The organism is Nonomuraea sp. NPDC059007 (assembly GCF_042740555.1).
Classification (GTDB): Bacteria; Actinomycetota; Actinomycetes; order Streptosporangiales; family Streptosporangiaceae; genus Nonomuraea.
The window spans coordinates 55,823-110,260 of record NZ_JBHYJD010000030.1 but is presented as its reverse complement, the minus strand read 5'-3'; the positions used below and the strand labels follow the sequence as shown (position 1 = coordinate 110,260).

Sequence of the window (54,438 nt, the reverse complement as noted above, 5' to 3'; positions counted from 1 at the left end):
CATCCAGGACTCCACGATGACCCTGCTGGGCGGTCACGTGGCGATGATGCTGCTCGTCTCGGGCGAGCTCGACACCAGGGAACTGACCCGTCACCTGTCGCAGCCCGAGCTGGTGGTGACGGTCTCGGCGGTCGAGGCCAGGCGCGACTTCGGCTGCCCCGGCACCGGCATCGGCTACGTCCTGACCGTCCACGGCCCCGACCGGCCGGGCATCATCTCGGCCGTCAGCGCCGTGCTCGCCTCGGTCGGCGGCAACATCACCGGCATGAGCACCCGCCTCACGGGCCGCCTCTACGTCCTCATCGCCGACGTCGACCTGCCCGCCGAGGTGGACGTGGCCGGGCTCATGCGCCGCCTGGCCGCCGTGGGCTCCGGGCTCGACTCGGAGATCACCTTCCGTCCCATGGAACCGGATCTGCTGTGAAGACGGGGATTCCAGCGCCGCCCACCCACCACTGGAGGCCACAGTGCCGGTCCGTGCCGCGTTTCCGACCCGCCGGGGTGTGTGGTGATCGTCGGCGAGGGTGCGGTCAGGGAGATCCTGCGGGCGCCGCACCCGTCCTTGTCGCGTACGGCGGAGCCCGTCGAACCGGCCGATCCCGCCGTGCTGAACGCGGCCGGAGACCTGCTGGCCACGCTCCGTAAGGAGCCTTCCGGCGCCGGCCTGGCCGCCCCGCAGATCGGGCTCTCCTGGCGCATCATCGCCTTCGACGCCCGCCGCCACCCTCGCAGCCGTTCGGCCGCGGGCGAGACCGTACTGGTCAATCCGAGGCTGGCCGAGGCCTCCCGATGGGAGGACGGCCGCGAGGGCTGCGCCTCGATAGCGGGTCTGACCGGCGACGTTTCCCGTGCGACCCGCATCGTCGTCGAGGGCGTCCTGCCGGGTTCGGGGGAGTTCGTCACCATCGAAGCTGATGCCTTCGAAGCCCGCTGTATTCAGCACCAACTGGACCATCTGGACGGTCTGCTGTTCCTGGACAGAGTGCCCGGAGTGCTATCACTTCACCGCAGACCTCACAGTTGTGACGCCTGATACAAAGTTGTGCTCCTCGGAGGCATGGTCCCTTTCGTATGATTGCGGCGCCCCCGTAGCCCAATGGCAGAGGCAAACCCCTTAAAAGGGTTGTAGTGCGGGTTCGAATCCCGCCGGGGGCACCGCCCATTTCTAGCCTCTGACCTGCAAAGACACGTCGGGTGAATTCTCTGTGTAATTAAGAACTCCCATATACGTAAGCGCCGCGCTTCGTCAGCGTCAGCGGGGTGCGTACCCGGGAGGCCCGCTCCTCGGCGTCCGCCGGGCCGACGAAGCGGGTCACGAGGTAGTCGCGCACCGCCGCCCGATCGCCGAGCGTGACCAACGGGGCGTCCCACGACTCGACCTCCACCCGCTCGAAGACCTCGCCCACGAGAGCGGGCGCCTCCTCGGCGTCGAACGTGGTCGCCGCCGGCCGCCAGACCGCCGCCAGTTCCGGGGAATCGGCGCGGCTGGGGGTGACGGCCACGAACAGCCCGCCCGGCCGCAGCACCCGCCGCGCCTCGCGAATGGCGAGGAGCGGGTCGGGGAGGTGGTAGAGCATGTTCACCGCCGTGACGGCGTCAAAGCTTCCATCACGGAACGGCAGCGCCGCCGCCTCGCCCAGGACCCGGGGCGCCGGATGCGCGCGCAGCATGGTCATCGACCCGTCCAGGCCGACGACCTGGGGCGACTCGGCCCGCAGGTTCCCGTCGCCGCAGCCGACGTCCAGCACCCTGGCGAACGGGCGCAGGCGCTCGGCCAGCCGTACATAGAGGGCGCGGGCGGCGGGCGAACGGGAGCCCAGCGCGAACCTACGCGGGTTGACGTCGTAGTCACGCGGAACGCTCACGACCTCCAGTGAACCCGGGAACTCCGCCCGCCCTCCACTCGTTATTGAAATCTCGAAAGCACATAGATCCGAGCGGGAGTTGACCTCTGCGACGCTCGGTCCCTTAGGCTGACCGCACTGGTCGCAGCGTGGAGGCAGCGATGCAAAGCAAGAACCCCGTCTTCAGCAAGTCCCGAAGTACCCAAGGGCAAGGTTGGGCAGGCCCGTCGGCGACGCCGCAGGACCTGCAGGACATGTACAACCAGCCGTCGTACGCTCCGCCGGCCAGCCCCGCATACCGGACGATGACCCTCGATGACGTCGTCATCCGCGGCTTCATCACGCTCGGTGTGCTGGTCGCGGCAGCGGGCGCCGCGTGGATCCTCGAGGTGCCCATCGCGGTGGCGGTGGTCTCGGCGATCATCGCGCTGGTCCTCGGCCTGGTCGCGTCGTTCAAGCAGAGCACCAACCCGGCGCTCATCCTGGGCTACGCGGTCTTCGAGGGTGTGTTCCTGGGCGCGCTCAGCAGCATCTTCGAGCAGCGTTTCCCCGGCATCGTGCTCAACGCCGTGATCGGCACCATGATGGCCTTCCTGGGCGTCCTGGCCGTCTACACGTTGCGCATCGTCCGGGTCACCCCGAAGCTGGTCAGGTTCGTCGTCGCCGCGGCGATCGGCGCGCTCGGCCTGATCCTGGTCAACTGGATCGCCGCGTTCTTCATGCCGGGCGGTCTCGGCCTGCGCACCGACAGCCCGATCGGCATCATCTTCAGCGCCGCGATGATCCTGCTCGGCTGCTTCTTCCTCCTGCTCGACTTCGACTCCATCGAGCAGGGCGTCAAGCAGGGCGCTCCGGAGAAGTTCGCCTGGCAGTGCGTCTTCGGTCTGACGCTGAGCCTCGTCTGGATCTACCTCGAGGTGCTCCGCTTCATGAGCTACTTCAGCGGCGACGACTGATCGACCTGGTCACAGCCGATCATTGAAGGCCCCGCCGTCCGGCGGGGCCTTCTCTGTGTGCGACCGCAAAGTCACAAAACGCTTCCGATTTGGGGGTTGCACTTCACGACCTGGTGTTGCAGTGTCAAGCAAAGGACCCGAATCCGTGGAGGTGCCCATGTCCTTGAACCACTCACCGGAGACGCAAACAAAGCTCATCGCCAGGGTCCCGTCTATAACGGGGCGCGAACTCCCAGAGTGGTTCCAAGCGATCGACAACGGCCCGGCTTTCCTCAGGTGCGACGAGCGGGCCAACTGGCTTGCCGACGAGCACGGGCTGACCCACGGCTACGCCGCCGCGATCGTGTTCGAGCACGAGCGGCACCGCCGTAACCGGATGGGCTTCATCTAGAGAGCCCGAACCCCAACCTTCGCGCCCGTGCCACCGGTACGGGCGCGCGCACGTGTCCACGCGCGATCATGTGTCCATGGACCTGAACCAGGCACGCGACTTCCTCCGCAGCCACCACCACGCCGTCCTCCTCACCCGGCACCGCGACGGGCGCCCGCAGATGTCCCCGGTGACCGTGGGCGTGGACGCGGACGGTCACGCCGTCGTCAGCACCCGCGAGACCGCCGCCAAGACCCGCAACATGCGCCGCGACCCCAACGTCGCCCTGTGCGTGTTCTCGGATGCCTTCTATGGCGACTGGGTCCAGATCGAGGGCCAAGCGGAGATCATCCCGCTCCCGGACGCGATGGACCACCTGATCACCTACTACCGCGACATCTCCGGCGAACACCCCGACTGGGACGACTACCGCTCGGCCATGGTCCGCGACCAACGGGTGATCGCCCGCATAACCCTGACCAAAGCCGGCCCGGACACCCACGGCTAACCCCCACCCCACCCCCGGAACCCCGCCCCACGCCTCGGCCACGGCGCCGGCCTCGACACGTGCGGTAACCCGGCGCTGCGCTTGGCGCGCGGGGGTGGCTGCGCGGGGTGACGTGGCTGAAGCCGGTGTTCGCGTGGCCGTGGGCGCCGGGTCACGGGGCCGTAGGTGTCGGGTTACGTGGGCCGTTGCGGTGGGGACCACGTCCGACGTGAGAAGCGACCCCCACGATCGGCGCCCGCCGACGGCGGCGGGTGGCGTGGGGGCGGCTTCGCCGTAACGGATCCAAAGGTCTTAAGAGCTCGAAGAGATCTACGAAAGGCGCTCCAGGAGCATCGCCATGCCCTGGCCGCCGCCGACGCACATGGTTTCGAGGCCGATGGACTTGTCGTGGTGTTGGAGGCTGTTGATCAGGGTTGAGGTGATGCGGGCGCCGGTCATGCCGAACGGGTGGCCGACCGCGATGGCGCCGCCGTTGACGTTGAGGCGGTTCAGGTCGATGCCGAGGTCCTGGTACGAGGGGATCACCTGGGCCGCGAAAGCCTCGTTGATCTCGACCAGGTCCACGTCCTCGATGGCCATCCCGGCGCGCGACAGCGCCATCTTGGACGCCTCCACCGGCCCCAGGCCCATGATCTCGGGGGACAGGCCCGTGACGCCGGTGGAGACGATGCGGGCCAGCGGGGTGATGCCCAGTTCGGCGGCCTTGGTGTCGCTCATGACGATCACCGCGGCGGCGCCGTCGTTGAGTGGGCAGCAGTTGCCCGCGGTCACGGTGCCGTCGGGGCGGAAGACGGGCTTGAGGCCGGATACCGCCTCGTAGGTGGTGCCGGCGCGCGGGCCGTCGTCCTTGCTGACCACGCTGCCGTCGGGGAGGGTGACGGGCGTGATGTCCTTCTGCCAGAAGCCGTCGGCCAGCGCCTTCTCGGCGAGGTTCTGGGAGCGGACGCCGAACTCGTCCTGCTCGCGGCGGCTGATGCCCTTGAGCTGGGCGAGGTTCTCGGCGGTCTGGCCCATGGCGATGTAGATGTCCGGGACCGTGCCGTGGTGGCGCGGGTCCTCCCAGGTCTGGCCGCCGGCGGCGAACGTGGCGGTCCTGGCGCGGGCCTGGTCGAAGATCGAGTTCTCGAGCTTGGGCCGGGGCTGCTCGGTGTCCTGGGGCCACGGCACCGAGTCGGAGTTGCCGTGGACGAAGCGCGAGACCGTCTCGACGCCCGCCGAGACGAACACGTCGCCCTCGCCCGCCTTGATCGCGTGGAAGGCCATCCGGGTGGTCTGGAGCGAGGAGGAGCAGTAGCGCGTGATGGTGGTGCCGGGCACGGTGTCCAGGCCGAGCATCACCGACACGACGCGGGCCATGTTGAAGCCCTGCTCGCCGCCGGGCAGGCCGCAGCCCAGCATGATGTCGTCGATCGTGGCCGGGTCGAGCTGCGGCACCTTCGCCAGTGCCGCCTTGATCATCTGCACGGTCAGGTCGTCGGGACGGATGTCCTTCAACGACCCTTTGAAGGCACGGCCGATCGGCGAGCGTGCGGTCGCGACGATGACAGCCTCAGGCATGGGAGCCCCTCCTCGGTTGGCATTCCCTAGAACTATATTTCAGTCGGGATCGCCGCTCAGCAGAGGGCCTTGGCGGCGATGCCGAACAGGTCCGCGGTGGAGGCCTTCTCGGTGCCGGGGTTCAGCGAGAGCGTCATCGTGTTGCCGTCGTCGGTGGTGAAGCTGAAGGTCAGGTAGCCGATCAGCTCGCCGCTGTGCCCCCACGCCGCCTTGCCGCAGGGCAGCGGGTACTTCTGCAGGCCCAGGCCGTAGCCGAACCCGGCCTTGGTGTCCTCGGTGGTCCGCATCGCCGCGAGTGACTTCTCGCTGGTGAGCTTCCCGGTCAGCAGCGCCTTGGTGAAGCGGTTGAGGTCGCGGGTGGTGGAGATCATCTCGCCGGCCGCGCCGTCCAGGGACGGGTTCATCCTGGTCGCGTCGACCATCTTCCCGTCCACGGGCTCGTAACCGCGAGCGTGCGGGTACGGCACGCCCGGCCGGTCACCGGGCACCGACGTACGCGTCAGCCCGAGCGGCCGCAGGATCCGCCGCTCCACCTCCCTGCCATAGGGCCGGCCGGTCACCCTCTCGATGATCATCCCGGCCACCACGTAGTTGGTGTTGGAGTAGGACCAGGCCTTGCCCGGCTCCGTGTGCTCGCCCCTGTCCGCCACCTTCAGCAGTTCGGCCGGCGTGTAGTGCCGGAACCGGTCCTTGCCACGCCAGCGGTTGGTGGAGTACCCGGCCTCGTGCATGTAGTCGTAGAGCCCGCTGGTGTGGTTGAGCACCTGCCGTACCGTGGCGGCGCCCTTGACCTGCTCGCCCAGGTAGGTGGAGACCGGCGCGTCCAGCCGGACCTTGCCCTCGTCCACGAGCTGCATGATCACGGTGGCGGCGAACGTCTTGGTGACGCTCCCGATCCGGAAATGCCCGTCCGCCCTGGCCGGTGCCGGCGACCCGAGGCTTCTGGCGCCCGCCGCGGCCGTCCAGCCGCCCGTCTTGTTCTCCACCCGGATCAGCGCGGCCGTGGCCTTGTCGCCGGCGACCAGTCTGTCCAGCATGCCCTGGACCTCGTCGGCGGGAGTGACGGCGGTGAGGGCGAGAGCGGCGATCAACAGTGTCTTCATGACCGGAAACGCTATGAGCGGGCGGGCGGCGCTCCCATGAGGTGCGCCATCCGGTTCACCTGGGGGAAACCACACCTCTTGCAGTCACCTTCACCGGCACCGTCTACCACGGCGGCGCCGAGATCGGCCGCGCCCACCAGGTCCTGTTCGACAGCTTCCTCAAGGGCACCCGGCTGAACGTCGAGATCATCGAGACCCGGACGTACGGGAACGACGTGGCCGTGGTCGTCACCCGCGGAGGGCGTCGCAAGAAGCTCGCCACGTACACGATCGTGCGCGAGAGCGACGGCGCGTGGCGGATCGCGGCCGTGCAGAAGACTCAGCGCAAGCCGTTGATGGAGGCCGTGTCCTTCGGGTTCCAGCCCGCCAGCCGCCCGCGTTGAGCGGGGATGTCAGGCGCCGCAGGCCCGGGTGATGACCTGGAGCGAGCGGGTGGTCTCCGAGCGGATCTTCTGGATGGCGGCCGGAACGTCGGTGACCTCGGTCTCCTGGTAGGAGTTGGCCAGGGCGCCCAGGGCGTCGCTGAGCGTGGCGTTGCCGGACTTGACGCCGATGTTCTTCAGCCGTTCCGCCGCCGCGTCCACGGCCTTGTCCAGTTCAGGTGGATTGCCGGCCAGGCCGGGAATCTTCGACAGGAGGTCGTCGGCGACCTTGGTCGCCTCGTCGCAGGCCTCCGTCGCGTTGAGGATGGCTCCTGCCTCCTGGATGGTGCCGCAGCCAGAGGCGAGGACGACCGCGAGGAGGACGGCCGGGAGTCGTCTCATGCGTGCGACCCTACCCAACCGGTGCGGGGGCCGGTCCCGGTTCCGGCCCCGGGGCGCTATCCGTACATGCCGGGCGCGTTGGGGGTGCCGTCGTTGACGCCGTGCAGGGCGCCCTTCTCATCGCGCCACATACGCCAGCCCTCCTGGCTCCCGGTGAACCAGGACGGCGGAGCCGACGAGCCGGGGACGCGCTTGCCGGCCGCCAGGTCGTACTCGCAGACCGCGGCCACCGAGTAGAAGCCCGGCGCCTGCCCGCGCAACGGCAGTGGCTTGGGGTCGGTGACGCAGAAGCTCCAGCCGGTCTCGTCCTCGACCGGCAGCGCCTTGCCCGAGGCCAGGTCGTAGGCGGTGCCCTTGGTGTTGTGCTTGAGGAAGCCGAGCTTTTCCATGCGGTCGGGGAAGGCCAGCCACCAGCCGGAGCCGGGCACCTGGGTGGCGGTGATCTGGCCGACGACGCGGCCGCTGTCGGAGTCGAGGCGGGCGAATCCGCCATAGGCGCCCTGCTGGTCGACCGGGCGGACGACGGGGGCGAAGCCGGGGTTGCCGCTCGGGTAGACGCGGACGACCGAGGGCCGCATCCAGTTGATGGTGCCGTCGCTGATCCGCATCGAGAACAGCCCGAACGTGGACACCTTCTTGGTGCGCGGGTCTGTGTAGGGGGCGATGTAGCCGGTGAGGTTGTCGCCGGTGGCGCCGAAGGCCCAGCCGCCCGACATGTCGATGCCGGGGCCGAGCGCCTGCTCCAGAGGCTGCTGCCACTGGAGCTTGCCGGTCTTGAGCTCGTAGGACTCGATCATGGGGTTGGCCGCGAGCCTGAGCAGCAGGACCCGGTTGGCGTCCGACCACTCGACCTCGGCGATGCCGGGCAGCTTCCACATGGTCTTGCCGGTGCCCGGTTCGAGCACGACGACGCGGGCGCCGCTCAGCGCGGTGTGCTCCGACAGGCAGATGTACGGGCCGCAGCGCTGCGGCCCGAACGTCGAGTGCACGGGCCTGGCCCACTTCTGCTGGCCGGTGCGCCCGTCGCGGGCGATGAGGGTGGCGTTCCATCGGGACTTCTTGGCCGGGTCGAGCGCGACGACCACGGGGCGGCCGTCGGCGGCCGGCACGATCGCGGGGGCGGAGACGCCCATGCCGGGCAGGCGTCCGGCCATCGTGGCCGGGTACTGCCACAGCTTCTTGCCGGACTTCTGGTCGAGCGCGACGGTCTCGAGGTTGCCGTCCGGCTTCATGGAGGTGGTCGTGACGACCCCCGCGGCGGCGGCCATCCGGCTGACGGCGTTGACGTCGGTGTTGTGCCACGTGGGGAATTCGGCGGTGGCCGCGTCGCTGCCGGAACAGCCGGCGGCGGCGAGTACGGCGAGGGCGAGGGCCGGTTTCGTGAGAGGTCGGAGCACGAGGCTTATCCATCTCCAGTGGGGACGGGGCGTGGCGGCTCGGCCTCGGAGGGTGACCGGGGTCAGGCGTCGTTGAGCAGCTCTCCCAGCCGCCGGCGGAACAACGTCACCCACTTTCCGTAGGGGCCGGTCGCCCGCCCGGCGACCCGGGTCGCGCTGACCTCGGTTCCGGGTTCCTCCGCGGCCGTGGCCGCCGCAAGGTAGATCGGTTGCAGTCCTTCGCCACGGACGGGTCGCGGCTCGGGCCACAACGCCAACGCAGCGCATACAGAAGGTAGCACCGCGTAAGCAGCCTGGGCGTAACCTCGGTCAGATGGATGGAAACGATCCGGTCCGAACATTTCGCCCGGGTTTGTTGCGAATTCTGGGCCGAGGATGTCGGCGAAGGCGACCGTCCTGCCGCCCGCCTCGACCACGGCCACCGTCTGCGCGGCGGCCAATTGGCGGCTCCACCGCCGGGTGACCCAGCGCAACGGCTGCGCCAGCGGGCGTACGGTCCCCAGGTCCGGGCAGGTCCCCACGACCACCTCCGCCCCCGCCTCACGCAGCCGGCGCACCGCCTTGGACAGATGCCGCACCGCCACCGCGGGCGGCGTCTGGGTGGTGACGTCGTTGGCGCCCACGAAGACGATCGCGATCTCGGGCCGCACCCGCAGCGCCTGGTCCACCTGCTCGCCCAGGTCGGCGGAGGGCGCCCCGGAACGGCCGAAGACGTCGAGCCGCACCGGTCGCTCGGCCACCGCGGCCAGCCCGTGGGCGAGCAGCACCCCCGGCGTCTTGGCCGGCTCGGTCATGCCGAGCCCGACGGAGGTCGAGTCGCCGAGCATGACGAGCCGCACGGGCTCGCCGGAGAAGTCCCCGTACACGCCGTCGGACGGCGGGCCCTCCATGCCGTGCGGCCGGCCGATCACCTTGCGCGCGACCAGGCTCTCCGCCATCAGAAGCCCGTAGGCCGTGGCTCCCAGGGCCGTCAGCCCGCCGCCTCCGAGCGCGGCAGCGGCCGCGATCTTCCGCGCCGCCCGCGCCACCCCCGGTGTCCAGATCACGTAGCGTGCCCCCCTCGACCCCACTGGCGGTAGCGTTTGTCTGAAACTAGCCGAGCGCCCGCCACCCCCTGGGGATCTCGGCGCCCGGCAAGCTGACCAAGCTTCGGTAAAGAAGGTGAACACCTCGGTGCGCGTTTACGATTCCCTGGTCGAGCTCATGGGGAACACCCCGCTCGTCCGGCTGCACAAGGTATCCGCGGGACTGCCTGCCCAGGTGCTCGCCAAGGTCGAGTACTTCAACCCCGGCGGATCGGTCAAGGACCGCATCGCCGTACGCATGATCGAGGCCGCCGAACAGTCGGGAGCACTGCGCCCCGGCGGCACGATCGTGGAGCCGACCTCGGGCAACACCGGCGTCGGCCTGGCCATCGTGGCCCAGACCAAGGGCTACCGGTGCGTCTTCGTGGTCCCCGACAAGGTCGCCCAGGACAAGATCGCCGTGCTGCGCGCCTATGGCGCCGACGTCGTGGTCTGCCCGACGGCCGTCTCGCCCGACCATCCCGAGTCCTACTACTCGGTCTCCGACCGGCTGGCCAGGGAGATTCCCAACGCCTGGAAGCCCGACCAGTACTCCAACGAGAACAACCCCGACTCCCACTACCACTCCACGGGGCCGGAGCTGTGGGAGCAGACCGACGGCCGGATCACCCACTTCGTGGCGGGCGTGGGCACGGGCGGCACGATCAGCGGCACCGGCCGCTACCTCAAGGAGGTCTCCGGCGGCCGGGTGAAGATCATCGGCGCCGACCCGGAGGGCTCGGTGTACTCCGGTGGGTCGGGCCGGCCGTACCTGGTGGAAGGGGTGGGCGAGGATATCTGGCCGGCCACCTACGACACCACGATCTGCGACGAGATCATCGCGGTCTCCGACAAGGAGTCGTTCAACATGACCCGCCGCCTGGCCCGCGAGGAGGGGCTGCTGGTGGGCGGTTCGTGCGGGATGGCGGTGGTGGCGGCGCTGCGCGTGGCCGCCAAGGCCGCTCCGACGGACATCGTGGCCGTGCTGCTGCCCGACGGCGGCCGCGGCTACCTGTCGAAGATCTTCAACGACGACTGGATGGCCGACTACGGCTTCCTGACCACCTCCTCCGACGAGGGGCTCGTGGCCGACGTGCTGGCCCGCAAGGGCGCGGGGCTGCCGGAGTTCGTGCACGTGCACCCGCACGAGTCGGTCGGCGAGGCGATCGCGATCATGCGCGAGTACTCGGTGTCACAGCTGCCGGTCATGAAGGAGGAGCCGCCGGTCATGGCGGCCGAGGTGGTCGGCTCGATCGTGGAGCGCGACCTGCTGGAGGCGCTGTACCGGGGCCGGCTCAAGGCCGACGACCCGATCGCCGAGCACATGTCGCAGCCGCTGCCCACGATCGGCGGCGGCGAGCCGGTGGCGCGGGCGGTCGAGGCGCTGGAGAAGGCGGACGCCGCGGTGGTCCTGGAGGACGGCAAGCCCGCCGGGCTGCTCACCCGGCAGGACCTGCTCGCCTTCCTGGCCAACTCCGCGCACTAGGGCTTCTTGATCGATTCGATCACGGCGCCGAGGCCGTCGGCGCCGTGCCCTTCCCGGTCCGTGCGCGCGAACAGCTCCTTCAGCGCCGCCGGCATGGAGGTCTCCAGCCCCGCTTCGCGGAAGGCCTGCAGGGCGTGCTCCATGCCGACGGCCTGCATGTGCAGGCTGTTCTCCGCGCCCGGGTAGACGCCGGCGTCGATCTCCTCGCTGAGGATCTTCAGGTAGCCCATCGGCCCGTCGCCCGCCAGCGAGCCCACGAGCCCCTGGAAGAAGGGCACGATCTCGGCAGCCTTCACCCCGGCGCTGCCGAGGAGCGCGGCTGAGTACATGTACGCGGTCAGCGTGGACCAGAACACGTACAGCTGCGACTGGTAATACATCATCGCCAAGCCCTCGTCCGCGCCCACGTGGACGACCTCGCCCAGCGCGGCGAGCGTCGCGGTGTGCCGGTCGAGCACCTCGCGCGGCCCGCTGTAGAAGGCGAAGGAGCCTGGCCGGCCGATGCCGGGCGGCGGCACCATGATCCCCGCCGTGATCAGCACACCGCCGCGTTCCGCCACCCACGCCGCGGCCTCCCGCAGCTTGGCGGGGGTGTCGGAGCTGAGGTTGACCAGCACCTTGCCGTTGAGGTCCACGCCGTCGAGGCTGTCGTACATCGCCTGGTACTCGAGCTGGCTGATCACCATGAGGTCGCCGGTGGGCCGCTCGGCCCGCTTGGCGCCGAGCGCCACCAGAGGATCGGCCTTGGCGGCCGTCCGGTTCCACACGGTCACCTCGAAGCCGGCCTCGAGAAACGTCCGCGCCATCTGGGCGCCCATCGGCCCGAGGCCGATCACTGTCACCTGAGTCGTCATGGCTTCACCCTGCGAGAGGACGCTACGGAATCTCCACGGACCCGCTACGGGTTTAATCGGTACGTGGTGAGATTCGGGGTGCTGGGACCCCTCGCGGTGTGGGGCGACGACGGTGAGTCGTTGCACGTGGCCGAGCCCAAGGTGCGCGCGCTCCTGGCCGACCTGCTCGTGCACGGGGGCCGCCCGGTCTCGGCGGACCGGCTGATCGACGACCTGTGGGGCGATCGCCCGTCGCGCAACCCGACCGGCACCCTGCAGGCCCGCGTCTCGCAGCTCAGGCGCGCCCTGGGCGATCCCGGCCTGGTCGTGCGCGGCCCCGGCGGCTACCGGATCGTGGCCGAGCGGGTCGACGCGGCCCGCTTCGAGGAACTGCTCGCCCGCCGCGCCGTCCCGCCGCACGAACGCGCTGCCGAGCTGGGCCAGGCGCTGGCGCTGTGGCGCGGCCCCGCCTACGCCGACGTGGCCGACCTCGACTTCGCCAGGCCCGCGATCGCGCGCCTGGAAGAGCTGCGCCTGGCCGCCGTCGAAGAGCTGTCCGAGGTACGGCTGGCCCTCGGCGAGCCGATCGAGGTGGCCGACCTGGTGGCCGAGCACCCGCTGCGCGAGCGGCTGAGAGCCGTGCACATGCGCGCCCTGTACCGCCAGGGCCGCCAGAGCGAGGCCCTGGCCACCTACGCCGACCTCCGCGAGAGGCTGGCCGGAGAGCTGGGCCTCGACCCGTCGCCGGAACTGGCCGAGCTACACACCAAGATCCTCCGCCAGGACCCCGAGCTGCGCCCGAAGATGGCGCACCAGGACCCCGAGCTGCGCCCGGCGACGGCGAGCCAGGACTCCGGGTCGCGTCCGGCGGCGGCGCGCCAAGACGCCGAGCTGCGCCCGACCACGGTGCGCTGGGAGGCCGAGGGCCGCGACGACCGTCCCGCGCCGCCGCGGCTGCCCGCCGCCCTGGCCCCGCTGGTCGGCAGGGACGACCAGCTCGCCGAGATCGTCGACCGGCTCGGCCGCGACCGGCTGGTCACGCTGACCGGCCCCGGCGGCGTGGGCAAGACCAGCCTCGCCCTGGAGGTGGCCCGCCGCCACACCGAGCGGGTGTACCTCGCCGAGCTCACCGGCACCACCCAGCCGGCCGACGTGCTGGCCGCGGTGGTCGGGGTGCGCGACGACTCCTCGCAGCCGCTGGAGCCGCGGATCGCGCGGGCGCTGAGCGGGAGGCGGGCCTTGCTCGTGCTGGACAACTGCGAGCATCTGGTCGAGCCGGTGGCCGAGCTGGCGGCGATCCTGCTGAAGGCGGCGCCGGAGCTGCGCGTGCTGGCCACGAGCCAGGAACCGCTGGGCGTGACCGGCGAGCGCGTCCACGTGGTGCCGCCGCTGGCCGAGGACGACGCGGTGGCCCTGTTCGCGGCGCGGGCGGGCATCGAGCCGGGCCCGGCGGTACGCACGATCTGCCGCAGGCTGGACGGCATCCCGCTGGCGCTGGAGCTGGCCGCGACGCGGGTCCGGGCGCTCGGGGCCGACGAGCTGGCCAGACGGCTGGACGACCGGTTCCGGCTGCTCAGCACCGGCATGCGGGACGCGCCGGCGCGGCAGCGGACGCTCCGGGCGATGATCGACTGGAGCTGGGACCTGCTGAGCGAGCCGGAGCGGCTGGTGTTGCGGCGGCTGGCCGTACACGCTGACGGGTGCACGCTGGAGGCGGCGGAGCAGGTGTGCGCGGAGCCGGGCCACGACGTGCTCGACCTGCTGGCCAGGCTGGTCGACCGGTCGCTGGTCACGGCGGGGCCGCGGTTCCGGCTGCTGGAGTCCGTGGCGGCCTATGGGGTGGAGCGGCTGCGGGAGGCCGGTGAGTACGAGCTGGTCAGGGAACGGCACGCGCGCTACTACACGGCGCTGGCCGAGCGCGCCGACCTGCGCGGGCACGGCCAGCGCGACTGCCTGGAACGGCTCGACCAGGAGAGCGGCAACCTGCGGCTGGCGCTCGAAGGGCCCGAGCCGCTGCGGCTGGTGAACGCGATGGCCTGGTACTGGTTCCTGCGCGGGCGGCTGGGCGAGGCGCGCAGGTCGCTGGCCTACGCGCTGACCAGGGGCGGGCCGCCGGGGGAGAGCGCGATGGCGGCCATGTGGCTGGCCGGGTTCACCAAGGTGATCGGCGAGCCGGCGGAGGCGGTGCCGTACGCGGACCTGGATCCGCTGGGGCGGGCGCTGCACGACTGGTTCCTCAGCCATGTGACCTGGGCCTACGGCGGCTTCTCCGTCCACGACGACCAGGTGGAGAAGGCGCTGACGGCGTTCGGCGCGATGGGGGAGCGCTGGGGCGTGGCCGCGGCGCTCGCGCTGCGGGCCAGGCTGGCGGTGGGCCGCGGCGACCTGGCGGCCATGGAGCGTGACGGCGCCCGCAGCCTGGAGATCTTCGGCGAGCTCGGCGACCGCTGGGGTCAGGCCGAGGCCATGGACGCGCTCGACATGGCGGCCGAGATCCGCGGCGACTACGCGCGGGCCGCCGGACTGCGTGAGGAGCAGCTACGCCTGGCGGGGGAGCTGGGCATCGCCTCGCCGTTCAAGCTCTCCGGGCTGGGCCGCCTGGCGCTGCTGGAGGGCGACTACGCGCGCGCCGACGACTACCACGAGCGGGCCCGCGCGCTGGCGGTCGAGCAGTCGGTGAAGTCCGCTGAGGAGCACGCCGTGATCGGGCTGGCGATCAGCGCGCGCCGCCAGGGCCGCTTCGCCGACGCCGAGGAGTACCTGCTGCCGTGGTTCGCCTGGCTACGGCGGGTCGGCGGCACGCCGGGCATCGCGTTCGGGCTGGCCGAGCTGGGCTTCGCCGCCGAGCAGCGGGGCGACGCCGAGACCGCGTTGTCCCGGCAGGAGGAGGGCTACGCGGCCGCCGTCTCCACCGGCGACCCGCGCGCGGTCGCGCTGGCGCTCGAAGGGCTGGCGGGCGCGCTCTCGCTGGCCGGACGCGCCGAGGAGGCCGCCCGCCACCTGGGTACGGCCGCCGCCATGAGGAAGTCGGTGGGCGCCCCGCTGCCGGACGGCGAGCGGCTCGACGTCGACCGGATCACCGCCCGCATCAGGACGAGCCTGGACGCCGGGGCCTTCACCGAGGCCTTCCGCTCAGGCAAGGGGGAACTCGGCGATCACCTCCCAGTAGCCCTCGGGCGTGGGACCGGCGAAGAGCCTGCCGCCCAGAGCCTCCACCCGCTCGGCCATGCCGACCAGGCCGAAGCCGCCACCCAGCCGGGCCACCCTGGGGTCTGAGGCCGAGCCGAAGTTGCGCACCCGCAGCCGCACCAGATTGGGGAAGGCGCGCAGGTCCGCCTCGACCCAGGCGGCGCCGGGCGCGTGCCTGCGCACGTTCGTCAGCGCCTCCTGCAGCACGCGGTGCAGGGTGGTGACGACCTCGGGCGGCAGCGTGCCGTCGCCGACGCCCTGGCCGATCTCGAAGGCCACCTTCGGCCCGTTGGCGGAGAAGCGCTCGGTCAGCAGACGCAGGTCGGCCAGCGTGGTGCCGGGCCTGCGCTCCGCCTCGTCCTCCGCGCGCAGCACGCCGACCAGGCGGCGCATCGACGTCAGCGCCTCCGCCCCGGCTCCGGCGATCGCGTCGAGGGCGGGCACCACGGCCTCCGGCTTCATCTCGGCGACGGTCTTGGCGGCCTGAGCCTGGACGACGATGCCGGTGATGTGGTGGGCGACCAGGTCGTGGAGCTCTCTGGCCAGCTCCAGGCGTTCGGCGCGGCGTACCGAGAAGACGGCTTCCGAGCGGCGTTCCTGCTGGAAGCGGAGGTATCCGCCCACGCCGGCCGCCAGCGACCAGCCGGCGAACAGTACGAACGAGAAGGCCAGGCCGGCGTTCTGGTAGTCGCGGCCGGAGGCCTCCGCCAGCAGGACGATCAGGGAGACCAGCGCGAAGACGGCGGCCTTGCGCACGGGCTGGATGTGGCGCAGCACGCCGATCGTGAGGATGAGCACCGCGCCGGACTCCGCCATGCCGGGCACGCCGTCGTAGTTGGTGGCGCTGATGATCGTGGAGGTGACGAAGCTGAAGGCCAGCAGGAACGTGAAGCCCTCGACCCGGCGCTTGTGCCGGGCCAGCACGGCGGCGATGCCGGCGACGCCGCAGAAGGGCACCAGCCACTGGGGTCCGCCGACGCCGGCGGCGGCCACCACGTCGATCATCAGCATCAGGCCCAGCCAGCCGATCATGGCGATTTCGCTGAGTCTGCGGATCCAGTAGACGAAGCGCTTGGTGTCCCCCACGGCATCGAGCCTAAGCCGGAAGTCGGAGCACCCGTATCAACCGTTCGGCCGAGTAGCGACGCCGCAGACCAGACCTTCAGCGGAGGTGGAAGGGGTGGGTCGTCACCGATGCTGGATATGTCGGAAGGGAGACGGGGAAATGGTCGTCATCGGATTCGTGTTGCTGGGTGTGGGACTGGTGGTGGGCGTACTGCTCGCGCTGGCCGACCCCGTGATGCTCTCCAGGATCAACGGAGAGCCCGCCGAGGGCGGCAGCGGCCGCCACATCCACGCGCCGCGCGCGGTGCACGAGGGTGAGGTGGTTCAGCTGCCGAGCCGTACCGGCGACCGGCGCCAGCCCAAGGCGGCCTGAGACGGGGCTCGCGGCGGCGGGCATGGCGCCGGCGAGCCTTGGGGGAGGGATCGGCCCGCGAGACCGTTGGGGGACGGAATCGCGGGCCGGTTCCGTTACCGTGGCGGGTATGAGCAACGGATTCGAAACGCTGGCGATCCACGCAGGTCAGGAGCCCGACCCGCTGACCGGCGCGGTCGTCCCGCCTATCTACGCCACGTCCACCTACAAGCAGGACGGCGTGGGCGGGCTGCGCTCGGGCTATGAGTACAGCCGCTCGGCCAACCCGACCAGGACCGCGCTCGAAGAGGCGCTGGCCGCGGTCGAGGCCGGCGCGCGGGGGCTGGCGTTCGCCTCCGGCCTGGCCGCGGAGGACACCGTGCTGCGCACCGTGTGCCGGCCGAACGACCACGTCATCATCCCGAACGACGCCTACGGCGGCACCTACCGCCTGTTCGCCAAGGTCAACGAGCGCTGGGGGCTGCGCTACGACCCGGTGCCGCTGGGGAACCTGGACGCCGTGGCCGGGGCCATGACGCAGAAGACGAAGATCGTCTGGGTGGAGACGCCGACGAACCCGCTGCTGGGCATCGCCGACATCGCCGGGCTCGCCGAGCTGGCCCACGAGAACGACGCGCTGCTGGTCGTGGACAACACCTTCGCCTCGCCGTACCTGCAGCGGCCGCTTGAGCTGGGGGCCGACATCGTCGTGCACTCCACGACCAAGTACGTGGGCGGCCACTCCGACGTGGTCGGCGGCGCGCTGGTGGCGCGTACGAAGGAGCTGGGCGACGAGCTGGCCTACCACCAGAACGCCATGGGCGCGGTGGCCGGGCCGTTCGACGCGTGGCTGACGCTGCGCGGGCTCAAGACGCTCGGCGTGCGGATGGACCGCCACTGCGACAACGCCGAGCGGGTGGTCGACCTGCTGCTTGCGCACCCGAAGGTGACCCAGGTGCTCTACCCGGGCCTGGGCGAGCACCCCGGCCACGAGGTGGCGGCCAAGCAGATGAAGCGCTTCGGCGGCATGGTGTCGTTCCGCGTGGCGGGGGGCGAGGAGGCCGCCGTGGAGGTGTGCAACCGCGCCGAGCTGTTCACGCTGGGGGAGTCGCTCGGCGGGGTCGAGTCACTGATCGAGCACCCGGGCAGGATGACCCACGCGTCGGCGGCGGGCTCGCCGCTGGAGGTCCCGGCCGACCTGGTGCGGCTGTCGGTGGGCATCGAGACGGTCGACGACCTGCTCGCCGACCTCACCCGGGCGCTCGGCTAGGACGGCACGACCATCAGGAACAGGATCGCCAGCCAGATCAGCGTGACCACGCCGGCGATGGCGGCGATCCGTCCTGTCTGCATCTTCGCGTCGTCGTCCGGGGTCTCGCTGGAGAGCGCCTGGACGGCGGTGCGCAGGTCGCGTTCGACGATGACGATCAGGACCGCGGCCACGATGAACAACGTCATGGACGCGGTCATGTTCCACTTGCCCAGGGTGCCGTTCCCGGCGATGACCCCGGCTCCGATGCCGAAGATCAGCACGCCCAGCGAGAGCAGGGCGTAGAGCCGGGTCGAGCGGTGGATGAACGTCAGCAGAGCGGCGTTCTTGGTGCGAATTGCGCGGGGGGCGGCGTGCGTCAGCGCTGTGAGCGGCCCGACCGCGAAGATCGCGAAGGCGATGTGCAGCCAGATAAGCAGGGACATGCCGCAGAGACTAGTCCCCGGCGATCTCGGCCTGTGGCTCGACACTCTCTTCGCTCTTGCGGGAGCACCGCATGCACAGCTCGAAGGACGCCACAGTGACGACCATGATCATGATGAGCAAGACCATCGCGAACATAGCACTCCCTCCTTCCCCGAATATCCTCCGTAATGACTAGACGCCCTGGCAACGGAATAAGTTCAGCCCGGGTATCGTTGCGTACCGCCGTTTTCTTCCGTTCAGGCACAAGGGGGTGCCGTCGTGGCCGTCAGGCACGTCGAGCCGTACACCGATGAGTGGCAGCATCAGCCGCGCTGCTACGTGAAACAGGTGGTCGAAGTGCTCGACGCCGAGGTGGCCGAATGGTGGGAGGGGCCCGGCGAGCCGCGTACGGCGACGGTTCTGGTGTCCGGCGGCTCGGCGCTGGTGTGGGACGAAGAGAGCGGCTGGCGGCTCGGCCGCTTCCTCTCCGGGGCCCGTGGCGAGCACACCGAGCTGGCCGATGTGCGCTATCTGGGTGGCGGTCTGCTGCCCCGGCCCGAGCGGGTTCCCGCGGCCCTGTCGGACGCGCGGCTCGGGATCGGTGCGAGCAGCGCCTGGCGGCCCTGCTACCGCTCGCACCGCAACTGCCGGGACGGGTTCGATGTCGCGCTGGACTTCTGGTCCGGCCTGGTGCGTGCCTAGTTCAGGCGGGTGTGACGGTCTGGCGCCCTTCCTGGGTGGCGGCGCACTGCGTGCAGTCGGTGTGGTTCACGTGAAGGCCGAGGATCCCGCGGGTGCAGCGGGAGAAGGGCCCTGGGGCGCGGTGGGTCGGTGAACCGCGCCAGTCCTCTCCGAGGACACTGAGCACGATCATGACGAACGTGCTGGTCGCTCCTCCGATCAAGGCGATCGGGATCATGAGGTACAAATCCATGGGTAATTATGGCAGCGGCACCCCGCCTGTCATCAATAGGTGGACATAGAAGAAGAACCACCAGGTGATCTGGGTTGGCGGAATACAATTGACTACACTTATTGGGATAAGTGGCCCGAGCCTGCATAATTGATTTCGTAGGCCAGGTGGGTCATATCACCGGCATAGATCGCCACCGTGAGCCGGATCGGCCGCTCGGCCGAGTACGCCGTCCTGATCACCTCGACCACCGGAACCCCCGCCCTGCGGCCGAAGAACGGGACCTCCTGCGGCGTCGGCATCCTGGCCAGCACCACGTCGCGATGGCGGACCTGCACGTGGCCGTGGTTGGCCAGTTCGCGGATCGTGCCGCGCTCCAGGTCGACGGGTAACATCAGGCCCGTCCCCTCGGCCACGTCGAGCGGATAGAACGAGTCCTGCAGCGACCAGCTCTCCCCGTCGACCAGCCGCCGCGACAGGCGCACGACCACCACGGAACCCTCGGGGATCTGCAGGTAGGAGGCGACTTTCGGGCTCGCCTCCCGGAACTCCATGGTGAAGCCCTCCTGCGCGGGCTGGCGGCCCTGCTCCTCCACCGCTGAGGTGAAGGCGTCCTTGCCGCTCGCCGTGCGCAGGCCCTCCCTGTTCGACATGACCATGGTGAAGGTCAGCCGCGCGTTCACGTACGTGCCCAGCCCCTGCCGCGACTCCACCAGGCCCTCGTTGGCCAGGACGGCGATCGCCAGGCGGACGGTGTTGGTGGAGACGCCGAAGAGCTGCTCCAGTTCCGACTGGGACGGCAGGCGCTGACCTGGCTGAAGGGACCCGGCGGTTATCTTTTTCCGCAGGTCGTCGGCCACCTTGCGGTAGAGCGGCTCGGACATGGTCTCATTGTCCGCTTATTGGTATGAGCGGTCTAGGTCCTGGCTTTACAGCTCCGTCCCCCGGCGGGACGATTTCCTTCCGTCCCATTTCCCGAGTGGAAAGGCAGAATCAGGATGCCGGTTCCCTATAGCCAGGAATGGCTGAGGTTGCCCCTGGGTTACGTGTCGTCGGTAGCAGCCGCGGTGGAGCATGTGATGTGGTGGGACGACCCCTTCGACCCGCGGGACGCGACGATCCTGCTGGCGGGAGGCGACGCCCTGGTGTGGGACGAGGAGAGCGGGTGGCGCCGCGGCCGGTTCGTCTCGGGTGAGCGGGGTGTGCGGACGGTCCTGGCCGGGGTCGGTTACCTCGGGGGCGGGGTGCTGCCCGAGCCGGCCGAGGTGGTCGCGCTGATGGCGCGGGGCGGCGGCCGTACCCGAGTCGCCTACCGCTCCTTCCGCGACCTGCACGACGGGTTCGACGCCCGGCTGGGCCGCTACGCCCTCGTCTAGCGGGCGCGGCGCAGCCGGAGGAAGTCGCTGACCACGTACTCGCCCAGCCGTTCCGCGCTGGGCGAGAACACCCGGCCGCCGTTGCGGCGGGCGACCTCGTCGACGAACTCGCGCAGCCGGTCGTCGGCGGCCAGCATGAACACGTTGATCGTGGCCCGCCGCCTGGTCATCTTGTCGACCTCGGCCAGCGTCAGCTCCAGTGTCTCGTGTGAAGGCGGCCACTCGAAGGCCGAGCGGCCGTTGCGCATGAGGTGCGCGGTGGGCTCGCCGTCGGTGACCACGAGCACGACCGGCTCGAAGTCGGGGTGGCGGTCCAGGTGCCGCCCGGCGATCAGCAGCGCGTGGTGCAGGTTCGTGCCCTGCACCATGTCCCAGTCGAGCCCGGCCAGCTCGTCCGGCTGCAGCACCCGCGCGTAGTTGGAGAAGCCGATGATCTGCACGGCGTCCTGCGGGAACTTCGAGGCCACCAGCGCCTGCAGCGCCAGCGCGGTCTGCTTGGCCGCCGCCCACGTGCCCCGCAGCGCCATCGAGTACGACAGGTCCACCAGCAGGCAGACCGCCGCCGCGGTGCGGCGCTCGGTCTCGGCGACCTCGAAGTCGTCCACGGACAACCGCAGACCTCCTGAGGTACGGCCGCCGCCGTTGCGAATGCCGTTGACCAGCGTGCGCACCACGTCGATGGGCTGCTCGTCGCCGAAGCGCCACGGCCGCGAGGACCCGGTCAGCTCGCCGGCCGAGCCCGCGTCGTGCTGCTCGTGGTCGCCGCGCCGCCCGGCGTCCAGCGAGGCGAACACGCGGCGCAGCGCGGTCTCGCCGAGTCTGCGCACCGCCTTGGGCGTCAGCTCCAGCTTCCCGCGCCGGCGCAGCAGGTAGCCCTGCTCCTCCAGCTCGCGTTCGATGCGCCGCAGTGCCTCCAGGTCGTCGACGGCCGAGCGGCCGAGTGCCCGGCGTACGGCGGCCTCGTCGATGTCGTCGAGTCTGGCGCCGGGGTAGTCCTGGCGCAGTGCCGCCTCCAGCTGGGTGAGGTCGGCCAGCTCCTCCAGGGCGGTGACGGCGTCGCCCATGCCGAGCGGCTCGTCGCCGGTGAGGCGTTCGGGGGTGTTCCAGGCCAGGTCGGGGCGGCGGGCGGTGAGGGCGTCGCCCAGGCGGCGCATCTGCTCGCCGAGCCCGGCCTGCTCCAGGGTCTGGTTGATGAGGCCGCCGAGTTCCTCGCGCTGGCGCGGGGTCATCGAGGCCAGCATGCGCTGTGTGGCGGCGGCCCGGCGGGCGAGGATGTCGACCAGCTCTTCCAGCGTGCGCGGCTTCTCGGGGAACATGTCCCCGTACGTGGCCATGAAGGCGTCGAAGTCGGCCTGGGTGTGCTCGCCGCGGGAGTCGCGCTCCAGCATCTCGTTGAGGGCGGCGACCATCTGGCGCACGCGCTCCATGGCCGCCGGGTCGGGGTTGGCCAGCGCCTCGCGCAGCCCGCGGAACTGGGTGTCCAGCACCTCCCTGCGCAGCAGGTCGCGCAGCTCCTCGAAGGTCTGCCTGGCCGCGGCCGAGCGCCACTCATAGGAGCTCAGCTGCTGGATGGCGCTGGCGGTGTCCTCGGGCAGGCCGTCGAGCTCGGTCTCGCGCATCCTGGCCGCGTCGGACGGGTCGGGGAACAGCTCGGCGCGCTCCTGGCCGATCGCCTTGTCCAGCAGCGCGCGGGCCCGCTCCAGGGTGCCGTCGAGCCTGCCGCTCTCGCGCAGCTCGCGGCGGCGGCGCCGTACCTCTCTGAGCATCTCGTCGAGGCCGCGGCGGTCGCGCGCCCCCGGCAGACCGCGCTTGAGCAGGTCGCGCAACGCGTGCACGGGCGTCGAACCGGACAGGATCGCATCGCCCATCTCGTCCAGCGCCGCCCGCACGTCATACGGGGGCGCGAGGGGGTCGGGGCCGTCCTGATACTCGCCATAGCGATAAGCCACGATCTCACGCTAACTCGTCTTTTGTTCTTCTGTTACGGCAAGCCGCCCCCACGCCACCCGCCGCCGCCGGTTTCCGCCGATCGTGGGGGTCGCTTCTCACGTCGGACGTGGCGCCCGCCGTCACGGTCACGCGTCCCCGAAGACCTCCCACACGCTCAGCAGCTCGTTGCTGAACGGGTTGTAGTGCACCACGGCGAGGTTGCCGCCCTTGAAGACCTTGGAGAAGTCCTTGTTCGTGCAGCCCTTGGTGCCGAGGCCGTCGTCGTCGGCGTTGACGGGCCGGCCGGTCAGCCAGCCGTCGCCGCACTTGGCCGTGACCCGGTTGAAGGTCAGGTGCCAGTTGTAGGTGAGGTGGCGCGTGCCGTGGGCGACGGTGTCGGCGTCCACGCGCTTGATCACGCCCTTGGCGGTCTGGGTGTACCACTTGGCCGGCTGGAACTCGCTGACCCTGATCGCCTTCTTGCCCGAGTAGACGATCTTCACGGGGTTCGGGCCGAGCTGGAGGGTGAAGGCCAGGTCCTTGGGCGTGCAGCGGGTCTTGCCGAGGCCGTCGGCGTCCTGGGCGAGGCGGCCCTCGGTCTCCTTCAGGCCGCAGGCGACGGTCAGGCGGCGGAAGCCGGCGGAGCCGTAGGCCAGCTTGAGCTCCTTGGCGCCCTTCTTGGCGGCCAGCTTGTACTTCTTGCCGTCTCGGGTGGCCGTGAGCGGTGTGACGCGCAGGGTGCCGGCTCCGTCGGCCCAGGCGTAGCCGTACACGGTGGTGGCGGTGGTGGACGGAGACAGTGGAGCCGCGGCGACGAGCGCGGCGATGAGCAGAGAGTGCATTGGGCGGTCCCCCGGTGTCGTGAACTACCAGGTTGGACGCGCGGGACCGCCCCGATGTTCACGTGCGGTAGACGTTCACTCCGTCAAGATCGTCCTTTGACAGCCTTCGCATGAGGTAGAGGCCCTCCAGGGCGAATTCCAGGGCGGCCGCGGCGTGACCGGGCGACTCGTCGCCGGCGCCCATGCCCAGCTTGGCCATGATCTTCGCCAGGCCGTTGACCGGGCCGATCCGGCGCAGCAGCTCCGCGGCCGGGACCAGCTCGCCCGACTCCACCTGGCTGCCCTCGGCGAACTTGTCGGTCAGCGGCGCGAGGTCGGTGCCGCCCAGGCGGTTTCTGAACGTCTCGGCCGTCGCCCGGCGCAGCAGGTGGGCCAGGATCTCGGTCTCCCTGCCCTCCTCGCTCACCTCGAACTCGACCTTGCCGCGCAGCGTCGGCACCATGCTCGGCAGGTCGCAGACGCGGGCCACCGCGTGCTCCTCGCCGGTGATGGCGGCTCTGCGCACCGCGGAGGCGGCGGCGGTCTCGGCGGCGGCGATGGAGAAGCGGGCCGAGACGCCCGAGCGGGCGTCCACCGCGGTCGACTCGCGCACGAGGCGGGTGAAGCGGGCGATCACCTCGATCAGGTGCTCGGGGATGTCGGCCCCGATGTCGGGCATCGACTCCTGGCGGATGAGCGTGAGCTCGTCCTCGACCGTCTGCGGGTAGTGGGTGCGGATCTCGGCGCCGAAGCGGTCCTTCAGCGGCGTGATGATCCGGCCGCGGTTGGTGTAGTCCTCGGGGTTGGCGCTGGCGATGAGCAGGATGTCCAGGGGCAGGCGCAGGTTGTAGCCGCGTACCTGGATGTCGCGCTCCTCCAGCACGTTCAGCAGCGAGACCTGGATGCGCTCGGCCAGGTCGGGCAGCTCGTTGACGGAGAAGACGCCGCGGTTGGTGCGCGGGACCAGTCCGTAGTGGACGGTCTCCGGGTCGCCCAGCGTGCGCCCTTCGGCGATCTTGATCGGGTCGACGTCGCCGATCAGGTCGCCGACCGAGGTGTCGGGCGTGGCCAGCTTCTCGCCGTAGCGCTCGTCGCGGTGCTTCCAGGCGACGGGCAGCTCGTCGCCCATCTCCCGCGCCTTGCGCCGGCACGTGGTGCAAGCCGGCGCGTAGGGATGGTCGTTGATCTCGCAGCCCTCCACGACCGGGGTCCACTCGTCGAGCAGGCCGGTGACGGTGCGGATGAGCCGGGTCTTGCCCTGGCCGCGCTCGCCCAGCAGGACCAGGTCGTGCCCGGCCAGCAGAGCGCGTTCGAGGTGGGGCAGGACCGAGTCGTCGAAGCCCACGATGCCGGGAAAACGGGGCTCGCCTGCCCGCAGCTTGGTCAGCAGATTATGGCGGACCTCTGCTTTGACACTGCGATGAACGTGATCGCTCGCTCGCAGCTCGCGGAGAATTCGAGGCTGATGCACGGGAACGAGACTACGTCTCCTGCGAGCCGTTCGCATCGTGGTGAGATTTCGGATCTTGACTATTGCGTGACGGTTCGTGCGCGTGCTTGTTGCTCCAGTGGGGAGAATCGGGCCAAGGGAACCAGCAAACAGCAAGGGAGGCGAGACGCGTGGCCCTGATGACGAGCCGCTTCGCTGATGGCCTCGCCGTGGGATCCGACCTGGGCGCGACCGCCGAGCGCGCCGTGGGGCAGGCCCTGTCGAGGCTTGCCGGCAAGGCCGACCTGGTCTGTTTCTTCATCTGCGGCGATGACCCCGACGACGTGGCGGAGGCCGGCCGCCGGGCCATGGCGCTCGCGCCGGACGCGCACGTGATCGGCTGCAGTGCCACCGGCGTGATCGGCGACGGCCAGGGCGTCGAACTCGCGCCGTCCGTCAGCGCCTGGGCGGCGACGCTCGACGGCGCCAGACTGACCACCTTCGCCCTGGAGACGCTGACCGCCGAAGACCGTTTCGTCGTCGTCGGCCTGCCGGAACGCGGCTCCGACGACCACGTGGCCGTCCTGATGGCCGACCCGTACACCTTTCCGACGGACGCGTTCGTCGAGCGCTCCGTGGACGTGCTCGGCGACCTGCCGATCATCGGCGGCCTCGCCAACGGGATGAGCGGCAGAGGCTCGGTACGCCTGTTCGCCGACGGCCAGGTCTACACCGAGGGCGCCATCGGCGTGCTGATCAGCGGCCAGGTCAACGTCAGCACCGTGGTCAGCCAGGGCTGCCGCCCGATCGGCCCCACCATGGTCGTCACCCGCGCCGAGGAGAACCTGCTGCTCGAACTGGCCGGTCAGCCCGCCCTCGCCCGCCTGGAGGACATCGTCAGCGACCTCGACGAGGACGACCGCGACCTGGTCGCCTCCGGCCTGCAGATCGGCCTGGCCATGGACGAGTACGCCGAGCGCCACGAACGCGGCGACTTCCTCATCAGAGGCGTGCTCGGCATCGACCCCGACCGGGAGGCGGTCGCCATCGGCGACGTGGTCGAAGTCGGCAGAACCGTCCGCTTCCAGGTACGCGATGCCGCCACCGCCGACGAGGACCTCTACGACCTGCTCGACGCCCACCGCGAAGAGCTGGGCAAGGTCGACGGCGCGCTGCTGTTCGCCTGCAACGGCCGCGGCTCCGCCATGTTCGGCACCGCCGACCACGACGCCGTCGCCCTGCGCGACACCCTCGGCCACATCGGCATGGCCGGCTTCTTCGCCGCCGGCGAGGTGGGCCCGGTCGCCGGGCACAACCACGTCCACGGCTTCACCGCCTCGGTCCTGGTCTTCTCCTCCTCGGGCAGCCGGTGATCCTCGCGATCGACGTCGGCGGCACCAAGATGGCGGCCGCCCTGGTGGCCCCCGACGGCGCCGTACGGCGCACCCGCCGCCTGGCCACCCCGCAGGACGCGGACGCCGAAACCCTGTGGAAGACCCTGCTCACGCTGATCGAGCCCTACGACGGCTTCGGCGGCGTCGGCGTGGGCTGCGGCGGGCCCATGGCCTGGCCCTCCGGCGAGGTCTCGCCGCTCAACATCCCCGGCTGGCGCGGCTTCCCCCTCGGCGAACGGCTGGCCGCCCGCTTCCCCGGCAAACCCGTGCGCGTCCACAACGACGCCATCTGCCTGGCCGTCGCCGAGCACTGGAAGGGCCACGGGCGCGGCCGGGCCAACATGCTGGGCATGGTCGTCTCCACCGGGGTCGGCGGCGGGCTCATCCTCGGCGACCGGCTCGTCAACGGCGGCACCGGCAACGCCGGGCACATCGGGCACGTCATCGTGGAGCCCGGCGGCCCGCCCTGCGGCTGCGGCGGCCACGGGTGCCTGGAGGCCGTCGCGCGCGGGCCCGCGCTCGTGGCGTGGGCGCAGGGGCAGGGCTGGACGCCTTCGCGGGAGGGCCGCCTGTGGGTGCAGGACGGCTCGCACACGCAGGAGGGAGCGGCCGGGCCGTACCGGGAGGATCGGGAGACGACGGGACAGATGCTGGCGGCCGACGCACGCCGCGGCGACCCGATCGCCCGCGCGGCCCTCGCCAGGGCGGGAGACGCGCTGGGCCTGGCGATCGCCTCCGCCACACACCTGTGCGACCTGGACGTGGTGACGATCGGCGGCGGGCTGGCGCAGTCGGGCGCGTTGCTGTTCGGGCCGCTGGAGCGGACGCTGCGCGAGCACGCGCGCATGGACTTCGCGCGGCGCCTGTCCGTCGTCCCGGCGCTGCTCGGCCAGGACGCCGGCCTCGTGGGCGCGGCGGCGCTGCTCCTGGGCGGCGACAGGTACTGGGCGTCCTAGTCGAGCGCCCACTCGGCGGCGACGCGCGCCTGTATTTCGGCCTGGATCGGGCCCGTCTTCCTGAAGAACCGCGTCGCGCACTCCAGATCCTCCAGCGCCGCCTTGACCTCCCTGTCCAGGTACGGCGCGGCCTGCCCCGGCGAAAGCGTCGGCAGATATTCCACGCCCTCCTTCCTGATCGGGAACTCCGCGTCGGCCAGCCGGTCGCGTTCGGCGACGAACGACTCCCGCACCTGGCTGGTGATCCGGCTGGGCAGGGCCGAGCGGACCGTGTAGCCGTAATCCTCCAGACAAGCGGCATATTTGCGGGCGAACATTCGCGCCGGGAGGTGGCTGTCGAACTCCCGCGCCAGGGCGTGCCTCAACGCCGCGTCCCGCTTTCGGTCGAGGTCGAAGCGCCCGGTGACCTGCCTGCCTGTGAGCCGAAGCACCGCCGAGCCGAGGCAGACGTCGTAGGCGCGGCTGTAGGCGCGTACCTGCGTGAGGGACAGCGCAGCGGTCAGCCGGTCGTTCGGGTCGTAGGGGAGTGCCGCGAGGCCGCCGGCCTCCTTGTCGGTGGTGTGGACGTACATGGCGAAGACCTTGAAGCCGTACTTGGCCCGGCTCTGGCGTTCCTGCTCGGGGGTGTTCTGGCGCGGCGGCCGCCGGGGGGAGCCGACGGGGATGTACTTGAATCCCTGATCCTTCATGCAGGCGGCCATGAGGGTTTCGCGCCGGTTCGCCACCGGCGCCGCCCCGGACTCGGGAACCGGCGCCGCCGGGCCCGCGACCATCACCGTGGCCAGCGCGAACGCCAGCGACCCCCGCACTACTCCTGCCCCCACTCCCGGTTGACGCGGGCGTAGACGGCGTTCGCCCGCGGCTGGTAGGCGGGGTAGAAGTCCTTGCCGCACTCCAGGTCGTCCAGGGCGGCCCGCACCTCCTCCCGGAAGTACGGCTCCGCCTCGAAGCGGGACAGGTCGGGCATCACGTTGCCCCGCATCCGGGGCCACTGGCGGCGGCCGAGCTCCCACAACTGGTCCATGAGCGACTCCTGGACCTGTGAGGTGATCTGGCTCGGACGCGGGTCGGCCACGGGGCGGCCCTTGGACTTCAGGCAGGCGGCATAGTCCCGCGCGCCCGCGGTCAGCCGGGGGTCCGAGTCGAGCGCGCGCTGCATCGCCGCCTCCGCGGCCACCTTGAGCTTGGCGTCGAGGTCCTCGTAGCTCGTCACCTTCCGGCCGAGCGCCGTCTCCGCCGCCCAGACGTAGCACGGGGTCTGGGCCGCGAAGTAGGCCCGCGCCTGAGCGCGCGACAGGGCTCTGATGATCTCGGTGTTGGGGTGCATGCGGTAGGCCGCGACGCCTCCGGGGCCGGTGTCGGCGGGGAAGACGAACCGGGCGAAGATCCGGAAACCATTCTTCTCCCGGTCGGCCAGCATGGCCGTGTAGTCGCCCTCGGCCAGCCCGCGCTCCGCCTCCGTCATCGGGGCCGGCGCTTCGAGGTCCTGGATGTAGCGGAAGCGGTGCCGCTTCATGCAGTCGGCCATCAGGCTCTCCCTGAGCTGTTTGGCTGACAGAGGCGGCCGGTGCGCGACGGACGGTACGGCGGGCAGCGCGCTTGAGCCGCTGACCAAAAGGATGGTCAGCGCGGTGGCCAGTTGCCGGAGTCCCATCGGGGCGGACACTATCTCAGCGCGTCCACAGGTTCCATCCTGGCCGCCCGCAGCGCCGGATACAGCCCGGCCAGCAAGCCGACGACGGCCCCGGCCACGGGGGCGGCCAGCGCCAGCCGTACGTCCAGGAGGGGTGTCCACTCCTTGACCGCGCAGACGGCGACGATGGTCACCACCCCGAGCGAGGCGCCGATCACGCCGCCGGTCAGCCCGGTCAGCGTGGACTCCAGCAAGAACTGCGCGGCGATGTGCCGCCGGGCGGCGCCCAGCGAGCGGCGCAGGCCGATCTCGGAGACCCGCTCCATCACGGTCACCAGCGTCACGTTGGCGATGCCGACGGCGCCGACCACGAGGGAGACCAGCCCGAGGATGAGGAAGAGGGCGTTGACGTCGTCCTGCGCCTTGTCGCGGGCCCTGATCGGGCTGGGCGGGGCGATCACCTGGAGCAGGTCGTGGTTCCCCGGGCTGAGCGCCGGCGGGGCCTGGCGGGAGATCAGGTCGGCGGCGCCGAGGCTGGTGTTGATCAGGACCCGGGTCACGTCGCGCAGGCCGAACTGGCGGCCGGTGCTCGGCGGGATCATCACCGCCATCGACAGGTTCCGCTCGCGGCGCAGCTCGCCGAGCACCCCGATGACCGTGTACGCGTGCTTGCCGATGAAGATGGCCGGAGCGCGCTTCAGGCTGCCGACGCCCAGCAGCTTGGCGGCCTGGTCGCCGATCACCGCCACCCGGTCCTGACGCCGCACGTGCCCGGTGTCGAAGAACCGGCCGGCGACCATACGGCCCCGCGCCGCCCGCGGCAGGTCCGTGGTCGCCGCCAGGACGCTCAAGGTCTGCGCGGTCACCCGGGTGGGGTCCACCAGGTCGTTGGAGCGGACGGACAGGTTGGCGCTGTCCTTGGTCTCGGCCACGGCGGCGGCCGAGGTGACGCCGCGCAGCCTGGTCACCCGGGAGACGGCGTCCCAGTTCACCAGCGGGGCGTTCTTCTGCTCGGGCACCTCGACCGTGACGGCGGTGGCGACCAGTTCGTCGAAGCGGCCGACGATCTGGTTGCCCGCCGTGGCCGCCACGCCCAGAGTGACGACGAGCGTGGTGATGCCGAGCACCGTGCCGAGCGTGGTCAGGGCGGAGCGCACCGGCCTGGCGAGCATGCCGGCGAGCGCTTCGGTCCACAGGTCACGAATCTTCACTGAGCACCCCGTCGGTGATCCTGACCCGGCGCCCGGCGCGCCGGCTGACGTCGTTCTCGTGGGTGATGACGACGATCGTCAGGCCCTGCGCGCGCAGGTCGTCGAACAGGGCGAGCACGGCGCCGGTGTTGCGGCTGTCGAGGTTGCCGGTGGGCTCGTCGCACAGCAGCAGGGAGGGGCCGCCCATGAGCGCCCTGGCGATGGCGGCGCGCTGGCGTTCGCCGCCGGACAGGCGGTCGGGCGGGAAGCCGGTCCGGTGGGCCAGTCCCACGCGGTCCAGGGCTTCGAGCGCGCGTTCCCGCCGGTTCTTGCGGGGGTTGGCGCCGTAGACCTCGGCCAGCATCACGTTCTCCACCACGCTGCGGTGCGCGAGCAGGTGGAACGACTGGAAGACGAAGCCGATCCGGTCGCCGCGCAGCCTCGTCCGCGCCCCGTCGCGCAGCGTGGTGGTCTCGGTGCCGTCCAGCCGGTAGCTGCCCGAGGTGGGACGGTCCAGCAGGCCGAGCACGTTGAGGAGGGTCGACTTGCCGGAGCCCGACGGGCCGACGATGGCCAGGTAGTCGCCCTGCCGTACGGCGACGCTGACCTCGTCGAGCGCGCGGACCGGCGGGTCGGAGGGGAACTCCTTGGAGACCAGTTCCAGCTCGATGACCGGCTCAGGCACCGCTGATCACCACCCGGTCGCCCTCCTTGAGTTCGCCGCTCACCTCGACCTGGCCGTCGGCGGTCAGCCCGGTGCGTACCTCGACCTCTCTCGTCCGGTCCGGCGCGGTCTCGACCTGCACCCGCGCCCTGCCGTCCGCGGCGGTGACGACCGCGGCGACCGGCACCACCAGCACCGGCTCGTCGGTCGCGCCCACGGTCACCCTGGCGGCGACGGCGGTCCCTGACAGGCCCTTGAGCCCCTTCATCGACTCGGGGGTGATCAGCACGGGCCGGTTGCCGGCGGGCGGCGCCTCCTCGCCGGGGACCTTGGCCTTCTCGCCGACCGCGCTCAGCGTGGCCGGATAGGTCTGGCCCGAGTCGAGTTCGATGCTGGCCTTGAGCCCCTCGCGCAGCAGGCCGGCCTCGCCGGCCTCCACCGATCCCGACACCATGAACGACGAACTGGTCACGGTGGCCACCTCGTCCTCGACCATCTGGCCCGCCTTCACCTTCGCCTTGTGCACCCGCGCGGGCAGCGCGGGCAGGAACACCACCTCGCCCGGCGGGATCGACGTGCCGAACGTGCGCAGAAACTCGCCGAGCAGCGACGACGCCGCCGCCACGTCCTTCTTCGCGTTGGCGACCTTGAGCTTGGCGGGGGAGACCTGCCGGGCGTGCCGCAGCGCCTGCTCGGCGGTGACCAGCCCCTCCTGCGCGGTGATCACGGCCGTACGCAGCTCGCGCAGGCGTTTCACGCGGGCCTGCGCGCTCTCCCCGGCGAGCCGGTCGCGCGCCCGGCGGGCGGAATCCAGCTCCGCCGCGGCGTTGGCGACCTTGAGCTCCAGCAGCCGGGTGTCGGCACCCGGCGAGGGCGACGGTGTGGGCGCGGGCCTGTTCGCCTCGGCCAGCGCCTGCTCGGCTTCGAGCAGCTTCTCCTCGGCCGCGCGCACGGCCGAGTCGGCCGCGTCCACCTTGGCCTGGTCCTCGGGCGTGAGCCGCCCGTCCTCCGCCTCCTCCAGCGCGCTCTCGGCCGCGCGCAGCTCGTCCTCGGCGTTGCCGAGCTTGATCTTCAGCGGCAGGACGTCGCGCCCCTGGTCGAGCGCGCGTTGTTCGATCGCGAGCGTCTCCTTCGCTGTCTGTACGGCCTTGCGCAACGTGTCCAGCGCCTGCCGGTCGGCCAACGCGGGCCGCTGGGCCTCATAACCCCCCTTCGTGTACAGCCGGGTGACCGCGGCGACCGTGGCCCCGTCGAACACCCCCGTGACCGGCGTGCCGAACCCGAGCCTGCGCAGCGCCCTCTGCAACTGCTCGACGTCGTCGCCCTTGGTGCCCGGCGCGATCGTGCGGTGCATCGGCACCTTGCCGCGCAGCGCGAACACCGGCCGCCCGTTGACCTCCATCAGCACGCCGCCCTCGCGCAGCCTGCCCTGGCGCGGGGCCCGCGTGGCACGCTGCAGCTCGGCCGGGCCGCCGACCACCCCGGCGAGGGTGATCGGGAACGGCGAGCCGTACTCCAGGGTGCCGTTGACGGCGACGGTGCTGACGAGCTTGCGGCGCTCGACCGCCGCGGTGACGAGACTGGCCTTGGGCGGCGTACGGCGGGCCGCCTCGTCGGCCGGCGAGCGCAGGCGGGTGCTCAGGAACCAGCCGGCGCCCGCGATGGCCAGGACGCCCGCCAGGACGGCGGCGAGAAGCTTCCGCGGCGACTTCATGGGAACTCCAAAAGGGCATGCTGAAGAGAGCCGGTGGCGCCGGCGGGGTTCAGAGCAGGACGTTGCGCCTGGTACGGAACGGCAGTACCGCCGCGACCAGGGTCAGCAGGAGCACCAGCGCCCAGTGCGCGCTCTCCTGCCGGGTGACGACGACGAACGTGAAGCTCTCGGCGAGCACCACCGTGCTGTGCAGCGTGTAGACGGCGGCGGCGATCGACCAGCGGTGGTCGGCCGTCACGTGGCCGGCGTAGCACGCCGCCAGGAGCAGCGCGGTCTCCAGCCCGACGCGGAGCATCGCGGAAGGGGTGGCTTCGACGATGTCGCGCCAGGCTGGATCCGCGCCGGCGGCCACGGGCACCGCGGCCAGCCACCACCACGAACGGCGGTGGAGGGTTTCGCCGCGAATGGCCAACGCCACGAGGCCGAGGATGAGGAGGCCGTTGGCGACGGCCGGGGCGATCGGGCCGCCGCTGGCGTAGAGCGCGGGCATCGACTGCCACGGCCGGTCGGGGAAGACCGGCAGCAGCGTCTCGTCCAGCCACGGCTTGGCCAGCGTGAGCGCCAGCGTCTTGACGGAGAGCAGGGCGGCCAGGGGGATCGCCAGGCGTACCCGGCCGAGCAGGGTGGCCAGGAACGTCGCCGCGGCCACGCCCACCCAGAGCGGGATGTTGCTCGCGTACGGGATGAGCACCGCCAGGTTGAGCAGGCTGAGCACCGTCACCGTGAGGTGCAGCCCGTCCGCCCGGGCCGGGCCGTGCGCCGACTGCAGGATGCGGGTCCTGATGCCGCCCTTGACCAGCGCGGCGGCCTCGCGCAGGGGAGGCAGCGCCCGGTCGGGCTCTGCCGTGGTCAGCAGGACGTCCAGCAACTCGTCGCCGTAGTCGGCGCGGTAGCCGTCGGGGTAGGCGCGCAGCAATAACCGGTAGCGGCGCTCCAGCCGGCTCATGAGAAGGTCATCCCGAGCGTGCGTCTGGTGACCACCGACGCGGCCTGCTGCATGCGCAGCGCCTCCTCCTCCACCAGGCGACGGCCGTCGTCGGTGATGCGGAAGTAGCGGCGCTTGCGGCCGTTGACGACCTCTTCCTTCTCGACCACGATCACGCCGGTGTCGGTGAGGCGGTCGAGCGCGCCGTACAGGGTGCCGACGGCGAGCTTGACACGGTCCTGGGAGAGTTCGACGACGCGCTTGAGTATCGCGTGCCCGTGGAGCGGGCCGTCCAGGAGGGCGGCGAGTACGAAATACGTCTGCTCACTCACCGACGATCCCCTAGACATGGCTGAGAAGATACTTCGAGGCGCGAAGCATGGTCAAGGTTCCCCTTAGTTCATCGCATACTCGGCGAGGAGCGTGTTGTTGATCTTCAGGTCCTTGGGGTTGTAGGCGGGGTAGAAGTCCTTGCCGCACTCCAGGTCGTCGAGCGCGGCCTTGATCTCCTTCTGGAAATAGGGCTTGGCCTGGGCGGCGGTGAGTTCCGGCATGATGATCTCCCCCGAGTCGGGGTCGAACTCGACGCCCCGCTGCTTCGCGCCGATCCGGGTCGCCATGTCGTGGATCGAGTCCTGGACGGCCATGGAGATGTCGCGCGGGGCGGTCTCGGCGACGGTGTAGCCCTTGCCACGCAGGCAGTCGGTCATCGCCGAGGCGAGCTCGACCAGCCGTTGGTCGCCGTCCACCTCTCGGGCGACGATGAGCTTCTTCGCCTGGCTGAACTGCGCGAAGATGTCTGTCCTCTCTGTGATCCTCTTGCCGAGGACCTCCTTGGCCGCGAGGGCGAAGCAGGTGTCGCGCGCCTTTTTGTAGGACGTGTACTGAGGCGCGGAGAGGTCGCCGGTGATCTTCGTGTTGGGGTCCTTGTCGACTTTGGCCTCTTCCTTGCTGATGCCGACCTCGCCCGGGTAGATGTACTCGGCGAAAACCCCGAAGCCGTATTTTTCGCGATATTTCCGCATTTCTTGGTAATCGCCGTTGTCGCGCTTGATCTCGGCGGCGGTCTTCTTCTCCTCCGGCGGTACGTAGGCGACGTATTTGAAGCCCTTCTGCTTCATGCAGTCGGCCAGCATCGACTCCATCTGGAGTTTCTTGTCCGCGGTCGCCGTAGTGGGGGTAGCCGAAGCCCCCGCTTTCGGCTCACCGCCCGCCTGGACGCTCCCGCAGCCGGTCAGTACGGCCAGCGCGCCCACGGCCAGGCTCACCTTCTTGATCATGGTCAGTAGTCCCCGCCGCCGAATTCGAGTGCCACGCGCTGCTGGATCTCCGCGTTCCTGGGTGAGTAGGCGGCGTAGAAGTCCTTGCCGCACGCCAGGTCGTCCAGCGCGACCCTGACCTCCTGGCTGAAGTAGCGCTTGCCGTCGGCGACGGAGATCACGGGCATCGTGTACTGCCCGTGCTTGGCCATCTCCTCGTCCTCCGGCTTGTCGTCGTTCTTGGCCAGCGCCTTGACCTTGTCCTCGAACATCCGCCAGCCCCACGTGTGGAGCGTGGACGGCCGGGTGTCGGCCACGGAGTAGCCCTTGCCCTTGAGGCAGGCGCCCATCTGCGCGGCCAGCTCGACCAGCTTCGGGTCGCCGTTGAGCTCGCGGTCCAGGACCTTCTCGACCGTCGCGTCCTCCTGGGCGTACAGGTCGTTCTCATCCTTGACGACCTTGCCGGTGACCTCCTTGATCGCCCGGGACTTGCACGCCGTCCGCTGCTTCTCGTACGCCGCGAGCTGGGCGGGTGACAGGTCCTGGATGATGGCGCTGTTCGGGCTGTCCTCCGCCGACCACAGCACCTCTTCCTTCTGGTCGGGATGCGCGTAGCGGTAGAAGACCGTGAAGCCCCTCTTCTCCCGCTCCTGCTTCATCGCCGCGTAGTCACCGAGATAGGCCCGGTCGTTCACGCTCTTGGACGTCTTGACCGGCGGCACCCAGGGGACGTACCTGAAGCCCTTCTTCTTCATGCAGTCGCCGACGATCGACTGGATCCGGTGCGCGTTGTCGGATGCTTTGGTGCTGCTCGCGGCCTTGGGGGTGGCGGTCGGGACGGGCTCGGCCGCGCACCCGGCGACGAGCACGAGTGCCGCGGCGAACGTGACGCGGCACATCATGGCGCGCTTTCCCCCGTTCCCGGCGGTCGCGGCAAGAGCTGATCTCTTGGGCATGCCGGAGACCATAGTCCGTTCAACGGAGTATCGTCAATCCAGGGCATGCCTCCGCTGCCGGAGGGGCAGGAGGGCGGCGGCCGCCGTCAGCAGTCCCAGCAGGGCCCAGTACGCCAGGTGCTGTGCGGAGGGGATCACGCCGTACTCGGGGAGCATCAGCAGGCTCACCCCGGCGACGGTGACCGCCAGGTAGAACGCGCAGCCGAGCGCCCAGCGCAGGTCACGGGTCAGGTAGCCGGCCGCGGCCGCGACGACCATCAGGGCCAGCTCCAGCCCCATCCGGCTCAGGCTGATCGGCAGATTGTGCTCCTCGAGCATCCAGGCGGGGCCGTCCCATGCCAGGAACGGGATCGCCGCCCACCACCACCAGGAACGCACGCGCGGGGCGCCCCCGCGCGGCGCCAGCGCCAGCAGGCCGAGTACCACCAGCCCGTAGGCGGCGGTCACGACCCCCGGATCGCTGTCGACGAACAGCGGCCGGTCGGTGAGCAGCCCCGGATAGACCGGCACCTGGGTCAGCTCCGCCACCTGCCGGCCGCCCGCGACGGCCACCGCCTTGACGCCGACGGCCACGGTGAGCGGGATCGCGGCCCAGAGCCACCCCCGCAGGACGGCCAGCACCGACAGGGCCGACAGTGCCGTCCACAACGGGATCGATCCGGCGTACGGCACCAGCGCCGCCAGATTGGCGACGGCCACGGCGGTGACGCCCAGGTGCAGCCCGTCCCGCCAGACGCTGCCACCCGCCAGGTGGATGACGCGCGTACGGATGCCACCGGCCACCAGCCCCGCCGCCTCCCTGGGCGGCGGGACGGTCCGATCGGCGTCCGTCGACTCCATCAGCACGTCGAGCAGCTCGTCGCCGTGCGCCTGCCGGTAGGGGCGCGGGTAGGCCAGCAGCAGCTTGCGGTAGCGGCGTTCGAGCACGCTCGTGACCGGACTTTCCAGCGTGGCCGTCATCCGCGCGCGATCCCCAGCAAGGACACCCCGGCCCGCGCCCCCCGCCCCCCGCTCAGACCCCAGACGGCGCCCAGGCTCCGGGCGGCGCCCAGGCCCCAGGCTTGTGCCTGGCCCGGTGACAGCCGCAGGACCAGCGCCGCCGCCTCCTGCATCCGCCTGGCCTCGGCCTCGACGAGCGCCTGGCCGTCGTCGGTGATGCGGAAGTAGCGGCGGTTGCGGCCGTTGACCGTCTCCTCCCGATCGACGGCGATCACGCCGCGCTCGTGCAGGCGCTCAAGGATGCCGTAGAGCGTGCCGACCGACGGGCGTACCCGGCCGTTGGACAGCTCCTGGATCAGCTTGCTGATCGCGTGTCCGTGGAGCGGTCCGTTGAGCAACGCGGTGAGCACGAAGAACATCGGCTCACTGACTTCAGAGGTTCCTCGGGGCATGGGGAAGACCGTATTCCGTTCAACGGAGTGTCTGCAACGCTTGTAACGCTTCGCGGCGAGGGGCGGCCGCCCACGGACAGCTAGTGCCTTTTGGGTCTTGTGTCCGGTGATGGGGAGATTAGTTTCGTTCTCACCATGACCAATACAGCCCGCGGCCTCGTGCTGCGTCTCCTCCGTGACGCCGGACCGATGCCGAGGGCGGAGCTCGCCCGCAGGACCGGGTTGTCGGCCACCACGATGACCAAGGTCGTCGGCCAGCTCATCGCGGACGGCTGCCTGGCGGAAGGGCCGCCGGGCGCGCCCCGGGTCGGGCGTCCCGCCACCGACGTGGCGCTGCAGCCGGAGGCGTTCTGGGTGGTCGGGGTGCACGCCGGGGCGGACGGGGTGCGGCTGGGGCTGCGCGACCTGCTGGGCCGGGCCGCGGGCGGCGCCGTACCTGCTTGCGGGCCGTTGACCGAGGCGATCCGCGCGCTGGTCGCCGCGTCGGGGGTGGACCCCGCGCGGGTGCTGGGCGCCGGCGTGGCCGCGCCCGACCGGTGCGTGGCCGACCGGCTCGGGGTCCCGCTCGGGCCGGGCGTCGTGACCGGCCACGACGCCTGCGCCATGGCCCTGGCCGAGGCGAGGTACGGCTGCCGCGCCCGTGACCTGGTCTACGTGCACGTGGACGGCGGCGTGAGCGCGGGGGCGGTGCTCGACGGCCGCCCTTTTCGCCCGGCGGACCTGGGCCACCTCCGCGTGACGGACGACGGCCCGCCCTGCGTCTGCGGCGGCACCGGCTGCCTGGCCGCCGTGATCTCCGGACCCGCCCTGTCCGCCCGCCTGCCCGGCGGCGGAGGAGGGCGGGAGGGCCTGATGGCGGCCGTGGCGGCCGATGCCGTGCTCCGTGAGGAGGTGGCCGCCTGGCTCGCCACCGCCCTGGCCGCCGCCGTCACCCTGCTCCGCCCCGAGCACGTACGGCTCGGCGGCCTGTTCGCGGCCGCGCCCGATGACCTGCTCGACCGGATACGCGCCGCCCTGCGTGCCAGGACACGCGAGCCCGTTCACCTGGACCACTGCGGCCTCGGCCGCGAGGCCGGAGTGGCCGGGGCGGCGGCGCTCGCGCTGGATCGTTTCTTCTACTGGCGGGACTAGCCGCCCGCCGGCCGCCTGGGCTGGAAGAGCCACGCGTCGAACAGCTTGTCGAGCTGCTTGCCCGACACCTTCTCGGCCAGCGCGACGAACTGCGCGGTGGTCACGTGCCCGTAGCGGTGTCCGGCGGCCCAGTCCTTGATCAGGCGGAAGAACGCGGGGTCGCCGATCTCGGTGCGCAGCGCGTGCAGCGTCATCGCGCCGCGCGTGTAGACCGACTCGTTGAACAGGTCCTTCGGCTTGGCCCTGCCGGGCGGGTAGGCCCAGATGGGGTCGGTGGCCGGGCGGGCGTAGTAGTTGTCGAAGACCGCCTGGGCGCGGGACTTGCCGCGGTGCTCCTGCCACAGCCACTCGGCGTAGGTGGCGAAGCCCTCGTTGAGCCACAGGTCGCGCCAGCGCTTGACGCTCAGGCTGTTGCCGAACCACTGGTGGGCCAGCTCGTGGGCGATGATGCCCTCGTCGGGGTCGAAGCCGCCGTACATGGGCTTGGTCTGGTTCTCCAGCGCGTAACCGGCGGGGAAGTTGTCCACCACGCCGCCCGTCGAGGAGAACGGGTAGGGGCCGAAGACCGTGCTCCAGTAGTCGGTGACCTGGCCGGAGACGGTGTAGAGCCGGTCGAGCGAGGAACGGAACCCGGGGTCGACGGCGACCAGGTTCGCGATGCCGGTGGCGGTCTTGCCCTGGCGCAGTTCGAAGCGGCCCAGCGTCGCCGTGGCCAGGTAGGTGACCATCGGGTGCTTCTCGCGCCAGGAGAAGGTGGTCTTGCCGCCCGAGGTCTGCGGCTTGCCGGTCAGCTCGCCGTTGGCCAGCGCGGTCAGCCCCTGCGGGACGGTGATCTCGAAGTCGAAGCGGGCCTTGTCGGCCGGGTGGTCGTTGGCGGGGAACCAGGTCTTGGCGCCGTTGGGCTCGCAGACGACGAAGGCGCCGTCGGGGGTGGCGATCCAGCCGTACGTGCCGAGGTTGGTGGCGTCCTTGATCGGCTTCGGGCTGCCCGAGTACGTGATCTTCACGGTGAACTTGGCGCCCTTGTCCAGCGGCCGCTCCGGGATCACGGTCAGCTCGTCGCCGCTGCGGGAGTACGTCGCCTCGCGCGCGTCGACCGACACGCCGCCGATGTCGAACCCGGCCAGGTCGAGGTTGAACCGGCTCAGCCGCTGCGTGGCCCTGGCCTGGATGGCGGCCGCGCCGTTGAGGTGGAGCTTGCCGGGGTCGTAGTCGAGGCGGAGGTCGTAGTGGGCGACGTCGTAGCCGCCGTTGCCGTCGAGCGGGAAATCGGCGTCGCCGATCCCCGGCGCGCCCGCGTCCCCTGCCACCGGCCGGGCCGACGTCGGGGCGGCGGCGCCGTTGGACGGCGAGCAGGCGAGCACGGCGAGAAGCGCGGTGAGCGATACCGCGATGCGCCGGGTGGACCCCATGGCCACGTCTCCCTTCGAAGCGTGACCAGAAGCCTACGATAGGTAAGACCCTGGTTCAGGCATCCACGACGAGCGTCTTGCCCGCCTTGTCGTGCAATGCCTGCTTACGACTGTCGAAGAGAATCCAGCCCAGGTCCAGGAGGGCGCCGATGCAGCACAGCCAGCTCAGCACGGTCCTGACCGCCTCGCGGATGGCCACCTGGCCGACCGTGGCCTTGCCGCCGTTCTCCTGCACGACCCGCATGCCGAAGACCTTCTTGCCGACCGTCTGGCCGTTCCAGTAGGAGTGCAGCAGCCAGAAGTAGAGGAAGGCGATGATCGACTGCAGGAAGACGTGCTGCGTCGGGATGCGCTCCCAGATGCCCCGGCTGGAGTCCCAGACGTACGTCCAGCTGTTCCAGCTGAACGGTATCGAGACGATCGCGATGATGATCTCGTCCAGGAGACCCGAGAACAGTCGCCGCCAGCGCCCCGCCAGTGGTGGTGTCATGCAAGCAAGATCACCACCACCGGGTCAGGACAAACTAAAGGTTGCCCCTGAGTTCCTGCTCGCGCTCGATGGCCTCGAACAGCGCCTTGAAGTTGCCCTTTCCGAAGCCGAGCGAGCCGTGGCGCTCGATGAGCTCGAAGAAGACCGTGGGCCGGTCCTGCACGGGCTTGGTGAAGATCTGCAGCAGGTAGCCGTCCTCGTCGCGGTCCACGAGGATCTTGCGCTTCTTCAGCTCCTCGATCGGCGCCCTGACCTCGCCGATGCGCGAGCGCAGCTCGGGATCGTCGTAGTAGGAGTCGGGAGTGTCGAGGAACTGCACGCCCGCCGCGCGCATGTTGTCCACCGTGGCCAGGATGTCGTTGGTGGCCAGCGCGATGTGCTGGACCCCGGGGCCCCCGTAGAACTCGAGGTACTCGTCGATCTGCGACTTCTTCCTGCTGATCGCGGGCTCGTTCAGCGGGAACTTGACCTTCCTGGTGCCGTCGGCGACGACCTTGGACATCAGCGCGGAGTACTCGGTGGCGATGTCGTCGCCCACGAACTCCGCCATGTTCGTGAAGCCCATCACCTTGCGGTAGAACTCCACCCACTCATCCATCTTGCCCAGCTCGACGTTGCCGACGCAGTGGTCGATCGCCTGGAAGAACCGCTTGGCCGGAGGCGCCACCATCGGCTCGCGGGCGGCGTAGCCGGGCAGGTAGGGGCCGTTGTAGTTGGAGCGGTCGATCAACGTGTGGCGGGTCTCGCCGTAGGTGGCGATCGCGGCGACGATCACCTTCCCGTGCTCGTCCTCCATCGTGTACGGCTCCGCCAGCCCCCGCGCCCCATGGGCGACGGCATAGGCGTACCCCGCCTCGACGTCGGGCACCTCGATGGCCAGGTCGATCACGCCGTCGCCGTGTTCGGCCACATGGCGGGCCAGGTCGTGGCCGGGCCGTACCGCGGCCCTGAACTCGAAGACGGCGCCGCCGGACTTGAGCACGTACGCCACCTCGTCCCTGCTGCCGGTCTCCGGGCCCCGGTAGGCCACCAGCTGCATTCCGAAGGCGGTCGAGTAGTAGTGGGCGGTCTGCTTGGCGTTGCCCACCGCGAAGACCACGGCGTGCATGCCGTTCACCGGAAATACGTCGCTCATAGGGCTAACTGTTGAATTTGATGCGCTTAGTGCGCAACAGTGACTTGTTTTGGTGGACAATCTGTCCATGGCCATCGACGAACTGGACGCCAAACTGCTCAGTCTGCTAGCCACTGAGCCGCGGCTCGGTGTCCTGGAGTGCTCGCGGCGGCTCGGCGTGGCGCGCGGGACCGTCCAGGCTCGGCTCGATCGCATGATCGCCCGGGGGGTGATCACCGGCTTCGGTCCTGACGTCTCGCCCGCCGCGCTCGGTTACGACGTCATGGCGTTCGTCACAATGGAGATTCGCCAGGTGGCCGGGCACGACCCCGTGGCGGACCGGCTCGCGCACATTCCCGAGGTGCTCGAAGTTCACACGATCACCGGCGGAAGCGATCTCATCTGCCGGGTCGTGGCGCGCACGAATGCCGACCTCCAGCGGGTTATCGACCAGATCGTGGAAGTCCAGGGGGTGCTCAGAACATCCTCCGTAATCGCGCTCGACACACCTGTCCCATACCGTGTGCTGCCCTTGGTCGCGGATGTCCCGCGTCGTGTGGCGCGGTAGACGTACCATCGGGTTCAGGGTCGAGGCACCGTTATCGATCGTTTACCCTTGACATTCGCCCAGGTCGCGAGGGCGGAGCAGAGGGCGATCGGGGGGTTGCGCGTGCGGAGTGATGGGGAGAAGGGCATGCGAAAGCGGCGGATTCTCCGCTATTTCCTAATCGCCAGTGGTGTGGGAATCGTCGTGATGATCGGGCTCTTCGGCATCGCGTGGGCGATGACTCCCATTCCCGACAGCACGCAGAAGCAGGCCACCGCACAGGGCTCCGTCATCTACTACCGCGACGGCAAGACCGAGATCGCCCGGCAGGGCGTCGACCGTAAGAACGTTCCACTCGCGAGCGTGCCCAAGCACGTACGCGACGCGGTCATCGCCATCGAGAACCGCTCCTTCTACACCGACAGCGGCGTGTCGGTGAAGGGCACCGTGCGCTCCGTCTGGTCCACCGTCACCGGCCAGCAGCTGCAGGGCGGCTCCACGATCACGCAGCAGCTCGTCCGCAACTACTACAGCGGGCTCAGCCAGGAGCGATCGGTCACCCGCAAGTTCAAAGAGATCCTCATCGCGATGAAGGTCGACCAGTCCAAGTCGAAGGAATGGGTGCTGGAGCAGTACCTCAACACGATCTACTTCGGCCGTGGCGCCAACGGCGTGCAGGCCGCCTCCCAGGCCTACTTCGGCAAGGACGTCAGCAAGATCACCGTCTCCGAGGCCGCCTACCTCGCCTCCGTCATCCAGCAGCCCAGCCGCTTCGCCGACCCCCAGGGCGGCGACCTCGACGCGGCCAAGTCCCGCTGGACCTCGGTGATCAACGGCATGCGCGAGATCGGCGCGCTCACGCCCGACCAGGCGGCGGCCGAGAAGTTCCCCACGCTCAAGGCGCCCAAGAAGCCCTTCGAGTTCAAGGGCCAGAGCCAGTACATGGTCGACCAGGTGCGCGCCGAGCTCAACCGGCGCGGCTACACCGACGAGGCCATCAACGGCGGCGGCCTGAAGATCGTGACCACCTTCGACAAGAAGCTCATGGACGCCGCCGCCCGCGCCGTGAAGCAGGTCGTCCCGGCCGCCACCCCGAAGAAGGTCCGCGTCGGCCTGGCCGCGGTCGAACCGTCCACCGGTGAGGTCATCGCCTTCTACGGCGGCAAGGCCTCCCAGTACAAGTACGACAACGCCTTCTCCTCCCAGGTGCAGGCGGGCTCGACCTTCAAGCCGTACACGCTCGCCGCCGCGCTCAACGACGGCATGGGCCTCTCGACGCGGGTCGACGGCAACTCACCGATGCGCGTGGCCTCCGACCCCTCGCACCCCATCCCCAACGACAGCGGGCGCTCTTATGGCCACATCAACCTGATCCGCGCCACCCAGAGCTCGGTCAACACCGCCTTCGTCGACCTCGGCCAGAAGGTCGGCCTCGACAAGGTCGCCGCCACCGCCGAGGCCATGGGCATCCCGGCCGCCCAGCTCAAGCAGCACCAGGGCGCCGCCTCGTTCCCGCTCGGCGTGGCCTCGCTCAGCGCCGTGCAGAACGCCTCCGGCTTCTCCACCTTCGCCAACAGCGGCGTACACGCCGAGGCGCACGTCATCAAGTCGGTCACCGACGCCCGCGGCAAGAAGACGACGATCAAGCCGGCCACCGCCCAGGCCATCAGCAAGGAGGCCGCCGGCGACGCCACGTACGCGATGCAGCAGGTCGTCAAGTACGGCACCGGCACCGCCGCCCGCCTCTACGACCGCCCCGTCGCCGGCAAGACCGGCACCACCGACGACTCCGGCGCGGTGTGGTTCAACGGCTTCACCGCCCAGATGGCGACCGCGGTGAACATGTTCCGCGACGACAACAAGACCGTCCAGATCCCCGGGTACGGCGTGCAGTTCGGCGGCCAGCTCCCGGCCCAGATCTGGCGGGCCTTCATGACCGAGGCGATGGCCGGCAAGCCCGTCGTGCAGTTCCCCGAGCCCACGGACTTCGGCTACGGCATGTACGACTCCGAGCCCGAGGACGACCGCGGCATGCGCGACGACAACGCCCGCGATCCGGACGACTGGCCCAACGACGACGTCACCCAGACGCCCGACCCGACGTTCGAGCCCACGGAACCCGAGCCCTCGGACACGCCCAGCGACGACCCGACCCTCCCGGAGGACCCGGAGACCGGCCCGCCCACGGGCGGCGACGGCACCGGCGCCCCCACCACGGGACCGGGAGAGGGCCGCGACAACGCCGGCCGCCCCGCCAACGGCCGCCCCAACGGCTAGGCGCCGGGCCGCCACCAGTCGTCGAACGGCGTGACGGGAAGGGCCCGCTTGTGCCGGGTGGCGAGATAGGTCGACTCGATCTTGGCCGCCACCTCAGGCGGTACCTCGGCGCCTTCCAGGTAGTCGTCGATCTGGGCGTAGGTCAGGCCGAGCGCCACCTCGTCGGGCAGCGCGGGCCGATCGTCCTCCAGGTCGGCGGTCGGCACCTTCTCCCAGACGCTCGGCGGCGCGCCCAGCTCCTGGAGCAGCGCGGCGCCCTGGCGCTTGGTCAGCCCGGTCAGCGGGGTGAGGTCGGCGCCGCCGTCGCCGTACTTGGTGAAGAAGCCGGTCACGGCCTCCGCCGCGTGGTCGGTGCCCACGACGAGCATGCCGAGCTGCCCGGCGATCGCGAACTGGATCACCATGCGCTCGCGCGCCTTGGTGTTGCCGCGCACGAAGTCGCGCAGCGCGGGCTCATCGCCCAGCAGTTCCCGCACGCCGAGCGCCGTCTGCGCCGCGGTCGCGTCCGCGCCCGGCTTGACGTTCACCGCGATCGAGCGGTCCGGGCGGATGAAGTCCAGGGCGATCTGCGCGTCGTGCTCGTCGGCCTGCACGCCGTAGGGCAGCCGCGCCGCGACGAAGGTGGCCGCGTGCCCGTCTGCGCGCAGTTCCTCGGCGGCGAGCTGGCACAACCGGCCGGTCAGCGTGCTGTCCTGGCCGCCGCTGACCCCGAGCACGTAGCCCTTGGCCGGGGTCGAGCGCAGGTAGTCCTTGAGAAAGTCGATCCGCTGCCGGATTTCGACTTTGGGGACGATGGTCGCCTTCACCCCGAGTTCGCGGAGAATCTGCTCCCGTAGGTTAGCCATCCCGGTACTTTAGGCCGACAGCTCGGCCCGCAGGTCCGCCGGGGTGGTCACGGGCAGCCGGCAGGCGAAGTCGCGGCAGACGTAGGCCGTGGCCCCGCCGTCGATCCCCGTGCGCCCCGCCAGCAGCGGCACCTCCTCGGACGGCCCCAGCGCGATCACCAGCCCCGGCGAGCCGGACAGCATGGCCTCCCGGTGCAGCGCCCGCGTGCCGGGATCGCCGGGATCGCCGACCACGGCCACCTCCACCGGCCCGGACAGCGCCGCGGCGGCGACCGCCAGGCCCCAGCCCGCGAACCTTGCATGGCCTGAGGCGAGCACGGACACGGTGCCGAGCGCGTCGTAGGCCGCCTCGCGGTGCCGCCTGGAGCCGGTCAGCGCCGCGTACGACAGCAGGGCCCCGGCCGCCGCGAACTGCCCCGAGGGCACCGCGTTGTCCGTCGGGTCCTGCGGACGCTGGAACAGCCGCTCGGAGTCGTCGGCGGTGTCGTAGAACCCGCCCTCGCCGTCGGCGAACCGGCTGAGCACGGTCTCCAGCAGCGTCCCCGCCAGCGTGAACCAGCGGGTCTCGCCCGTCGCCGAGTAGAGGGTGAGCAGGCCCTCCGCCACGTCGGCGTAGTCCTCCAGCACGCCGGAGTTGGCGCCCGCCCGGCCGTCGCGGGAGGTGCGGGTCAGCCGGTCGCCGGTGACGTGCACCTTCTCCAGCAGTACGGCCGCCGCGCGCGCCGCCGCCACCAGGTCGTCGCGCTCGAACACCACGCCGGTCTCGGCCAGCGCGGCGATGGCCAGGCCGTTCCAGGCGGCCACGACCTTGTCGTCGCGGCCGGGCCGTACCCGCAGGTCACGGGCGGCGAGCAAGCGTTCGCGGACCCGCTCGTAGCGCGCGACGTCGTCCGGGTCGCGCAGCAGTTGTAGCACCGACGTGCCGTGCTCGAACGTGCCGGTGACCTCGAACAGCTCCGCCGCCCACGCGCCGTCGCCGGCGCCGAGCACGTCCGTGAGCTCGGCGGGCGTCCAGACGTAGAACTTGCCCTCCTCGCCCTCGCTGTCGGCGTCGAGCGCGGAGGCGAACCCGCCCTCGGCGGTGCCCATCTCGCGCAGCAGCCACTCGGCGGTCTCCAGCGCGATCCTGCGGGCCAGCGGCTCGCGTGACAGCCGCCACCAGTGGGTGTAGACGCGCAGCAGCAGGGCGTTGTCGTAGAGCATCTTCTCGAAGTGCGGCACCACCCAGCCCGCGTCCACGCTGTAGCGGGCGAAGCCGCCGCCGAGCTGGTCGTAGATGCCGCCCCTGGCCATCGCCTCCAGCGTGCGCGCCGACATCTCGCGCTCGCCCGCGCGCAGCAGGAACTCCAGCACCATCGACGGCGGGAACTTGGGCGCGTCACCGAACCCGCCCCGCTCGGCGTCGAAGCCCGCCCGCAGATTCCGTACGGCCCGCTCCAGCGTGGCCGCCTCAGGCAGCGGCCCGTTGGGCAGCGAGGTGTGGGAGTTGAGCGCCTGGACCACCTTCGACCCCTGGGCCAGGACCTGCTCGCGGTCGCCCGTCCACGCCTGGTGGACGCCGAGCAGCAGCCGCCGGAAGGTGTCGCGGGGGAAGTAGGTGCCGCAGTAGAAGGGGTGGCCGTCAGGCGTGGCGAACACCGTCATCGGCCAGCCGCCCTGGTGGGTCATGGCCTGGGTGGCGCTCATGTACACGGCGTCGACGTCGGGCCGTTCCTCGCGGTCCACCTTGACGCAGACGAAGTGCTCGTTCATCAACTGGGCGGTGGCTTCGTCCTCGAAGCTCTCATGCGCCATCACATGGCATCAGTGGCGGTCAAGAAGCGAGTAACCAATGGCAGGATGAGTAACCCACACTGATCAGTAGGGGTACGTCCCGCCGTCTCGCTTCTTGCATCGCCTCCTCTCCCCAAGGCCACCAGTCGACTGGATTGGCGGCGTGCTGGAGGAGGTAGGGAGAGGTCTCACTACCCAGCCGGTTCATGTGACCATCCTGTCAGAACCGAACAACTAGGTCACCGGGACGAACCGGGCGGTCCGGGACGCGCCGCCGTCGTGGGGCGTAGGTTACGGAGCGTGGATCTGGATTTCGTCAGCAGGCATGCCGGCCGCCCCGCCGCCGCCCTCACCCGCAGGGACGTGGCCCGCGCGCTGCTCGCCGTACCGTCGGGGGTGGCGCTTGTGGCTATGCCCGACCTGCGCCGCGCCCTCATGGGCGCGGCCAACCCGCTCTCCCTGCCGTTCTGGGAGTCGGCCAAGGCGATGCTCAGCTCGATCGAGTCGGGCGCGGCCACCGTCGGTGAGGTGCAGCGGTGGCTGGAGGCCACGGGCAGCGAGCCGATCCTGCTGACCCCCGGCTACTTCGTCTGGCCGGAGGAGGACGAGCGCGGCCCGGTGGCGGCCGAGATGTACGACCTGATGGTCGCCTTCCTGGAGGAGCGGATCGCGGCGGGGGAGATCGACCCTGACGCGCTGGCCCGCGAGGAGCCGGAGGAGCGCCGCGCGTACGAGGATTTGCAGGAGCGCTGGCTCAACTCGCCGCTGCCCGACGGGCGGGTGCCCGGTCACGCGGTCAGCGACGAGCAGGACGAGGAGTTGTTCGCCGCCTGGGACGAGGAGGAGGCGTTCGCGCTGTCGGAGCTGCGCCGGATCGTGGCCCAGCTGCCCAAGCGGCCGGAGCTGCCCGAGGCCGACCTGGAGCGGGCGGCCGAGCGCCTGCGGGAGATCCTCGGCCTGCCCGGCTATCCGGGCAACGTGCTGCGCGCCTGCGCGGGGCTGGACGACCGGCCGCTGCCCGACGACGACGCGGACCTGTGGACGGCGGTCGCGGCCGGCATCGCCGGGCCGATCTCCGACCTCGCCGACGTCGAGGACCCGGAGGAGTTCACCGACCTCGACGCCGAACTCGGCCACGAGGACACGGTGCTGGCCAACCTCTGCGCGATCCAGCACGCCGACTGGCTGGCCGCCGTGGCCGCCCTGGCCAGGCTGGGCCCCGGGGTGCTGGCCTCGCCCGAGCGGATCGCCAGGCTCATCGCCGAGTCGGAGGACATCGACGTCGAAGGCGCGGAAGGCGACGAGGAGGAGCTCGCCACCACCGAGGGACTGTTCCTGCCGGTGGTGTTCCTGTGGGGCTACCTCGGCATCGTGGACCAGGACGACGTGCTCACGCCGCTCGGCTGGTGGGGCCTGCCGAGGGCGCTGGAGCGCGCCTGGTCACCCGCTGAGTAGGTCCTGGTACTCGGGGTGGCGCTCGATGTAGGTCTTCACGTACGGGCACACCGGCGAGACCTTCAGCCCGGTGTCGCGGCTGGCGTCGAGCGCGTGCCTGACCAGCCGGCCCGCCAGGCCCTGGCCCTCGAACTCCCGCAGCACCTCGGTGTGGGTGAAAACGATCTTCGTGGGCAGCAGCTTGTAGTCGGCGAACCCGGCGACCCTGCCGTCCACGAGGATCTCGAAGCGGCTCTCCGTCGAGTTGTCGACTATCTCGGTCGGCATCTACTCGGCTTTCTTCTCGTCGGGTACGTCGCCGTCGCGCGGCACCGTGATCCTGCCCATCTGCTTGTTCATGGACCTGATCAAGAGGAAAAGGGCCGCGCCGATGGCCGCCACGACGAGGAAGCCGAGCAGGCCGGGGCTGACTTCGCCAGCTGCCAGAACTGTCACTCTTCCAGTCTGCCATCCGGGTGCGGTGGTCGGACCGGCACCCGGTCCCGTTCAGTGGCAGGCGGGGCTGGGGTCGTCGGCGTGGATGCCGGCGAAGAGATCGTCCTCCGGCAGATCGGTGTCGACCAGCGAGCGCGCCAGGTGGTAGTCCTCGGTCGGCCAGACCTCCTGCTGCAGCTCGCGCGGGCAGCTGAAGAACCAGCCGTCGGGGTCGATCTGCGTGGCGTGGGCGATGAGCGCCTGGTCGCGGATGTCGAAGTACTCGGCGCACGGCACCCGGGTGGTCACCGGCCACTTGGCGGGCCGGTCCTCCCAGCGGGAGATCCAGTCGGCGTACGGCGAGCCGATGCCGCGCTCGGTCATCGCGTCGTGCAGCGCCTCGAAGCGCTCCTTGGTGAAGCCCATCTGGTAGTAGAGCTTCAGCGGCTGCCACGGGTCGCCGGTGCCCGGGTAACGGTCGGGGTCGCCGGCCGCCTCGAAGGCCTCGACGGAGACCCGGTTGGTCATGATGTGGTCGGGGTGCGGGTAGCCGCCGTCGTCGTCATAAGTGATGATCACGTGCGGGCGGAACTCGCGGACCGCGGCGACAAGCGGCTCGGCGGCCTTCTCCAGCGGCTGGAGGGCGAAGCAGCCGTCGGGCAGCTCCTCCTCCTCGCTCTCCGGCAGCCCCGAGTCGATGAAGCCGAGAAAACGCTGCTGGACGCCGAGGATCTCGCGCGCGCGATCCATCTCCGCCCTGCGGATCTCGGCGATGTTGGCGACCACCTCGGGACGGTCCATCTTCGGGTTGAGCACGGAACCGCGCTCGCCGCCCGTGAGGGTACAGACCAGGACCTCGACGCCTTCGCGCACGTAGCGCGCCATCGTGGCGGCGCCCTTGCTCGACTCGTCATCCGGATGGGCGTGGACGGCCATCAGCCTCAGCGGTGCACTCACGGGCTCGATGTCTCCTCAGTTGGACCGATCAGTTGCCCAGAGAGGTTAGTTTCTGCTGGGCGGTCGCGAGGGCGGGGCCCACGCGGGCGACAATTGTCTCGGATAACGCTTAGGGAGTGCAGGGAGATTCCGCCATGGCCACCAGAGATGTCGAGAACGGGCCCGTTCTCGGCACACCCGACGACTTCCCCGATCGACAGAGGCGCGGGGGCCGCATGGTTGTGCACGTGGTGATCGGGGTGCTGGTCGCCATCGTCGCTGGTGGCTGGGGCTATGTGATGTGGTCGATGACGGGCAGCGCCACCGGCGCCAAGCCTCAGGTCATCACCTTCTCCATAGAACGCCCGGACGAGGCGGAGATCACCTTCACGGTGAGCAAGCCGGCCGACCGGATGGCCGTGTGCCGCCTGCGGGCGACCGACGTCAACCACGGAGAAGTAGGCAGCAAGGAAGTAAGAATCCCCCCAGGTGAGGGTAGTAAGCAGCTCAAGGAGCGTCTGGACACCACTGCCCAGGCCACTTCCGTCCACATCCAGTACTGCAATCTCGTATAGTGAGACATTTGGGGAAGCGTTCGAGCAGCTAACTTGTTAGCCTTTCGCAATTCGTAACCCCAAGTGAACTCAGGGCCCCCTAAGTAAGCAAGGAGATCCCGTGGCCGACTCTCGCGATGAGAACGTCACCTGGCTGACGCAGGAGGCGTACGACCGCCTGAAGGAGGAGTACGACTACCTTTCGGGCCCGGGTCGCGTCGACATCGCCAAGAAGATCGAGGCCGCTCGCGAAGAGGGCGACCTGCGGGAGAACGGCGGCTACCACGCCGCCAAGGACGAGCAGGGCAAGATAGAGGCCCGGATCTTCCATCTGCGGCAGCTGCTCGACAACGTCAGGGTGGGCGAGGCGCCCAAGACCGAGGGCGTGGTGGGCCCCGGCATGACGGTGACGATCCGCTTCGAACGCGACGATGACGAGGTGACCTTCCTCCTGGCCTCCCGTGAGGAGACCGGCGCCCCGATCGACGTCTACTCGCCCAAGTCCCCGCTGGGTGCCGCGATCAACGGCAAGAAGATCGGTGAGCGGGCCACGTACTCGCTGCCCAACGGCCGGCAGAACACGGTCGAGATCCTCGAGGCCGTGCCGTACATCGGCAATTGACGACGACCCAGATTTAACGACCCAGATTTGACGACACAGAACGACAACCTCCGCCGGGCCGTGGGCCCGGCGGATCCTCCGCATGCCTCGGGCATCCGGCAGGACCTGGCGTTTCTGGTGACCTCGCGAAGGCGCCGCGACTTAGGCCGGCTGATCCCCTTCATCGTGGTGACGCTGGTCGCGGTGCTCACCGCCGACGTGCTGCTGCTGGGCGAGTTCCAGAGCTCGCCTGAGCCCGAGGTCAAGACCGCCCAGTCGGTACGCCGCAAGCCGGCCGCGCCGCCCAAGGAGAACCTGGTGGCGCAGACCAGCCCCCAGGACCCGGGTGTGCGCCCGCTGGGCCGCCTGCACAAGCCGAACCTGTTCGTGGTCACCAAGAAGCCCTTCACGACCCCGCTTTTGGGCAAGGTGGCGAAGGTACGCGGCATCAGGGCGCTCGAACTGGCCGACGCCGCCTCGGTCATGATCGACGGCAAGCGGGTCCAGACGCTCGGCGTGGACCCCTCGACGTTCCGCGCGTACACGCCCAAGGTCACCGCCGCCTCCGACGGCCTGTGGACCAACGTGGCGCGGGGTGACGTGGCCGTCTCCTTCGTGCTCGGCAACGACGGCGGGCTCACCCTGCATCGTCAGGTGAGCGGTCCCGGCGGCCCGCTGCGGGTGGGCGCGTACGCGACGACCGGCTTCGGCGCGGTGGACGCGGTGGTCTCCAAGCAGACCGCGAGGACCCTGGGCCTGCCGCACGACAACGCGCTCATCGTCAGCGCGCCCAAGGCCAACTCGGCGAGCCTGCGCAAGAAGCTGATGGGCATCCTGCCCAAGGGCACCCAGATCGCCGAGATCAACCCGGTCGGCCCGCCACCGGTCCAGAACCTGGTCTACCAGGGCAACTCCTTCATGTCGGGCGAGCAGATCACCGTCGCGCTGAAGGCCGCCCTGTCGAAGCTGGGCCGTCCCTATGTGTGGGGCGCCGAGGGGCCGGAGACCTTCGACTGCTCGGGGCTGGTCCAGTGGGCCTACGCCCAGGCGGGCATCAGGGTCCCGCGTGTGACGCACCAGCAGTGGGTGGCGGGCCCCCAGATCCCGTACGCCCAGGCGCAGCCCGGCGACCTCATCTTCTGGCGGCACGACCCGACCAACCCGGGGTACATCTCCCACGTGGCCATCTACCTGGGCGACGGCAAGATGCTCCAGGCGCCGCGCACCGGTGACGTGGTCAAGATCTCGCCGGTGGGCATGCGTAACTTCGCGGGCGTGGTCCGCATCGCGCCCTCGGTCGCGGCCCGCGTCCGCTAGGGCGTTCTCTCCTTTGTTTCGGCCCGAGCGGGCTCTTGGCTATGGCCTGCAAGTGTGTAATGTTGATTACATGGAAAGCGAGATTCGCGGCTGGTTCACCGGCCGCATGCCAGAGAGCTGGTTCTCGGCCCCGCCGGAGATCGTGCTGGACCGCGAGGAGATCGCCGTGCTCGGCACGCTGCCCGACCCGCCCGCCGAGGGCGGCGAGGCCGAGCGGGCGGCGCTGATCGACGGCCTGATCAGGCGCTTCCGCGAGGAGACGCGCGAGCGGCGGATCGAGATCGCCAGGGAGGCGGAGCGCAAGTTCCGGCAGAAGGTGTCCTGGGGCGTGGTCTGCGGCGGCGAGACCGTGATGTTCACCACGTTGTCGGTGCCGGTGATGACCCGGCTCCGGCAGTCCGAGCGGCAGGTTCTCGACACGCTTGTGGCCGCGGGCGTGGCCCGCAGTCGCAGCGACGCGCTGGCGTGGTGCGTACGCCTGGTCGGCAAGCACACCGACACGTGGCTCGCCGATCTGCGCGACGCGCTGCAGCACGTCGACCGCGTCCGCTCCTCCGGCCCGGACGTCAATTCCTAGGACTGCGCAGCGGAAACGCTTCGGCGAAAGGACTAAACCTCTTCCGCTATTGGTTTAGACCATTCACATTGGCCTAAACCACTGATTCGAGGGTTTTCTTTAGAACCCGTTCATGTGGGTAGGCTTCCCCAATCACCAGGGCCTCTGCCTGCGACAACAGGTCTATGCCAATTGGCGAAAACCGGTCGTCGTCGTTAATGATGTTTTGGCCCTGAGAAGTGGAGGAGTCGCTGCCGTGTCCGTTTCTGTAGAAGTACCCGCCCCGACGAGCAATGCCGAATTGGTCGCCTGGGTGAACGAGATCGCCGCCCTGACCCAGCCCGATCGGATCGAGTGGTGCGACGGTTCCGAGGAGGAGTGGACGCGCCTGACCAACCTCCTCGTCGAACAGGGGACGTTCACGCGTCTGGCCAAGCGCCCCAACAGCTTCTACGCCAAGTCCGACCCCAGCGACGTCGCGCGCGTCGAGGACCGCACCTACATCTGCTCCGAGCGCGAGCAGGACGCCGGTCCCACCAACAACTGGATCGCGCCGGACGAGATGCGCGCCACCTTCGGCGAGCTGTTCAAGGGCTGCATGCGCGGCAGGACCATGTACGTCGTGCCGTTCTGCATGGGCCCGCTCGGCGGCGAGATCTCCCAGCTCGGCGTCGAGATCACCGACTCGCCCTACGTCGCGGTCTCCATGCGGATCATGACGCGGATGGGCGAGCGCGCCCTGCGCCTGATCGAGGAGCGCGCCGAGTTCGTCAAGGCCGTCCACAGCGTCGGCGCGCCGCTGGAGCCCGGTCAGGACGACGTCGCCTGGCCCTGCAGCAGCACCAAGTACATCAGCCACTTCCCCGAGACCCGCGAGATCTGGTCCTACGGCTCCGGCTACGGCGGCAACGCCCTGCTGGGCAAGAAGTGCTACGCCCTGCGCATCGCCAGCGCCATGGCCCGCGACGAGGGCTGGCTGGCCGAGCACATGCTCATTCTCAAGCTCACCCCGCCCAGCGGCGAGACCCGCTACATCGCCGCCGCCTTCCCGAGCGCCTGCGGCAAGACCAACCTCGCCATGCTCCAGCCGACGATCCCCGGCTGGAAGGTCGAGACGGTCGGCGACGACATCGCCTGGATGCGCTTCGGCGCCGACGGGCAGCTGTACGCGATCAACCCCGAGGCCGGCTTCTTCGGCGTGGCCCCCGGCACCGGCGAGGTCACCAACGCCAACGCCATCAGGACCCTCTGGGGCAACAGCATCTTCACCAACGTCGCGCTCACCGACGACGGCGACGTGTGGTGGGAGGGCATGACCGACATCCCGCCCGCGCACCTGACCGACTGGAAGGGCCGCGACTGGACCCCGGACAGCGACGAGCCGGCGGCCCACCCCAACGCCCGCTTCACCACCCCTGCCTCCCAGGCGCCCACCATCGCCCCCGAGTGGCAGGACCCCAAGGGCGTGCCCATCTCGGCGATCCTGTTCGGCGGCCGCCGCGCCACCGCGGTGCCGCTGGTCACCGAGTCGCTGAGCTGGCAGCACGGCGTCTTTCTCGGAGCCAACGTCGCCTCCGAGAAGACCGCCGCCGCCGAGGGCAAGGTCGGCGAGCTGCGTCACGACCCGTTCGCGATGCTCCCGTTCTGCGGCTACAACATGGGCGACTACTTCGGCCACTGGCTGAAGATCGGCGGCAGGGAAGGCGCACGGCTGCCGCGCATCTACTACGTCAACTGGTTCCGCAAGAACGCCGGCGGGAAGTTCATCTGGCCGGGCTTCGGCGAGAACAGCCGCGTGCTGAAGTGGATCGTGGACCGGCTCAACGGCGAGGCCCAGGCCGTACCGTCGGCGATCGGCCTGCTGCCCAAGGAGCTCGACACCGAGGGCCTGGAGATCGCGGAGGAGGACCTCCAGACCCTGCTCAGTGTCGACAAGGACGTCTGGCGCGAGGAGGCGGCGCAGATCCCGCCGCACTTCGAGAAGTTCGGCACGCACCTGCCCAAGGAGCTGTGGGAGGAGTACAACGCCCTGCTCGACCGCCTCTCCTGAGGTTGTGGGGTACGGCGGCGCCCCTCTACCTTGACGAGGAATGGACATCTTCCTGCTCTTAGTCGCCTTTGTCGTGATCACCCTGATCAGCAACCTGTCGGGCAGCGTCGCCAAGCAGCGGCTCAAGGTCGCCGGCGCGACGCTCTCGCAGGCGAGCCATCGGCTGACGCACTACGAGCTCGCCTACCTGGCGGGCGGGCCGCGCCGGGCGATCAACACGGCGCTGGCCGTCCTCGCGACGGCCGGCGCCGTA

Annotated in this window: 56 protein-coding genes, 1 tRNA gene and 2 pseudogenes (2 of these 59 only partly in view); 25 read left to right on the top strand and 34 right to left on the bottom strand. The window is 70.3% G+C overall.

Going from position 1 to position 54,438, the window contains the following annotated elements; all coding sequences use genetic code 11:
- From ACFWY5_RS37920 to ACFWY5_RS37910, 3 genes are all read left to right on the top strand, one after another.
- A protein-coding gene (locus ACFWY5_RS37920; RefSeq protein ID WP_379610776.1) for a glycine cleavage system protein R crosses the window boundary here: on the top strand, positions 1 to 424 show its 3' portion. It extends 89 nt beyond the left edge of the window; the window shows 424 of its 513 coding nt (coding positions 90-513); its start codon lies off the left edge, out of view; it ends in the stop codon at positions 422 to 424.
- Between the two features lie 84 nt (positions 425 to 508).
- Positions 509 to 1,033, top strand: coding sequence for a peptide deformylase (locus ACFWY5_RS37915; RefSeq protein ID WP_379610775.1), 525 nt, complete (start codon positions 509 to 511; stop codon positions 1,031 to 1,033).
- 49 nt (positions 1,034 to 1,082) lie between these two features.
- Positions 1,083 to 1,155: transfer RNA gene (locus ACFWY5_RS37910), tRNA-Leu, on the top strand.
- 56 nt (positions 1,156 to 1,211) lie between these two features.
- Here the strand turns inward: ACFWY5_RS37910 and ACFWY5_RS37905 are convergent.
- Positions 1,212 to 1,865, bottom strand: coding sequence for a class I SAM-dependent methyltransferase (locus tag ACFWY5_RS37905; RefSeq protein ID WP_379637637.1), 654 nt, complete (start codon positions 1,863 to 1,865; stop codon positions 1,212 to 1,214).
- A 140-nt stretch (positions 1,866 to 2,005) separates the two neighbouring features.
- Between ACFWY5_RS37905 and ACFWY5_RS37900 the strand changes: the two genes are divergently transcribed.
- The 3 genes from ACFWY5_RS37900 (at position 2,006) to ACFWY5_RS37890 (ending at position 3,678) form a co-directional block, all read left to right on the top strand.
- Positions 2,006 to 2,800: a Bax inhibitor-1/YccA family protein gene (locus ACFWY5_RS37900; RefSeq protein ID WP_379610773.1), complete on the top strand. Its 795-nt coding sequence runs from the start codon at positions 2,006 to 2,008 to the stop codon at positions 2,798 to 2,800.
- A gap of 157 nt (positions 2,801 to 2,957) precedes the next feature.
- Positions 2,958 to 3,191: a DUF4287 domain-containing protein gene (locus ACFWY5_RS37895; RefSeq protein ID WP_184967573.1), complete on the top strand. Its 234-nt coding sequence runs from the start codon at positions 2,958 to 2,960 to the stop codon at positions 3,189 to 3,191.
- Between the two features lie 76 nt (positions 3,192 to 3,267).
- Entirely contained in the window at positions 3,268 to 3,678 is a 411-nt protein-coding gene (locus ACFWY5_RS37890) for a PPOX class F420-dependent oxidoreductase (protein WP_379637636.1), read from the top strand.
- A 309-nt stretch (positions 3,679 to 3,987) separates the two neighbouring features.
- On the opposite strand, the gene ACFWY5_RS37885 is transcribed toward ACFWY5_RS37890, so the two are convergent.
- Positions 3,988 to 5,235, bottom strand: coding sequence for an acetyl-CoA C-acetyltransferase (locus tag ACFWY5_RS37885; protein ID WP_379637635.1), 1,248 nt, complete (start codon positions 5,233 to 5,235; stop codon positions 3,988 to 3,990).
- A 56-nt stretch (positions 5,236 to 5,291) separates the two neighbouring features.
- Positions 5,292 to 6,338, bottom strand: coding sequence for a serine hydrolase domain-containing protein (locus ACFWY5_RS37880; RefSeq protein ID WP_379637633.1), 1,047 nt, complete (start codon positions 6,336 to 6,338; stop codon positions 5,292 to 5,294).
- Positions 6,339 to 6,379: 41 nt separating this feature from the next.
- On the opposite strand from ACFWY5_RS37880, the gene ACFWY5_RS37875 reads away from it, so the two are divergent.
- Positions 6,380 to 6,721 carry an SgcJ/EcaC family oxidoreductase gene (locus tag ACFWY5_RS37875; RefSeq protein ID WP_379637632.1) on the top strand — a complete coding sequence of 114 codons (342 nt, stop codon included), beginning with the start codon at positions 6,380 to 6,382 and terminating at the stop codon, positions 6,719 to 6,721.
- Positions 6,722 to 6,730: 9 nt separating this feature from the next.
- On the opposite strand, the gene ACFWY5_RS37870 is transcribed toward ACFWY5_RS37875, so the two are convergent.
- The 3 genes from ACFWY5_RS37870 to ACFWY5_RS37860 form a co-directional block, all read right to left on the bottom strand.
- Positions 6,731 to 7,102 carry a hypothetical protein gene (locus tag ACFWY5_RS37870; protein WP_379610768.1) on the bottom strand — a complete coding sequence of 124 codons (372 nt, stop codon included), beginning with the start codon at positions 7,100 to 7,102 and terminating at the stop codon, positions 6,731 to 6,733.
- A gap of 56 nt (positions 7,103 to 7,158) precedes the next feature.
- Entirely contained in the window at positions 7,159 to 8,499 is a 1,341-nt protein-coding gene (locus ACFWY5_RS37865) for a PQQ-binding-like beta-propeller repeat protein (RefSeq protein ID WP_379610767.1), read from the bottom strand.
- Positions 8,500 to 8,561: 62 nt separating this feature from the next.
- Positions 8,562 to 9,545, bottom strand: a complete 984-nt coding sequence (locus ACFWY5_RS37860; RefSeq protein ID WP_379610766.1) for an SGNH/GDSL hydrolase family protein — start codon at positions 9,543 to 9,545, stop codon at positions 8,562 to 8,564.
- A gap of 127 nt (positions 9,546 to 9,672) precedes the next feature.
- Here ACFWY5_RS37860 and ACFWY5_RS37855 point away from each other — a divergent pair, with 127 nt between their 5' ends.
- Positions 9,673 to 11,049 carry a cystathionine beta-synthase gene (locus tag ACFWY5_RS37855; RefSeq protein ID WP_379610765.1) on the top strand — a complete coding sequence of 459 codons (1,377 nt, stop codon included), beginning with the start codon at positions 9,673 to 9,675 and terminating at the stop codon, positions 11,047 to 11,049.
- Here ACFWY5_RS37855 and ACFWY5_RS37850 read toward each other — a convergent pair.
- Positions 11,046 to 11,903 carry an NAD(P)-dependent oxidoreductase gene (locus ACFWY5_RS37850; protein ID WP_379637631.1) on the bottom strand — a complete coding sequence of 286 codons (858 nt, stop codon included), beginning with the start codon at positions 11,901 to 11,903 and terminating at the stop codon, positions 11,046 to 11,048. The genes ACFWY5_RS37855 and ACFWY5_RS37850 overlap by 4 nt on opposite strands.
- 63 nt (positions 11,904 to 11,966) lie before the next feature.
- Here ACFWY5_RS37850 and ACFWY5_RS37845 point away from each other — a divergent pair, with 63 nt between their 5' ends.
- Positions 11,967 to 15,158 carry a BTAD domain-containing putative transcriptional regulator gene (locus tag ACFWY5_RS37845; RefSeq protein ID WP_379637630.1) on the top strand — a complete coding sequence of 1,064 codons (3,192 nt, stop codon included), beginning with the start codon at positions 11,967 to 11,969 and terminating at the stop codon, positions 15,156 to 15,158.
- Here the strand turns inward: ACFWY5_RS37845 and ACFWY5_RS37840 are convergent.
- Positions 15,081 to 15,887 (bottom strand): annotated as a pseudogene (locus ACFWY5_RS37840) (sensor histidine kinase); the annotation flags it as partial. The gene ACFWY5_RS37845 and the pseudogene ACFWY5_RS37840 sit on opposite strands and share 78 nt — an antisense overlap.
- A 409-nt stretch (positions 15,888 to 16,296) precedes the next feature.
- Between ACFWY5_RS37840 and ACFWY5_RS37835 the strand changes: the two are divergent.
- Together ACFWY5_RS37835 and ACFWY5_RS37830 are read left to right on the top strand one after the other, a co-directional pair.
- Complete coding sequence (locus ACFWY5_RS37835) at positions 16,297 to 16,509, top strand: hypothetical protein (RefSeq protein ID WP_379637629.1); 213 nt, start codon at positions 16,297 to 16,299, stop codon at positions 16,507 to 16,509.
- 109 nt (positions 16,510 to 16,618) lie between these two features.
- On the top strand, positions 16,619 to 17,758 hold the full coding sequence (locus ACFWY5_RS37830) for a cystathionine gamma-synthase (RefSeq protein WP_379610761.1): 1,140 nt from the start codon (positions 16,619 to 16,621) through the stop codon (positions 17,756 to 17,758).
- On the opposite strand, the gene ACFWY5_RS37825 is transcribed toward ACFWY5_RS37830, so the two are convergent.
- Both ACFWY5_RS37825 and ACFWY5_RS37820 read right to left on the bottom strand, forming a co-directional pair.
- The gene (locus tag ACFWY5_RS37825; RefSeq protein WP_379610760.1) at positions 17,755 to 18,183 is read right to left on the bottom strand and encodes a hypothetical protein; all 429 of its coding nucleotides are present in this window, start codon (positions 18,181 to 18,183) and stop codon (positions 17,755 to 17,757) included. The two genes, ACFWY5_RS37830 and ACFWY5_RS37825, sit on opposite strands and share 4 nt — an antisense overlap.
- Positions 18,184 to 18,193: 10 nt before the next feature.
- The gene (locus tag ACFWY5_RS37820; RefSeq protein ID WP_379610759.1) at positions 18,194 to 18,319 is read right to left on the bottom strand and encodes a hypothetical protein; all 126 of its coding nucleotides are present in this window, start codon (positions 18,317 to 18,319) and stop codon (positions 18,194 to 18,196) included.
- A gap of 123 nt (positions 18,320 to 18,442) precedes the next feature.
- Between ACFWY5_RS37820 and ACFWY5_RS37815 the strand changes: the two genes are divergently transcribed.
- Positions 18,443 to 18,865 (top strand): DUF6292 family protein, encoded by a 423-nt coding sequence (locus ACFWY5_RS37815; protein WP_379610758.1) that lies wholly within the window; start codon positions 18,443 to 18,445, stop codon positions 18,863 to 18,865.
- Between the two features lies 1 nt (position 18,866).
- On the opposite strand, the gene ACFWY5_RS37810 is transcribed toward ACFWY5_RS37815, so the two are convergent.
- Positions 18,867 to 19,097, bottom strand: coding sequence for a hypothetical protein (locus ACFWY5_RS37810; RefSeq protein WP_379637628.1), 231 nt, complete (start codon positions 19,095 to 19,097; stop codon positions 18,867 to 18,869).
- 98 nt (positions 19,098 to 19,195) lie between these two features.
- Positions 19,196 to 19,960, bottom strand: a complete 765-nt coding sequence (locus ACFWY5_RS37805; protein WP_184967600.1) for a GntR family transcriptional regulator — start codon at positions 19,958 to 19,960, stop codon at positions 19,196 to 19,198.
- Positions 19,961 to 20,074: 114 nt separating this feature from the next.
- Between ACFWY5_RS37805 and ACFWY5_RS37800 the strand changes: the two genes are divergently transcribed.
- Positions 20,075 to 20,452, top strand: a complete 378-nt coding sequence (locus ACFWY5_RS37800; protein WP_379610756.1) for a DUF6292 family protein — start codon at positions 20,075 to 20,077, stop codon at positions 20,450 to 20,452.
- On the opposite strand, the gene ACFWY5_RS37795 is transcribed toward ACFWY5_RS37800, so the two are convergent.
- From ACFWY5_RS37795 to ACFWY5_RS37785, 3 genes are all read right to left on the bottom strand, one after another.
- Entirely contained in the window at positions 20,449 to 22,404 is a 1,956-nt protein-coding gene (locus tag ACFWY5_RS37795) for a hypothetical protein (RefSeq protein WP_379610787.1), read from the bottom strand. The two genes, ACFWY5_RS37800 and ACFWY5_RS37795, sit on opposite strands and share 4 nt — an antisense overlap.
- A gap of 123 nt (positions 22,405 to 22,527) precedes the next feature.
- Entirely contained in the window at positions 22,528 to 23,223 is a 696-nt protein-coding gene (locus ACFWY5_RS37790) for a hypothetical protein (protein ID WP_379637627.1), read from the bottom strand.
- A gap of 58 nt (positions 23,224 to 23,281) precedes the next feature.
- Positions 23,282 to 24,709, bottom strand: coding sequence for a sigma 54-interacting transcriptional regulator (locus ACFWY5_RS37785; protein ID WP_379637626.1), 1,428 nt, complete (start codon positions 24,707 to 24,709; stop codon positions 23,282 to 23,284).
- Positions 24,710 to 24,831: 122 nt separating this feature from the next.
- On the opposite strand from ACFWY5_RS37785, the gene ACFWY5_RS37780 reads away from it, so the two are divergent.
- Positions 24,832 to 26,004 carry an FIST N-terminal domain-containing protein gene (locus ACFWY5_RS37780; protein WP_379637657.1) on the top strand — a complete coding sequence of 391 codons (1,173 nt, stop codon included), beginning with the start codon at positions 24,832 to 24,834 and terminating at the stop codon, positions 26,002 to 26,004.
- The gene (locus ACFWY5_RS37775; RefSeq protein WP_379637625.1) at positions 26,001 to 26,981 is read left to right on the top strand and encodes an ROK family protein; all 981 of its coding nucleotides are present in this window, start codon (positions 26,001 to 26,003) and stop codon (positions 26,979 to 26,981) included. Before ACFWY5_RS37780 ends, ACFWY5_RS37775 begins: the two co-directional genes overlap by 4 nt.
- Here ACFWY5_RS37775 and ACFWY5_RS37770 read toward each other — a convergent pair.
- The 11 genes from ACFWY5_RS37770 to ACFWY5_RS37720 are packed head-to-tail and all read right to left on the bottom strand — an operon-like array spanning position 26,978 to position 36,713.
- Entirely contained in the window at positions 26,978 to 27,790 is an 813-nt protein-coding gene (locus tag ACFWY5_RS37770) for a hypothetical protein (RefSeq protein ID WP_379637624.1), read from the bottom strand. The genes ACFWY5_RS37775 and ACFWY5_RS37770 overlap by 4 nt on opposite strands.
- A complete protein-coding gene (locus ACFWY5_RS37765; protein WP_379637623.1) occupies positions 27,790 to 28,635 on the bottom strand; it encodes a hypothetical protein in 846 nt (281 codons plus the stop codon). Before ACFWY5_RS37765 ends, ACFWY5_RS37770 begins: the two co-directional genes overlap by 1 nt.
- A gap of 11 nt (positions 28,636 to 28,646) precedes the next feature.
- Positions 28,647 to 29,825: an ABC transporter permease gene (locus ACFWY5_RS37760; RefSeq protein WP_379637622.1), complete on the bottom strand. Its 1,179-nt coding sequence runs from the start codon at positions 29,823 to 29,825 to the stop codon at positions 28,647 to 28,649.
- Positions 29,812 to 30,489 (bottom strand): ABC transporter ATP-binding protein, encoded by a 678-nt coding sequence (locus ACFWY5_RS37755; protein WP_379610748.1) that lies wholly within the window; start codon positions 30,487 to 30,489, stop codon positions 29,812 to 29,814. The genes ACFWY5_RS37760 and ACFWY5_RS37755 overlap by 14 nt, the downstream gene beginning before the upstream one ends.
- Positions 30,482 to 32,182, bottom strand: coding sequence for a peptidoglycan-binding protein (locus ACFWY5_RS37750; RefSeq protein ID WP_379610747.1), 1,701 nt, complete (start codon positions 32,180 to 32,182; stop codon positions 30,482 to 30,484). Before ACFWY5_RS37750 ends, ACFWY5_RS37755 begins: the two co-directional genes overlap by 8 nt.
- Positions 32,183 to 32,231: 49 nt before the next feature.
- The gene (locus ACFWY5_RS37745) at positions 32,232 to 33,128 is read right to left on the bottom strand and encodes a hypothetical protein (protein ID WP_379610745.1); all 897 of its coding nucleotides are present in this window, start codon (positions 33,126 to 33,128) and stop codon (positions 32,232 to 32,234) included.
- Complete coding sequence (locus ACFWY5_RS37740; RefSeq protein ID WP_379610744.1) at positions 33,125 to 33,457, bottom strand: PadR family transcriptional regulator; 333 nt, start codon at positions 33,455 to 33,457, stop codon at positions 33,125 to 33,127. The genes ACFWY5_RS37745 and ACFWY5_RS37740 overlap by 4 nt, the downstream gene beginning before the upstream one ends.
- Before the next feature lie 45 nt (positions 33,458 to 33,502).
- Complete coding sequence (locus ACFWY5_RS37735; RefSeq protein ID WP_379637621.1) at positions 33,503 to 34,387, bottom strand: hypothetical protein; 885 nt, start codon at positions 34,385 to 34,387, stop codon at positions 33,503 to 33,505.
- Between the two features lie 2 nt (positions 34,388 to 34,389).
- Positions 34,390 to 35,322, bottom strand: a complete 933-nt coding sequence (locus ACFWY5_RS37730; protein ID WP_379637620.1) for a hypothetical protein — start codon at positions 35,320 to 35,322, stop codon at positions 34,390 to 34,392.
- Positions 35,323 to 35,355: 33 nt separating this feature from the next.
- Positions 35,356 to 36,282 (bottom strand): hypothetical protein, encoded by a 927-nt coding sequence (locus ACFWY5_RS37725; RefSeq protein WP_379637619.1) that lies wholly within the window; start codon positions 36,280 to 36,282, stop codon positions 35,356 to 35,358.
- Positions 36,279 to 36,713 carry a PadR family transcriptional regulator gene (locus ACFWY5_RS37720; RefSeq protein WP_379610740.1) on the bottom strand — a complete coding sequence of 145 codons (435 nt, stop codon included), beginning with the start codon at positions 36,711 to 36,713 and terminating at the stop codon, positions 36,279 to 36,281. Before ACFWY5_RS37720 ends, ACFWY5_RS37725 begins: the two co-directional genes overlap by 4 nt.
- A gap of 135 nt (positions 36,714 to 36,848) precedes the next feature.
- Between ACFWY5_RS37720 and ACFWY5_RS37715 the strand changes: the two genes are divergently transcribed.
- Complete coding sequence (locus tag ACFWY5_RS37715) at positions 36,849 to 37,844, top strand: ROK family protein (protein WP_379637618.1); 996 nt, start codon at positions 36,849 to 36,851, stop codon at positions 37,842 to 37,844.
- Here ACFWY5_RS37715 and ACFWY5_RS37710 read toward each other — a convergent pair.
- From ACFWY5_RS37710 to hppD, 3 genes are read right to left on the bottom strand one after another with little or no spacing between them, the layout of a single operon-like run.
- Positions 37,841 to 39,256: a M1 family metallopeptidase gene (locus ACFWY5_RS37710; RefSeq protein ID WP_379637617.1), complete on the bottom strand. Its 1,416-nt coding sequence runs from the start codon at positions 39,254 to 39,256 to the stop codon at positions 37,841 to 37,843. The two genes, ACFWY5_RS37715 and ACFWY5_RS37710, sit on opposite strands and share 4 nt — an antisense overlap.
- 55 nt (positions 39,257 to 39,311) lie before the next feature.
- A complete protein-coding gene (locus ACFWY5_RS37705) occupies positions 39,312 to 39,746 on the bottom strand; it encodes an RDD family protein (RefSeq protein WP_379610737.1) in 435 nt (144 codons plus the stop codon).
- 34 nt (positions 39,747 to 39,780) lie between these two features.
- Positions 39,781 to 40,881, bottom strand: coding sequence for a 4-hydroxyphenylpyruvate dioxygenase (gene hppD, locus ACFWY5_RS37700; RefSeq protein ID WP_379637616.1), 1,101 nt, complete (start codon positions 40,879 to 40,881; stop codon positions 39,781 to 39,783).
- 67 nt (positions 40,882 to 40,948) lie between these two features.
- Between hppD and ACFWY5_RS37695 the strand changes: the two genes are divergently transcribed.
- Both ACFWY5_RS37695 and ACFWY5_RS37690 read left to right on the top strand, forming a co-directional pair.
- On the top strand, positions 40,949 to 41,428 hold the full coding sequence (locus ACFWY5_RS37695) for an Lrp/AsnC family transcriptional regulator (protein ID WP_379637615.1): 480 nt from the start codon (positions 40,949 to 40,951) through the stop codon (positions 41,426 to 41,428).
- 186 nt (positions 41,429 to 41,614) lie between these two features.
- The gene (locus tag ACFWY5_RS37690) at positions 41,615 to 43,684 is read left to right on the top strand and encodes a transglycosylase domain-containing protein (protein WP_379637656.1); all 2,070 of its coding nucleotides are present in this window, start codon (positions 41,615 to 41,617) and stop codon (positions 43,682 to 43,684) included.
- Here ACFWY5_RS37690 and nadE read toward each other — a convergent pair.
- Together nadE and ACFWY5_RS37680 are read right to left on the bottom strand one after the other, a co-directional pair.
- Positions 43,681 to 44,529 carry an ammonia-dependent NAD(+) synthetase gene (gene nadE / locus ACFWY5_RS37685; RefSeq protein WP_379637613.1) on the bottom strand — a complete coding sequence of 283 codons (849 nt, stop codon included), beginning with the start codon at positions 44,527 to 44,529 and terminating at the stop codon, positions 43,681 to 43,683. The genes ACFWY5_RS37690 and nadE overlap by 4 nt on opposite strands.
- A 9-nt stretch (positions 44,530 to 44,538) precedes the next feature.
- Positions 44,539 to 46,510: pseudogene (locus ACFWY5_RS37680) on the bottom strand (thioredoxin domain-containing protein).
- 92 nt (positions 46,511 to 46,602) lie between these two features.
- Between ACFWY5_RS37680 and ACFWY5_RS37675 the strand changes: the two are divergent.
- Positions 46,603 to 47,757 carry a hypothetical protein gene (locus ACFWY5_RS37675; protein WP_379610735.1) on the top strand — a complete coding sequence of 385 codons (1,155 nt, stop codon included), beginning with the start codon at positions 46,603 to 46,605 and terminating at the stop codon, positions 47,755 to 47,757.
- On the opposite strand, the gene ACFWY5_RS37670 is transcribed toward ACFWY5_RS37675, so the two are convergent.
- Genes ACFWY5_RS37670 through mca form a run of 3 tightly spaced genes read right to left on the bottom strand, consistent with a single transcriptional unit; the run spans position 47,743 to position 49,128 of the window.
- A complete protein-coding gene (locus ACFWY5_RS37670; protein WP_379610734.1) occupies positions 47,743 to 48,024 on the bottom strand; it encodes a GNAT family N-acetyltransferase in 282 nt (93 codons plus the stop codon). The genes ACFWY5_RS37675 and ACFWY5_RS37670 overlap by 15 nt on opposite strands.
- A complete protein-coding gene (locus ACFWY5_RS37665) occupies positions 48,025 to 48,192 on the bottom strand; it encodes a hypothetical protein (protein ID WP_379610733.1) in 168 nt (55 codons plus the stop codon).
- 51 nt (positions 48,193 to 48,243) lie between these two features.
- On the bottom strand, positions 48,244 to 49,128 hold the full coding sequence (mca, locus tag ACFWY5_RS37660; protein WP_379610732.1) for a mycothiol conjugate amidase Mca: 885 nt from the start codon (positions 49,126 to 49,128) through the stop codon (positions 48,244 to 48,246).
- 134 nt (positions 49,129 to 49,262) lie between these two features.
- Between mca and ACFWY5_RS37655 the strand changes: the two genes are divergently transcribed.
- The 6 genes from ACFWY5_RS37655 to ACFWY5_RS37630 form a co-directional block, all read left to right on the top strand.
- Positions 49,263 to 49,682, top strand: coding sequence for a DUF4307 domain-containing protein (locus tag ACFWY5_RS37655; protein ID WP_379610731.1), 420 nt, complete (start codon positions 49,263 to 49,265; stop codon positions 49,680 to 49,682).
- 100 nt (positions 49,683 to 49,782) lie between these two features.
- Complete coding sequence (greA, locus tag ACFWY5_RS37650) at positions 49,783 to 50,283, top strand: transcription elongation factor GreA (protein ID WP_184967656.1); 501 nt, start codon at positions 49,783 to 49,785, stop codon at positions 50,281 to 50,283.
- A 27-nt stretch (positions 50,284 to 50,310) separates the two neighbouring features.
- Complete coding sequence (locus ACFWY5_RS37645) at positions 50,311 to 51,579, top strand: C40 family peptidase (RefSeq protein ID WP_379637612.1); 1,269 nt, start codon at positions 50,311 to 50,313, stop codon at positions 51,577 to 51,579.
- Between the two features lie 70 nt (positions 51,580 to 51,649).
- Positions 51,650 to 52,156 carry a hypothetical protein gene (locus tag ACFWY5_RS37640; protein WP_379610729.1) on the top strand — a complete coding sequence of 169 codons (507 nt, stop codon included), beginning with the start codon at positions 51,650 to 51,652 and terminating at the stop codon, positions 52,154 to 52,156.
- A gap of 235 nt (positions 52,157 to 52,391) precedes the next feature.
- Positions 52,392 to 54,185, top strand: coding sequence for a phosphoenolpyruvate carboxykinase (GTP) (locus tag ACFWY5_RS37635; RefSeq protein WP_379610728.1), 1,794 nt, complete (start codon positions 52,392 to 52,394; stop codon positions 54,183 to 54,185).
- Positions 54,186 to 54,225: 40 nt separating this feature from the next.
- Positions 54,226 to 54,438, top strand: partial view of a TIGR04222 domain-containing membrane protein gene (locus tag ACFWY5_RS37630; RefSeq protein WP_379637611.1) — the start only. 753 nt of this gene lie beyond the right edge of the window; the window shows 213 of its 966 coding nt (coding positions 1-213); it begins with the start codon at positions 54,226 to 54,228; its stop codon lies off the right edge, out of view.

Excerpts from the sequence above, each read along its gene's own strand:
- ACFWY5_RS37810 (WP_379637628.1), bottom strand. The coding sequence starts at position 19,097 with ATGGATTTGTACCTCATGATCCCGATCGCCTTGATCGGAGGAGCGACC.
- ACFWY5_RS37895 (WP_184967573.1), top strand. The coding sequence starts at position 2,958 with ATGTCCTTGAACCACTCACCGGAGACGCAAACAAAGCTCATCGCCAGG.
- ACFWY5_RS37805 (WP_184967600.1), bottom strand. The coding sequence starts at position 19,960 with ATGTCCGAGCCGCTCTACCGCAAGGTGGCCGACGACCTGCGGAAAAAG.
- ACFWY5_RS37720 (WP_379610740.1), bottom strand. The coding sequence starts at position 36,713 with ATGCCCCGAGGAACCTCTGAAGTCAGTGAGCCGATGTTCTTCGTGCTC.
- ACFWY5_RS37790 (WP_379637627.1), bottom strand. The coding sequence starts at position 23,223 with ATGCACTCTCTGCTCATCGCCGCGCTCGTCGCCGCGGCTCCACTGTCT.
- ACFWY5_RS37670 (WP_379610734.1), bottom strand. The coding sequence starts at position 48,024 with ATGCCGACCGAGATAGTCGACAACTCGACGGAGAGCCGCTTCGAGATC.
- ACFWY5_RS37725 (WP_379637619.1), bottom strand. The coding sequence starts at position 36,282 with ATGACGGCCACGCTGGAAAGTCCGGTCACGAGCGTGCTCGAACGCCGC.
- ACFWY5_RS37640 (WP_379610729.1), top strand. The coding sequence starts at position 51,650 with ATGGAAAGCGAGATTCGCGGCTGGTTCACCGGCCGCATGCCAGAGAGC.
- ACFWY5_RS37785 (WP_379637626.1), bottom strand. The coding sequence starts at position 24,709 with ATGCGAACGGCTCGCAGGAGACGTAGTCTCGTTCCCGTGCATCAGCCT.
- ACFWY5_RS37890 (WP_379637636.1), top strand. The coding sequence starts at position 3,268 with ATGGACCTGAACCAGGCACGCGACTTCCTCCGCAGCCACCACCACGCC.
- ACFWY5_RS37690 (WP_379637656.1), top strand. The coding sequence starts at position 41,615 with ATGATCGGGCTCTTCGGCATCGCGTGGGCGATGACTCCCATTCCCGAC.
- ACFWY5_RS37735 (WP_379637621.1), bottom strand. The coding sequence starts at position 34,387 with ATGATCAAGAAGGTGAGCCTGGCCGTGGGCGCGCTGGCCGTACTGACC.
- ACFWY5_RS37715 (WP_379637618.1), top strand. The coding sequence starts at position 36,849 with ATGACCAATACAGCCCGCGGCCTCGTGCTGCGTCTCCTCCGTGACGCC.
- ACFWY5_RS37705 (WP_379610737.1), bottom strand. The coding sequence starts at position 39,746 with ATGACACCACCACTGGCGGGGCGCTGGCGGCGACTGTTCTCGGGTCTC.
- ACFWY5_RS37830 (WP_379610761.1), top strand. The coding sequence starts at position 16,619 with ATGAGCAACGGATTCGAAACGCTGGCGATCCACGCAGGTCAGGAGCCC.
- ACFWY5_RS37765 (WP_379637623.1), bottom strand. The coding sequence starts at position 28,635 with ATGGGACTCCGGCAACTGGCCACCGCGCTGACCATCCTTTTGGTCAGC.
- ACFWY5_RS37900 (WP_379610773.1), top strand. The coding sequence starts at position 2,006 with ATGCAAAGCAAGAACCCCGTCTTCAGCAAGTCCCGAAGTACCCAAGGG.
- ACFWY5_RS37745 (WP_379610745.1), bottom strand. The coding sequence starts at position 33,128 with ATGAGCCGGCTGGAGCGCCGCTACCGGTTATTGCTGCGCGCCTACCCC.
- ACFWY5_RS37695 (WP_379637615.1), top strand. The coding sequence starts at position 40,949 with ATGGCCATCGACGAACTGGACGCCAAACTGCTCAGTCTGCTAGCCACT.
- ACFWY5_RS37655 (WP_379610731.1), top strand. The coding sequence starts at position 49,263 with ATGGCCACCAGAGATGTCGAGAACGGGCCCGTTCTCGGCACACCCGAC.
- ACFWY5_RS37730 (WP_379637620.1), bottom strand. The coding sequence starts at position 35,322 with ATGCCCAAGAGATCAGCTCTTGCCGCGACCGCCGGGAACGGGGGAAAG.
- ACFWY5_RS37825 (WP_379610760.1), bottom strand. The coding sequence starts at position 18,183 with ATGTCCCTGCTTATCTGGCTGCACATCGCCTTCGCGATCTTCGCGGTC.
- ACFWY5_RS37750 (WP_379610747.1), bottom strand. The coding sequence starts at position 32,182 with ATGAAGTCGCCGCGGAAGCTTCTCGCCGCCGTCCTGGCGGGCGTCCTG.
- hppD (WP_379637616.1), bottom strand. The coding sequence starts at position 40,881 with ATGAGCGACGTATTTCCGGTGAACGGCATGCACGCCGTGGTCTTCGCG.
- ACFWY5_RS37800 (WP_379610756.1), top strand. The coding sequence starts at position 20,075 with ATGCCGGTTCCCTATAGCCAGGAATGGCTGAGGTTGCCCCTGGGTTAC.
- ACFWY5_RS37710 (WP_379637617.1), bottom strand. The coding sequence starts at position 39,256 with ATGGGGTCCACCCGGCGCATCGCGGTATCGCTCACCGCGCTTCTCGCC.
- ACFWY5_RS37835 (WP_379637629.1), top strand. The coding sequence starts at position 16,297 with ATGGTCGTCATCGGATTCGTGTTGCTGGGTGTGGGACTGGTGGTGGGC.
- ACFWY5_RS37870 (WP_379610768.1), bottom strand. The coding sequence starts at position 7,102 with ATGAGACGACTCCCGGCCGTCCTCCTCGCGGTCGTCCTCGCCTCTGGC.
- nadE (WP_379637613.1), bottom strand. The coding sequence starts at position 44,529 with ATGGCTAACCTACGGGAGCAGATTCTCCGCGAACTCGGGGTGAAGGCG.
- ACFWY5_RS37740 (WP_379610744.1), bottom strand. The coding sequence starts at position 33,457 with ATGTCTAGGGGATCGTCGGTGAGTGAGCAGACGTATTTCGTACTCGCC.
- ACFWY5_RS37880 (WP_379637633.1), bottom strand. The coding sequence starts at position 6,338 with ATGAAGACACTGTTGATCGCCGCTCTCGCCCTCACCGCCGTCACTCCC.
- ACFWY5_RS37780 (WP_379637657.1), top strand. The coding sequence starts at position 24,832 with ATGACGAGCCGCTTCGCTGATGGCCTCGCCGTGGGATCCGACCTGGGC.
- ACFWY5_RS37850 (WP_379637631.1), bottom strand. The coding sequence starts at position 11,903 with ATGACGACTCAGGTGACAGTGATCGGCCTCGGGCCGATGGGCGCCCAG.
- ACFWY5_RS37885 (WP_379637635.1), bottom strand. The coding sequence starts at position 5,235 with ATGCCTGAGGCTGTCATCGTCGCGACCGCACGCTCGCCGATCGGCCGT.
- ACFWY5_RS37820 (WP_379610759.1), bottom strand. The coding sequence starts at position 18,319 with ATGTTCGCGATGGTCTTGCTCATCATGATCATGGTCGTCACTGTGGCG.